The following is a 57,671-nucleotide window of genomic DNA, read 5'->3' as shown; positions in this document are numbered from 1 at the left end:
AAAGCTTCAGCCTCTGGCCGTGAGTTATTGAAACATTGGGGATGCCGTATGTCTCGATGATGTTTGCGATGTTTCTGAGTTCCTTTGCATTTGTCAGCCCGCCGTACATTTGCGGAATGAGGGTGCATGTATCCTTGGGCGATGTTTCAGGAGACTGGATATACCCAGGCTGCAACAATTCCATGTAATAGTGAAGCGCCGGAACACAAACGCGGCAGCCGTTTTTCGTTTTCCAGCCAAGCTGATTCATTGCCTCAGCAGGATCGGGGAAATGACATCGGTGCAGTTCGGCGATGACTTCATCTTCCGTCAAATCAGTGCAGCCGCAAAACGAAGGCTGGCCGGCTGGTTCTGTATATTCGCTGCTTTCCATGTATTTCAGAAGGTCTTCAACGAGCGGCTTGCAGCCTCCGCAAGAGCCGGATGCTTTTGTGCACTGCTTAACTTCTTCGACCGTTGTTAAGCCTTTCGTGTGCACCGCTTCTTCAATCAAACCTTTTGTCACCGAGTTGCATTGGCAAATGGGTTCAGCGGAAGGCATAGATGCAAATGAAATGCCGCTTTGATCCGGTTCGATCAGCTGCTTTTTGACAATGGAAATGTCTCTTTGTTTAAGCAGGCTGTCGAGAAGCCGCTGTTTATCACATGTGTCTCCGAATAAAATTACACCAGCCAGTTTGTCGTTCTCAAAGAGGACTTTTTTGTAGCAGCCGGCATGTTCATCATGAAGCTTAATGCTCGTCGTGCCTGCGTCTTCGTGCACCTTTCCTGCCGACCACACATCAATTCCCGCTATTTTTAAGGCTGCAGATTGGGCAGAGCCACGATATCCTTCACATGGAGCGCCGCAGATGTGTTGTGCGAGGACTTTTCCTTGTTCATAAAGAGGCGCGACCAATCCGTATACCATTCCGTTGTGCTCGGCGCATTCCCCGACGGCATACACATTCGGTTTGCTCGTCTGCATGAATTGATTGACGATGAAGCCGCGGTTTGCGGCGATTCCTGCTGATGCAGCCAATTGGATATTGGGTCTTACACCAGCCGCCATCACAATCAAGTCTGCTTTTATCGAAGAGCCGTCGCTAAACCGGATACCATCTGCCCGTGGGCCTCCTGTAATGGTTGCTGTGTCTTTCTCTAAAAGAAAGGTTAAGCCTTTTCGTTCAAGCTCAGACTGAAGCAGACGAGACGCTGTTTGATCGAGCTGTTTTTGCATAATGCTGGGAGAGTGGTGAATGACGCTGACATCCATGCCCAAATGCCGCAGGCCGACAGCCGCCTCAAGGCCTAATAAGCCGGCGCCGATGACCGCTGCTTTTTGATAACGTTCCGCCATGCTGATAAAAGCTTGGCAGTCTTCTATTGTCCGAAAGCCGTAAACACCTTCTTTGTCTGTCCCGGGTATGGGGAGTATATGAGGGGAGGAGCCTGTTGCCAGAATCAATTTGTCGTAGGACAGGCTGCGTTTTTGATCTGTGATGACTTGCTGCAAGTCTGTGTTGATTTGAACGACTGTTTCTCCTGTGTAAAGTGTTATGCCTTGCTTGGCGTACCATTCACTGCTGTTCAGCACAATGTCATTGAGCGATGCCTCCCCCTGTAAAACGGAGGATAAGAGAATGCGATTATAGTTGGGATGCGGTTCGCTGCCGAAAATGACAATCTCAAACATGTCACGATGAAGCTTTAATATTTCTTCAATACAGCGAATTCCGGCCATTCCGTTCCCTGCTACAATTAATCTTTGTTTCTTCATTTGCCAGACCTCCTTTGCCTCAGCTTGTAAGTTTTTCTCCTATCAAAAATTATGGCACAATGCTCAGTTAACGCATTAAACGTGTCACATTAGCTTACACATGTCTTTTCCGAAAAAATAAGGTCATATATTCTTGATTCAGAAAATTGAAATTTTTATAGAGTCAAGAAAGGGGAATGTTATGAAGCTGTTGGAACTGAAAACAAGCGGTCACCCGTCCACTTTGCTCTGCTCGTTTTTATACTTTGATGTAAGTTTTATGATATGGGTTATGCTTGGGGCGCTTGGTGTTTATATTTCTCAGGATTTTGGCCTGTCTCCCTTTGAAAAAGGGCTTATCGTGGCTGTGCCGATTTTATCGGGATCTGTGTTTCGGATCATATTAGGCGTATTAACGGACAGAATCGGGCCGAAAAAAACAGCTGTGACCGGAATGCTGGTGACGATGATCCCGCTGCTTTGGGGAACTTTTGGCGGCCGTACGCTGACTGAGCTTTACGCGATCGGCATTCTGCTTGGCGTGGCCGGCGCGAGCTTTGCTGTTGCGCTTCCTATGGCAAGCCGGTGGTATCCGCCTCATTTGCAGGGACTGGCGATGGGAATAGCGGGTGCGGGTAACAGCGGCACCTTGTTTGCGACACTGTTTGGCCCCCGGCTTGCAGAGCAGTTCGGCTGGCACAGTGTGATGGGAATTGCGCTTCTTCCTCTGATCATCGTCTTTATTCTGTTTGTTTTCATGGCGAAGAATTCTCCTGAACAACCGGCGCCGCAGCCGCTCAAAAACTACTTGCAGGTGTTCGGACAGAAGGAAACGTGGTTTTTCTGTCTGCTGTACAGCGTTACTTTTGGAGGGTTTGTCGGGCTGTCCAGCTTTTTGGCGATATTCTTCGTTGATCAATATCAGCTGTCAAAAATTCACGCGGGAGATTTCGTCACATTATGTGTAGCAGCGGGCAGTTTTTTCCGGCCTGTAGGGGGCTGGATTTCCGATCGAGTCGGGGGCACGAAGGTTCTTTCTGTTCTGTTTGTCATCGTGGCTCTTTGCATGGCCGGAGTCAGCAGTCTGCCGTCTCTTTCAATGGTTATCATCCTTTTATTTGTCGGAATGATGGGACTCGGAATGGGCAACGGAGCAGTGTTTCAGCTCGTCCCGCAGCGCTTCCGGAAAGAAATCGGAATGGTGACGGGAATCGTCGGCGCAGCAGGAGGCATCGGAGGTTTCTTTCTGCCAAACATTTTAGGGTCATTAAAACAGATGACAGGCACATATGCCATCGGATTTATCACGTTTTCCTGTATCGCATTGCTGGCGTTTGTGCTTGTGATTGCCGCAGGATATTACTGGAGAAAAAGCTGGAGCGCGGAAAGCAGCCCGGCGGATGTTTGATGTTGGATGGGAGACACGCGCTTGCGCGTGTCTTTTTTTGCTGTTTTCAACTTTCTCTTGATTTTAACTCGTGAACCGATCAGAATAAATAGTAATTATTACGATTTAAAACGGAAGGAGTTTTCTGATTGGAACAACACATTCTGCTCCCGGAAAAAACGGAGCGTCTTCAATATTTTGGGTCGGTCAGTCCCGTGAAAGGGCAAAAGCCTGTGGAAAAGGAGAACATGAAGGATCTTCAGAATATCAGAAAAGACTATTTTTTTGATATTCAGCAAGTAGGTGTCACCAATGTGTCTCACCCGGTCACTGTTGCCTCAGCGATGAAGCCTTGTCAGCAAACGACAGCAGCGAATTTTACCATGACCGCCAGCCTGCAGCGGAATCAGAAAGGCATCAATATGAGCCGATTAACAGAGCAGCTCCAACGCTATCATCAAAACGGCTGGATTCTCACATTTTCTTCTCTTCAGCAATTTACGAAAGAGCTTGCAGAAAACATGGATCAAATCTCGGCTTGCGTCGAAGTGCGGTTTCCATGGTATTTCGAAAGAAAGAGTCCAATGCTTGGGAAAGCGGGGCTGATGCATGCTGAGATGTTGATGTCTGTCACCTATCACGAAGATCAGCCGTTTAAACAGCGGGCCGGTATCTCGGCGAAAGTAACGACTCTTTGCCCTTGCTCTAAGGAAATCAGTGAATACAGTGCCCACAATCAGAGGGGAACGGTCAGCATTTTGGCCGATATTCATCCAACGGCACTGCTCCCAGTCGATGTAAAAGCCGATTTGCTTCACGTTGCAGAATCAAATGCCAGCGCGAGACTGCACCCGGTGCTAAAGCGGCCGGATGAAAAGGCCGTAACGGAAACCGCATATGAAAATCCCAGATTTGTTGAGGATCTGGCCCGTCTCATTGCAGCAGACTTATATGAGCTTGAATGGGTGTCGGCCTTTGATATTGAATGCAGAAATGAAGAATCAATTCATCTGCACGATGCCTATGCGAAGCTTAGGTTTTCGAAACAGGAGGAATGTCTATGAAACTGTCATTCTTATTAATTGCTGTTTTTGCGCCGGCAATTCTGCTGTCAGCCTGTTCTTATCATGCGGAAGAGATAGCAGAATCTCAAATGAAGAAAACAGACAAACACATAGCGGCAGAGAAAACAAGCATTGATTGGACAAAGCCTTCCGGCGGAGAATACCCCGATATCAAGCAGCTGAAAAATGTCTGGATTGATGTGGACGTGAAACAGCAGAAGGCTTATATCAATGCCGGAAGCAAAACCATCTATACCATGATCGTTTCATCAGGACTCGATCAAACCCATGATGATTCCACACCGAAAGGCACATTTCATATCGAGCCTGAACGGGGAGAATGGTTTTTCTCTGAAGGATATCAGGAAGGGGCGGAATACTGGGTCTCATGGAAAAACCATGGAGAATTTCTTTTTCACAGCGTACCCATGACAAAGGACAAAAAAGTCATTGAAAAGGAAGCAAAAAAATTAGGGACAAAAGCATCCCATGGCTGTATCAGACTATCCATTCCAGATGCGAAATGGATATAGGAAAACATACCTGAACACACAAAAGTTGTGATCAGCTGAATAGAAAGCAGTTGACAAAAAGGAAAAAAGAACATACGATTTAAATCGTAATAATTACGTTTTGTTCGGAAAGGAGTTACTCCTATGTATAAATAGCTTATCATCGGCGGCGGAATTCAAGGGTCGACCTTGGCTGTGCATCTGGTGAAGAGCGGAAAGGTGCCTATCCAGGATCTTGCGGTCATTGATCCTCATGAACAGCCCCTTGAGTGCTGGAAGCGAAATACGGCCCGCATTCGGATGAATGATTTACGCTCTCCATCGGTCCATCACATGGATACCGAGCCGTTCAGCCTGCAAACGTATGCGGATAAAAGCCAGTGGCCGGAGGTATTTTTCGGGAGGTATAAGAGTCCCTCTTTATCGCTTTTTAATCAGCATTGTGAAACTGTATTGGATGAGATCCATATTGATCAGGCGTGGAAGACAGGCATGGTGACAGACTTGAGAAGAAAAAACGGATTGTGGGAAGTGAGGACAGATCCCTCCGAAACAATCAGGGGCGAAAGAGTTGTGCTAGCCATGAGTTTTTCACAACAGCCTTGCTGGCCGGAGTGGGCACAGCCATTTCAGAATGACGGCATTTATCATGTGTTTGACAGGGATGTGCAAGGGTTAAAACAGGAAGGCGTAAAAGCGGCAGTTGTGGGCGGAGGGATCACGGCGGCTCATTACGCCATAAAGCTCTCAGATGACGGGCACGACGTGACGATGTTCGTGAGGCATCCGTTCCGCACCTATGATTTTGACAGTGATCCGGGCTGGCTTGGCCCGAAGTATATGAAAAGATTCAGCAAAACGCCAGACTACCAAAAGAGAAGGCAATGGATCATAAACGCCAGACATCGCGGCTCCTTCCCGAAGGACATCTCAAGAAAGCTTGCTGTTTATAGAGAAGAGGGCAGAATAAAGGTCATTCAGGATGAAGTGATATCATGTCAAAAAACAGCTGACGGCCGGCTGCAGATACAGCTGAAGAAAAATGAATCGTCATACACATTCGATCATATCGCGCTGGCAACAGGCTTTGCCTCTGACATCAGCCGATTCGAGTGGGTTCAAAAAGCAGCGCAAGCAGAGCAATTGCCTTTTGCCGGCTGCGGCTTTCCGATTGTCGGCAAGGATTTGCAATGGGGGAACGGGTTATAAGTGATGGGTGCCTTTGCGGAACTTGAAATCGGGCCGACAGCGAGAAATATTTCTGGGGCGCGAAAAGCGGCATTCACCATTACACATACGGCATTTAAATCGTAATGATTCTATTTTGAGAGGGTGTGATCACAATGAAAAAAATTCCGGTTACAGTACTAAGCGGCTATCTTGGCGCGGGAAAAACAACACTGCTCAACAGCATTTTGCAAAATCGCGAAGGCTTAAAAATAGCCGTTATTGTAAATGACATGAGCGAGGTAAACATTGACGCGGGGCTGGTCAAGCAGGAAGGCGGGCTTTCCAGAACAGATGAAAAGCTAGTGGAAATGTCAAACGGCTGCATTTGCTGCACACTTCGCGAGGATTTGTTAGTCGAAGTGGAGAAGCTGGCAAAAGACGGACGGTTTGATTATATCGTAATCGAATCGACGGGAATCAGCGAACCGATCCCGGTGGCCCAGACATTTTCTTATATTGACGAAGAGCTGGGAATCGATCTCACCAAGTTTTGTGAGTTAGATACGATGGTGACAGTGGTCGATGCGAACCGTTTTTGGCATGACTATCAGTCGGGTGACAGCCTTCTGGACCGCAAAGAAGCACTTGGGGAAGAAGACGAAAGAGAAATTGCCGACCTGTTAATCGATCAAATTGAGTTTTGCGATGTTCTGATCTTAAATAAATGTGATTTAGTCAGCGAGCAAGAGCTTGAACAGCTTGAGAAAGTCCTTCGCACCCTGCAGCCAAGGGCTACATTCATTCGTGCTGTCAAAGGGAACGTCAAGCCGCAGGAGATTTTACATACGGGGCTATTTAACTTCGAGGAAGCGAGCGGATCTGCCGGCTGGATAAGAGAGCTGACGGCAGGCCATGCAGCCCATACCCCGGAAACCGAGGAATACGGCATTTCTTCATTTGTTTATAAAAGACGGCTGCCATTTCATTCAACGCGCTTTTATCACTGGATGGATCAAATGCCTAAAAATGTTGTCCGCGCCAAAGGTATTGTCTGGTGCGCATCGCATAACAGCCTCGCTCTTCTGATGTCCCAAGCCGGCCCGTCCGTAACGATTGAGCCGGTATCTTATTGGGTGGCGGCAATGCCGAAGCTTGAGCAGGAGCAAATCAAACAGCAGGAGCCGGAAATATTAGAGGATTGGGACCCGGAATTCGGCGATCGTCTGACGCAGCTGGTGTTTATCGGAACAGACTTGGATGAAGACGCCATTACGAAGGAGCTGGATCAATGTTTGCTGACTGAATATGAGTTTGATTCCGATTGGTCGCTGTTTGAAGATCCATTTAAATGGAAGCTGAATCAATAGGAAAAAGCCGTCTCCTGCGGAGCGGCTTTTTTTAATGAAACGTTTGTTTAAAGATAATGTGCGTATTTCTTCTCAAGGATATTCTGAAAAGCCGCCGCAACGGAGCAGATGGCCCAATAAATGAGCGCGGTCAGAATATACATGGTCATGTAATCAAACTCTCGGCCCCCAATAATTTTCGCATGCTGGAGCAATTCCGGCACCGTAATCATCGCGGCGAGCGAGGATGCCTTGATCAAATCGAGCAATACATTGGCGAGCGGAGGCAGCGCAATACGGATCGATTGCGGCAAAATGATGCCCCTCATCGTCTGCCAATAGGAAAGACCGAGCGAGGATGCGGCTTCCCACTGCCCTTTTTCAACGGATGAAATGGCTGAACGGTTAATTTCCGCAATATAAGCGGCGCTGTTGAGGCTAAAGCCGATCAAGGCGGCCGTAACGGCAGAAAATTCAATGCCGATATAAGGGATTCCAAAATAAAGGATAAACAGGATCACCAAAATCGGAACGCCGCGCATAAAAGAAATGTAGAGACGCGCCGGCCATCTCAGCAGGGCAATCTTAGACATTCTGGCGAGCGATATAAACAGCCCGATTACCGTTCCCGCAAACATGCTGACAAAAGAAATAAGCAACGTGTACCCTATACCCTTTATGACATAAGGAAACGATTCAATCGCCAGCTGTGTGTTGAAAATATATTCCCACTGAATGCTGTACATCATGGCGTCTGATTACAGGTCAACGTCTTGAACGTCGATATCCAGTTTCTTTGATACATCCGCTTTATTAAAGAATTGTTTCGACAGCTTTGTCAAAGTGCCGTCCTTGCTCATCTTTTTCAGCGTCTCGTTCATTTGTTTCTGAAGCTCAGTATTGCTTTTTTTCATGACAAGGGCCTGTTTGTTCGGCATGTACTTGATGTCAGGATGGATCGTGATGTTAAGATCCGGAAATGCCGCGAGTGCCAGTGTCTGCAGGTAATAGTCATTTAAGATGACATCAGTGCGGCCGTTGGCAACATCTTTTAAATACTGCTCGTTGGTCGCGTTATCATAAATGACTTCTTGGGCGCCGTATTTTCTGGCAACGTCCATATAGACAGTTGTCGCTGCGCCAGCCGCTTTTTTCCCTTTTAAATCTTTCAGTGTTTTAATCCCTGATAAATCATCTTTTCGGACAATGGCTGTGCCATATGAATATTTATAAGGAGAAGAAAACGCGAACTTCTTCTCGCGGTCCTTTGTCACATCTATATCATTGGCGGCAGCGTCAACCTGGCCGCTGTTCACCGCTGTCAGCATCCCGTCGATGCCCATTTCCTTGAACTCGACTTTGAGCCCGAGACGCTTAGCCGCTTCTCGAACAACTTCAACCTCATAGCCTGTCAGTTGATCCTTACCTGAATCGGTATCATGATAGGACGTAGGATAAAGTGTGCCGGACGTAGCAACGACGATTTTTCCTTTTTCTTTGATCTGCTCCCAGCCTGTATCCTTGGAACCGGCTTCATCTTTGCCGGAACAGGCTGCCAATATAAGAAAGAAAGCCATTGTAAAGCTAAAGATAACGGCTTTTGATTGTTTACATGATTTCACCTATGTTTCCCCCAATCTGTTAATCAACTAAAAAGATAGCATTGAACATAAGGGGTTGCAATATGTTGATGGCGTTTTCAAAAAGTTCGAATTGTGTATACAAATGAAGCTGCGAGTTTAAAAGCAGCCGGGAAGGGAAGGAGTCATAAAAAAGGAGTTGGCCAAGGATGAAAGCACTGACATACCAAGGGAAAGAGCATGTGGTAGTGAAAGAGGTTGAAGCTCCCCGGATTCAGGATGCAAGAGATGCTATTATCCGCATTACGGCAACAGGTATTTGCGGCTCTGATCTACATTTGTATAAAAACGGGATTCCGGCTGCGCCGGATTATATTATCGGACATGAACCGATGGGAGTAGTTGAAGAGACCGGAAGCGAGGTTCAATCACTAAAAAAAGGCGATCGTGTCGTGATTCCGTTTAACATTGGGTGCGGCGAATGCTTTTATTGCAAGCATCAAATGGAGAGCCAGTGCGACGAATCAAATCCAAACCCGCATACCGATGCCGGCGGTTTATTTGGTTTCTCTGAAGATAACGGCAATTTTCCCGGAGGACAGGCTGAATACTTGCGGGTGCCGTTTGCTGATTTTTCATCCTTCAAAGTTCCTGCCGACAGTGAGCTTAAGGATGAACAGGTCTTGTTTCTATCCGACGTGATGCCGACAGCATATTGGAGCGTGGAGCACAGCGGAGTGAAAAAAGGCGATACCGTCTTGATTCTGGGAGCGGGGCCGATTGGATTAATGGCGCAAAAATTCGCTTGGATGAAGGGAGCGAAACGCGTCATCTCCGTTGATCAAGTTCCTCATCGACTGGAGCATGCAAAACGGACAAACAGCGTGGAAACGTTCAACTTTACAGAACATGATGAGATCGGGAAGCTTCTTTATGATGAAACGGACGGCGGAGCGGATGTCGTTATTGATTGTGTCGGAATGGACGGGACCCCGCTTTCGAAAGAAAAAGCGTCTGAAAAACCGAACCAATTCGGAACCATCAGCCCGATTCTCACCGCGTCTGAAGCAGTCAGAAAGTTCGGCACAGTTCAGCTGACAGGGGCATATATTTCTCAAGCGGACGGTTTTCCGCTCGGCGATTTCTTCACCCGCAATGTCTCTGTCAAAATGGGACAGGCACCGGTCATTCATCTGATGCCGATGCTGTATCAAATGGTTGATCAGCAAGAAATTGATCCTACTGATATCATTACGCACAAATTAAGTCTTGCTGATGCCCCTAGAGCATATGATATATTCGATAAGAAAGAAGACGGCAACATCAAAGTCATATTGAAACCATAATGGGGGAGTTACATGAAGAACTATAAACCGGCCGGATTTTAGATCAGACTAGGAGCTTCATTACTGGATTACATTATTGTCTCGGTGCCCCTTTTGTTGATCTATTGGCTGATCACAGGAAAAGACCCGAACGACAGCATGATCATCAGCCTGGTCGTTTTGCTGTACTCTATTTTGCTGCCGGTATTTTGGCAAGGCTATCTCATCGGAAAAAGGATTTGCGGAATCAGAATCGTAAAAAAAGACGGGTCACAGGTCGGCCTGGTAACCATGATTATGCGAGTCATCATTGCCGGACTGGTTTACGGCATAACCTTCGGGCTTGGCTTAATTGTCAGCCTTTTTATGATTGGGCTGAGAGAAGACAAACGGACGCTGCATGATTTTATCGCAGGAACATACGTGACTTACGCATCACCGGGAGAAGAAGAACTATATACGGACGAACAGATCAGAAAGAGCGAATAGTGGTTCGCTCTTTTTATTTTGTATACATAAAAAACCAAAAAGAAGCAAAATATATGAAAAAAGCTAGGAGGAATAAACTGGATGAAAAAAGTGAAAGTCAATATCATCGGAATGCTCATTGCCGCGGCTGTTATTTCTTTAACTGGCACAGCTGAAGCAGCGGAAAAACAGAATCAGCAGCCGCCTGCAAACGTTACACTGACTGAACAGCAAAAGAAAGAAATTGAACAACTGGAAGCAGACATATTAAAAAAACGCAAGGATGTCATCTCAAAGTATGTAGAATACGGAGTTCTGCCTAAAGAAAGAGGAGATCACATCAAAAATCACATGGTCAAACACTTTGAAATGATGAAACAAAACGGCTTTGTTCCGAAGCCTCATCCTCATCCGCATAAATTTGAAAAGAGACATTAGGCTGTAAGCATCCAATTAAGGTTGGGTGCTTTTTCATTACCGTTAAAAAGAATATACTGACAATATAATATATAATTTGGAATATGAGAACGCATTCTTATGGATCAAAAGATTTTACTTCATATATTCATTTAACGCGAGAGGAGAAGCTATGTTTTTAAAAAGAGTAACACTCCTTAGAGATAAGATCCCGTCCTTTAACAGATACCCATTCACTATCCCTGCTGTAAGTCAATTACACGACATTTCATTTACCAGAGAAGTGACTTTTTTTGTCGGGGAAAATGGCTCGGGGAAATCAACGTTGCTTGAAGCAATTGCTGATAAGTGTGAATTTAATACAGCGGGCGGCAGCCGTAATAATATCTATGAATTGCAGGAGTCAGACTCTCATTTGGGAGATTACATACGTTTATCATGGCTACCTAAGATCACAAATGGTTTTTTCTTAAGAGCAGAATCGTTTTATCAGCTTTCTCTTCATCTTGATGAAGTGGAACGGGATGCTCCGCAGCCATATCTCTCCTTTGGCGGAAGGCCGCTGCACAAGCAATCGCATGGTGAGTCTTTTATGTCGCTGTTCCAACATCGTTTTAAAGGAAAAGCCATTTATCTTTTAGATGAGCCTGAAGCTGCTCTTTCTCCCTCACGGCAGTTAGCTTTTTTGAGAGTCATACACGATTTAGTGAAAGGCGGAAATGTACAGTTCATCATTGCCACTCACTCTCCAATTTTGCTGGGTTATCCGAATGCTGACATTTTCAGCTTTGACGGGGGCAGTATTCATCATACAGAATACGAAAGCACTGAACACGTCCAGTTAACCAGATATTTTCTTGAACAAAGAGAGAAAATATTAGCTGAGCTGTTCCGGGATTAACATCGTGTTGCTATGAAACGCGTTTCATAGCCTATGATAGGCTTATCAAATATTTCAGGAGTGATTAACACAATGATCCATCAACATCCAGAATCTTTTCCGAAACATTTTTTATGGGGCTCGGCTTCAGCAGCTTACCAGGTTGAAGGAGCTTGGAACGAAGATGGCAAAGGCCCTTCTGTATGGGACGTGTTTACGAAAATCCCCGGCAAAACGTTTAAGGGCACCAATGGTGATGTTGCAGTTGACCATTATCACCGTTATAAGGAAGATGTCGCTCTGATGGCTGAGATGGGGCTGAAGGCATATCGATTCTCTGTCAGCTGGCCGCGTATTTTTCCAAAAGGAAAAGGAGAAATCAATGAAGCCGGTCTGGCATTTTACGATAACCTGATTGATGAATTGCTTTCTCATAACATTGAGCCGGTTTTGACTTTATATCACTGGGATTTGCCTCAGGCGCTTATGGACGAGTATGGCGGATTTGAGTCGAGAAACATCATAGAGGATTTTAATCATTACTGCATTACTCTTTATAAACGCTTTGGGCAGAAAGTGAAATATTGGGTAACGTTAAATGAACAAAACTACAATTTTAATCACGGCTTTCTAACAGCTATGCATCCGCCTGGCGTGAAGGACAGAAAACGATTTTACGAAGCAAATCATATTGCGTTTCTGGCAAATGCGAAAGCCATTGAGTCCTTCAGAAAATATGTGCCCGAAGGCAAAATAGGACCAAGCTTTGCTTATTCTCCCGCATACCCTTTAACCAGTCATCCAGAGGACATTACGGCATTTGAAAATGCTGAAGAATTTATGAATAATTGGTGGCTGGACATGTACTGCTGGGGAACCTACCCGCAAATTCCTTTCCGCTATTTAGAAAAACAGGGGTGGGCGCCGACAGTCGAACCGGGTGATATGGAGCTGCTTGCCAAAGGGAAGCCGGATTTTGTAGGTGTCAACTATTATCAAACGATTACTTACGAACGAAATCCGCTCGACGGTGTCTCAGAAGGGAAAATGAATACGACGGGACAAAAAGGGACCAATCAGGAAACAGGGATGCCGGGACTATTTAAAACTAAGAAAAACCCGAACCTAACAACGAGCAACTGGGATTGGACGATTGATCCGGTAGGATTGCGTATCGGGCTTCGCCGTATTACGACACGTTATCAGCTTCCTGTGTTTATTACAGAAAACGGTTTAGGAGAATTCGATAAAGTTGAAGACGGCACTATACATGATGATTATAGAATTGATTATTTGCAATCGCATCTTGAGCAATGCAGACAGGCCATTAGTGATGGAGTCGATTTGATTGGATATTGCAGCTGGTCATTTACTGATCTGTTAAGCTGGCTGAACGGTTATCAAAAAAGATACGGCTTTGTTTATGTGAATCGTGACGAAGAGAATGAACATGACTTGAACCGATTGAAGAAAAAAAGCTTTTATTGGTATCAGGACGTTATTAAGAAAAATGGAGCAAATATATAAAGAGTCCCTGAGAGTATTCCTCTCAGGGCTTTTCATTAGACTGAAACAGCATCAATGATGTAAGTGTCAGCATGCAGATCTGACAGCTCAGCCGGTACAGTGTAGCATGTAAATTGATAGTCCCCTTTAGGAAGGTCAAAGGAGAGCCGTTTGGACATGATGCTTTCAACTTCAATTCCGTCATTTGTGACGTGAAAAGGAACAGTCACTTTTTTTTCATAGGATGCTACTGTTTCTGAACTGTTAAGGCGCAAAAGAATATATACCTTTGAATTTCGCTGTGCCTCAAACGAAATGGCTTCGTCCGCTTCCGCATATCCTTTTTCAATTGCTTCATCTGTCCAATCGATGACTGGCGGTGCGGAACCCTTTTGAAATACAGTAAATTGATGATATGAAATCGTCAGTTCTTGCGGCTTCCATGATTTGATCAATGTGCTGTTCCTCCTCTTTTAACTGTTTACTGAATCGTAAATAAAACCTTTGTGCCGTCAGGGTAATCGGTCAGCTGATGCCCGACCCAGGAGCCTGCGCCGCGATTGTCAGCGGGAGAAATATATTCTACAGAAGCCCCTTCACCGCCTTCTTTGCACATGGCCATTGGCCATTCATCTCGGTCATACCCTGTTTTGGAAGGTACGTCTTTTAATGATTGTTCGCGGCGTTCCTCAGCTCCGTCTCTGTCTATGGTGCACACATCTGAATGCCCCTCACTTATTGCGTCCTTGATATGATTTGCTGTCTCAGGGTAACGCTCAGAAGGGAAGGCCAGTGTTTCGTCATATTCTTCTGTTTGAGACGTTTTTTGATCGTCTGAGAAAAAGTCTCCCTTAATCAGGCCAACAGCTGCAGCTGCTATGACGACTATTACGAGAAGTAAAGTTTTTATAATGTCCATTCGTGATGATCACCTCCCGCGTCAGCAACTTTAAAACTGCTCCAAGAGTAATGCAGAAAGGGCTGGGTGTAAAGATTAAAATTTTTTGTTTTGCCTTAGGTTTATTGCAGAAATCGTAATTTTAGCAGATCGAAATATTCATTTTTAAAAAAATAACGTTATCAAATTGAAATATTGATACTAGATTATAGGCTGTTTTAAGGTTGATCAATCATTTTAAATTGGCTTATGATACCGGTAAGCTCTTCAGCCAATTGAGATAACGTTTCTGAGGCTGCAGTAATCTCTTCCATAGCGGCAAATTGCTCTTCTGTTAAAGCTGCCGCCTGCCGGGTACTCTCTGTTGATTCTTTAATGTCTGTTGTATTGGCGGCAAAGGATTCATTGATTTTTTGCGTACTTGCTGAAATGTTGGTAACAGATGCTGATAAATCGCTGATTTCCGCAGTGATTTCATCTGTTGCGGCTGCAATTTCTTTAAATGCGTCTCTGGTGCGGTGAATCATGTTTACACCTTCAGCAGCTTCTGTTTTCACATGTTCAACAGACTGCGCAGATTCAGTCATATCATTTTTTATCTCAGCGATTAATTTGGAAATCTGTCCGACAGACCGTTGAGATTCCTCTGCTAATTTGCGAACTTCATCAGCAACAACGGCAAAGCCTTTACCGTGTTCTCCGGCTCGGGCAGCTTCAATTGCTGCATTAAGAGCAAGCAGGTTTGTCTGATCGGCAATTTGGGTGATAACGGATAAAATTTGTTCAATTTGTTTAGAACGGCCGTCCAGCTGCTGAATGATCTCTCCGCTTTTTTCAATCGAATGGTGAATGGTATCCATTTGTGCCTGAACATTTGAAATTTCATTTTGGCCAATGTCTGCTTTTGATTGCGCAAGCTGTCCTTTCTCAGCAATGGCAGCAGTATTTGAAGAAATATGCCGTATGTCAGCTGTTGTTTGCTCCAGTGATTTTTCACTGTTTTCGATTCGTGTGATTTGATGCTTGGCACCGTTTGCAATTTGCTGAACAGCTTCTGTGATCTTTTCGGAGGCTTGATTGGTTTCTTCTGCTCCGGCTGAAAGCTGCTGAGAGGCTGATGCAAGCTGAAGGGCGGATTGCTGTACCGTTTGGATTGTCTGATTCAGCTTCATTCTCATCTTATTATAGTAGACACTCAGTTCTGCTAACTCATCAGCGGACTTGTCTGAAACTTCTATTGTCATATCTCCGTTTCCGGCGCTTTCAAAGGCGTATTTTAATACGTTCAGCCGCCGGTTGATTCTTCTGGTGAAAAGCAAAACAAGGATGACAGATATAATAATAACTACAGCAAGAACGATAGCGAATTGAGTGAACAGCGATTGGGTAAGCGATGCTAAAATGCTTTGATTGGCTCCTGTATACAGCATACCGATAATGTTGCCTTCCTTATCTTTTAAGGGCATATATGCTGTTTGATAAGAGGAGCCTGCCACATCTGCTTGTCCGTAGAATTGCTTCCCGTTTTTTAAAACAGCGTCAGTGACCTCAGCAGAAGCTTGAGTGTCGACAGCTCTTTCGCCGTCTTTCATTACGTTGGTTGCGACCCGAGTATCTCCTTGGAAAATCGTTACGGTATCACCTGTTTTTTTGCCAAGCAGATCAACAATTTCTTCATTTCCGTTTATTTGTGTCTCGCCTTTATACAGCTTATCGTTTTTTACCTCCCAGTTCCCTAAAATCACGTCATCAATATACGTGCTGCTTAAAGCAAGATCGCCTTTGGCTTTTTCAGTGGCCATTTTTTTCATGCTGCTTGTAATGTCTTTTAGCATTACGGCGCCGACTGATAGAGAAAACAATAGAATAACTGCGAAGACCAAGCTGAGAATTTTAGTTCCAAGCTTCAGCTTTATTTGTTTTTTCAACATAATTCCTCCCTCTGTTTGTTTGTAGGTCATATTACTTATCGGGTTTTTGGGTGTAAAGTTTTATTTTAGGGGATATTAAAACCGGCCTGATCTCCAGGCCGGCTGTGTGACGCTATTCAAGGTTTGCGTGGTAAGTGAACATGGTTTCAGAATCGAGTCCTTTTTTCTCCATGAGTTTTAAAATTATTGCATCATAGAACAGCAGCAATGTTTGCTCAAATAATGAACCCATTGGTTGCATCGTTTTATAGCTTCCGTTTGACTGGTCTTTAGGAGAGCCAGGCATTTTGACGATGAGATCCGATTGTTTTCCAATGCTCGAATCCGGATTGATGGTTAAAGCGGCAACAATTCCGTGTAAGCTTTTTGCTTTGGCTGCTGTATTGATCAGGCTCTTTGTCTCGCCTGATCCTGAGCCGATAATGACGAGGTCTCCTTTGCGGAGCGGCGGAGTGAGAACCTCACCGGCAATATGAGCGTTAAAGCCCATGTGCATCAATCTCATCGCGAAGGATTTTGCCATCAGGCCAGACCGCCCCGCGCCCGCAGTGAAAATTTGATTGGACGAAAGAATGTGATCGGCAAGCTGATCAGCTTCTTCATTAGAAATATAAGCCGCTGAACGGTGTAATTCATTGAGAATTTCCGTTACGTATTCAGTCGTTTTCATTTTATTTATCCTTGGGCAATAAGCTGTTTCATTTTTGAAGCTGTTTCTGCTTTATCGGCTGCGCTTGTAATTCCGCCCCCAACAATGACAAGGTCAGGGTTTTGTTTGATCACTTCTGGCAGTGTATCAAGTTTGATGCCGCCCGCAATTGCGGTTTTTGCGTTTTTTACGGTATTTTTGATGGTCGTTAATTCTTCGAAAGAGTTTTTGCCCTCTGCTTGAAGATCATAACCAGTGTGGACGCAGATGTAGTCAACACCGAGTGCGTCAATTTCTTTCGCACGGGATTCAATATCTTTCACGTTAATCATGTCCACTAAGATTTTCTTCTTCTGTTTTTTGGCTTCTTCTACTGCGCCTTTAATTGTTGCATCGTCTGTAGCCCCTAAAACGGTGATGATGTCAGCTCCAGCTTCCGACGCTTTCATAATTTCGTATCCGCCGGCATCCATGATTTTCAGGTCTGCCAGGACCTTCAATTGCGGAAATGTTTCTTTTATTTCTTTAACGGCTCTAAGGCCTTCATTAATGACAACCGGTGTTCCGATCTCAACCACGTCGATGTATTGTTCCACTTCTTTGACAAGCTCGATGGCTTCCGGGATATTTACTAGGTCTAATGCCAGCTGTAATTCCATTGTTGATCCACTCCCTTATTCGAATTATTTTTCATTCTATAGGTTCCCTCTTTAGCTGAGAAGTAGGCACTTTGAAGTCAACTAGTTACTTGGAGGATACTGTGAGAAGAGGCAATCAGATTTCTTTCGCTTGGTTTTATGAGTGAGTATAATGAAAAAGAGTCTGCCAAAAAGTAAGTAAGTGATGATACGTATCTAACATACAAAAAGGATACTAAGGGGGGATTTCTTTTGAGCCGGATGGACGACAAAAGGTTTAATTGTGAGAAGGAATTAACGCTTGCGGTGATCGGCGGCAAATGGAAAATGCTCATTTTGTGGCATTTAGGAAAAGAAGGCACAAAACGTTTTAATGAATTGAAAGCTTTGATTCCTGATATTACGCAGAAGATCCTCGTGAATCAGCTGAGAGAGCTTGAGCAGGATATGATTGTTCACAGGGAAGTGTATCCGGTTGTCCCGCCGAAGGTTGAATATTCCTTGACCCCGCAAGGAGAAAGCCTGATGCCTATTCTTGATGCCATGTATGAGTGGGGGAAAGGCTATATGGAATTGATTGATATCGACAAAAATGTCATTAAGGAATCGTTGTAAGGCGCTCTTGGCTAAGGGTGTCTTTTTTTTTGCCTGTTTTTCGGTTTTTGCGCGGTAAACATATGGGATGTAAAGATTGTAAATGGCTTTCAACAATAAATGGGAAATAGCGTGAGATAGCATTTTAAAAATTTTTATTTTTCTGTAAATAATGTTTAGTGGAAATTATTGCGGTATCCCGCAATAATTTCCCAGTTAATAAACTGGAATCTTTTCGGTATCCCGCATGAAACTTTTCACCCATTTTTCGGTGATAAAAACATTTTTTTCATTTAAAGTGAACGTTAGAAAGGTTAAAAATATTGAAAACAATGAAGAAATAGGCAAAAATGTTTCACTTTAGGGCAAGAGGGCTTGCGGTCTTTATCTGCCTGTGCCTGACACCGCAATCAATGCTTACGGCTGGCTATTTTTAGGTCGCTTTGTGTTTTTTGTTTAGATGCAACGCTTTTGAGGAGTGGTACTTTTGGCTTTTTGAGCAGTTAGTTCATTAGATTCAAAAGCTGTCAAAGGATACGAAATAGAAATAATCCTGCACATGTTACAGATTATTGAAGATTAGGGGAGGTAAGATAATATGGAAATAACTTTTTATCCTTTAACGGATGCTCAAAAACGAATTTGGTATACAGAAAAATTTTATCCTCATACGAGTATTTCAAATCTTGCGGGGATTGGTAAGCTGGTTTCAACTGAAAAAATTGACTGGAAGCTTGTGGAGCAAGCGATTCAAGAGTTTGTCCGCAGAAATGACGCAATGCGCCTTCGTTTGCGTCTCGATGAAAATGGAAAGCCCGTTCAATATATAAGCGAGTATCGGCCTGTTGATATAAAACATACTGACACCACCGGAGATCCGAATGCGATAGAATCTATTTCACAATGGGGCCGGGAGGAAACGAAAAAACCTCTGCCTCTGTACGATTGTGATTTATTCCGTTTTTCCCTGTTTACCATCAAAGAAAATGAAGTATGGTTTTACGCAAATGTTCATCATGTGATTTCTGACGGGATCTCCATGAACATCCTCGGAAACGCCATTATGCACATTTACTTGGAATTAGCAGGCGGATCAGAAACAAAAAAAGGAATCTCGCATTCATTTATCGATCATGTTTTGTCTGAACAGGACTATGCTCAATCGAAGCGGTTTGAAAAAGATAAAGCGTTCTGGAACAAGCAATTCGAAACGGTGCCTGAACTCGTTTCCCTGAAACGGAATGCTCCTGCAGGCGGAAGTTTAGATGCTGAGAGATTCTCTCAAGATGTGCCTGAGGCGCTGCATCAGCAAATTTTATCCTTTTGTGAGGAGCACAAGGTCAGCGTTTTATCGGTATTTCAATCGGTGCTTGCCGCCTACTTGTACAGAGTCAGCGGGCAGAATGATGTGGTAACTGGTACATTTATGGGCAACCGGACAAATGCGAAAGAGAAGCAGATGCTCGGCATGTTTGTTTCTACGGTTCCGCTTCGGGCAAACATTGACGGCGGACAGGCGTTTTTTGATTTTGTTAAAGACCGGATGAAGGATTTAATGAAAACTCTTCGCCATCAAAAGTACCCGTATAATCTTCTCATCAATGATCTTCGTGAAACAAAAAGCTCTGTGACAAAGCTGTTTACGGTTTCTCTTGAGTATCAGGTGATGCAGTGGCAGAAAGAAGAAAATCTTGCCTTTTTGACTGAGCCCATTTTCAGCGGAAGCGGATTAAATGATGTTTCGATTCATGTGAAGGATCGATGGGATACTGGGAAACTTACAATTGACTTTGACTACCGTACTGATTTAATGACGCGCGAAGAAATCAAAATTGTTTGTGAACGCATGATGACATTGCTTGAAAACGCACTTACGCACCCGAATCATACGATTGATGAATTGACGCTGATTTCTGAGACGGAGAAAGAGCGGCTGCTATTGCGGGCTGGCGGTGAACCGGTCAATTACCGCAAGAACATGACGATTCCGGCGCTGTTTCAAGAAAAGGCTGAATCGCTTGCTGATCAGCCTGCGGTTGTGTTTGAAAATCGAGCATTGTCCTATCGAACGTTACATGAACAATCATCACGCATTGCCAGTGTGCTGAAAGAGAAGGGTGTCCGTGCAGACAGCCCGGTTGCCGTTTTGCTCGAACGCTCTGAACGAATGATCACGGCCATTATGGGGATTTTAAAAGCCGGCGGAGCCTATGTGCCGATTGACCCCGAGTTTCCGGCAGAGCGCATCCAATTTATTTTGGAGGACTGCGGTGCGGATTTCGTCTTGACTGAATCGAAGGTTGCGTCTCCAAGTGCATCTGCTGAGCTTATTGACTTTGATCAGGCGATTGCAGGCGGTACAGATGCTATTTCGGATGTCAATCTGAACGCTGGTGATCTTGCCTACATTATTTATACGTCGGGAACAACCGGACGTCCAAAAGGAGTGATGATCGAGCATCGCCAGGTTCATCATTTGGTTGAATCTCTGCAGCAGACCATTTATCAGAGTGAGAGCCAGACCCTGCGGATGGCATTGCTTGCGCCGTTCCACTTTGATGCGTCAGTGAAACAGATTTTCGCGTCGCTCCTTTTGGGACAGACCCTTTATATTGTACCGAAGAACACGGTGACGAATGGCGCTGCTCTTGCTGAGTATTACCGCAGATACGGGATTGAGGCGACGGACGGAACACCGGCCCATCTGCAAATGCTGATTGCTGCGGGAGATTTGACTGGTCTTAAGCTCAAACACTTACTGATTGGCGGGGAAGGTCTTTCTTCTGTTGTGGCGGACAAGCTTCTGACATTGTTCAAAGAAGCGGGTGCCGTTCCTCGTTTGACCAATGTGTACGGGCCGACTGAAACGTGTGTGGATGCTTCCGTTCATCCGGTCCACCCGGACAGTTCAGTTCAATCAGCGTATGTGCCAATCGGTAAAGCACTTGGGAATAACCGCTTGTATATTTTGGATCCAAAAGGCCGTCTGCAGCCGGAAGGCGTGGCGGGCGAGCTTTATATCGCGGGTGACGGTGTAGGACGAGGCTACTTAAACCTTCCGGAATTGACAGCTGAGAAATTTTCACAAGACCCGTTTGTGCCCGGTGACAGCATGTATCGTACCGGAGATGTGGTGCGCTGGCTTCCAGATGGAACGATCGAATATTTAGGAAGAGAAGATGATCAGGTCAAAGTTCGCGGATACCGCATTGAGCTTGGAGAAATTGAAGCCGTGCTTCAGCAGGCGCCTGATGTTGCCAAAGCTGTCGTCTTGGCGAGGCCTGACGACCAAGGGAATCTTGAGGTTTGTGCGTATGTTGTGCAAAAGGGGGGAAGCGAATTTGCTCCAGCACGTTTGCGGGAACACGCGGCAAAACAGCTTCCTGACTATATGGTGCCGGCTTACATCACAGAAATCACAGAAATCCCGCTCACACCAAGCGGTAAAGTTGACCGCCGCAAGCTGTTTGCGCTTGAGGTAAAAGCGGTAAGCGGAACAGCTTATACCGCACCTCGAAACGAAATGGAAAAAGCAATCGCTGAGATTTGGCAGGATGTGCTGAACGTTGAGAAAGCCGGGGTCTTTGACAATTTCTTTGAAACGGGCGGTCATTCATTGAAGGCCATGACGCTTTTAACAAAGATTCATAAGGAGACGGGCGCTGACATCCCGCTGCAATATGTGTTTGAGCATCCGACCATCGCCGCTCTTGCTGAGGCGGCCGAGTGTAAAGAAGGCAGGACGTTTGCGGCAATTGAGCCAGCTGAAAAACAGGAACATTACCCGCTTTCTTTGGCGCAGCAGCGGACGTATATTGTCAGCCAATTCGAAGATGCGGGAGTCGGATATAACATGCCGGCGGCAGCTATTTTAGAGGGGCCTTTAGACATTCTAAAACTGGAACGCGCATTTGACGGATTAATCAGCCGCCACGAGTCGCTGAGGACGTCATTTGTGCTTGAAGGCAGTACGCCGAGACAGCAAATTCATGACAGTGTTCAGTTCAACATCGAGATGATTGAAAGAAGCGGCCGCTCAAATGAGGAGGTTATGACTTCTTTTGTCCGCCGGTTTGACTTATCGAAAGCGCCGCTGTTGAGAATCGGATTGATGGAGCTTGAAGAAAACCGTCATATGCTTCTGTTTGATATGCACCATTTGATTTCTGACGGTGTTTCCATCGGCATTATTTTGGAGGAACTGGCACAGATTTACCGCGGTGAACAGCTTCCTGAGCTCCGTCTTCAGTATAAAGATTACGCCGTCTGGCAAAGCGCGCAGGCTGCTGAAGGATACCAGGAGGATCAGGCGTATTGGAAGGAAGCCTTTGCGGGTGAGCTTCCAGTGCTTCAGCTTCTATCCGATTATCCGAGACCGCCTGTCCAAAGCTTTGAAGGAGACCGGGTTTCCATCAAGCTGGATGCGGAGTTAAAGAATCGCCTGTATCGTTTAGCTGAAAAAAATGGAGCCACACTTTATATGGTCATGCTGTCAGCCTACTATACGCTCCTGTCTAAATATACCGGGCAGGATGACATCATTGTCGGCACTCCTTCAGCGGGCAGACATCATTCTGATACAGAGGGCATTGTCGGCATGTTCGTCAATACGCTCGCGATTCGCAGCGAGGTGAAGCAGGATGAGACCTTTAACAGCCTGCTCACACGTGTGCGCCAGCAGGTCCTGAATGCTTTTTCTCATCAGGATTATCCATTTGAATGGCTTGTTGAAGACCTGAATATACCGCGTGATATCAGCAGGCATCCATTGTTTGACACGATGTTCAGTCTCCAAAACGCAACGGCGGGCATTCCGGCTGTCGGTGATTTGACATTGTCGATTCATGAGACCAATTTCAACATTGCCAAATTTGATGTAACGGTTCAGGCAAGAGAAACGGACCAAGGCATTGATCTTGATTTAGACTACAGCACCAAACTGTTTAAACGAAGCACGGCAGACAGGCTGCTCACGCATTTTGCGCGGTTGCTTGAAGATGTAGCGGCTGAGCCTGAGAAACAGATTTCTGAATACAATCTTCTATCTAAAGAGGAAGCCACTTCACAAGTTCAGCAGTTTAACCCGGAAAGAACGCCTTATCCGAAAGACAAAACGATTGTTCAGCTGTTTGAGGAGCAGGCTGCCAAAACGCCGGATCGTCCGGCACTTCAATATGAAGGACAATCGCTCACATATCGTGAGCTGAATGAACGGGCCAACCGTTTAGCGCGCGGCATTCTTTCAATGGGAGCAGGCGAAAGCAGGACAGCGGCCGTCCTATGTGAACGGTCAATGGATATGATTGTGTCAATCCTGGCGGTATTAAAATCCGGTTCGGCTTATGTACCGATTGATCCGGAACACCCGATTCAGCGGATGCAGCATTTCTTCCAAGACAGCGGAGCGAAAGTGCTTCTCACCCAGAAGAAATTAAAGGCGTTAGCGGAAAAAGCGGAATTCGAAGGCGTCATCGCGCTCGCTGATGAGGATGATAGCTATCACGACGATGCGCAAAACCTCGCTCTGCCGTTTGATTCGGCGGCTATGGCCAACCTGACGTATACATCCGGAACGACAGGAACGCCAAAGGGGAATATCGTGACACATGCCAATATTATGCGCACGGTTAAGCAGACGAATTATCTCAGCATTACGGAACAGGATACGATACTCGGCCTCTCAAACTATGTATTTGACGCATTTATGTTTGATGTGTTCGGTTCTCTTTTAAACGGCGCGAAGCTTGTCATCGTTCCGAAAGAAACAGTTCTGGACATGGCTCGTCTTTCTCGTGTCATTGAGCGGGAGAACATCAGCATTCTCATGATCACGACAGCTCTGTTCCACCTTCTTGTGGACTTGAATCCGACATGCTTGTCGACTTTGCGCAAGATTATGTTTGGAGGAGAACGGGCTTCTGTAGATCATGTGAAAAAAGCGCTGCAGACCGTTGGAAAAGGCAAGCTGCTTCACATGTACGGCCCATCTGAAAGCACGGTTTTCGCGACGTATCATCCGGTTGATGAATTGGATGAGCACACGATGTCCGTTCCGATTGGAAAACCGGTCAGCAATACGGAAGTATACATTCTTGACCGCGCGGGACATGTTCAGCCTGCCGGCATCGCCGGAGAACTGTGTGTCAGCGGGGAGGGCCTCGTGAAAGGCTATTACAACCGACCTGAACTGACTGAGGAGAAATTTGTGCCGCATCCGTTTAAAAAAGGCGAACGCATGTATAAAACAGGTGACTTGGCAAGATGGCTGCCGAATGGCGATATCGAATTTATCGGAAGGATCGACCACCAGGTGAAAATCCGAGGACAGCGCATTGAGCTCGGAGAAATTGAGCACCAGCTGCAAAGCCACGATCGTGTGCAGGAGAGCGTTGTGCTTGCCGTCGATCAAGGTGCGGGAGACAAACTGCTTTGCGCGTATTTTGTCGGACAGGGTGAAATTACAGCGCAAGAGCTGAGAGAGCATACGGCAAAGGATCTGCCGGCTTACATGATTCCTGCGGTATTTATCCAAATGGATGAGCTGCCTCTGACCGGAAACGGAAAAATCGACCGTCGGGCGCTTCCGCTTCCTGACGCCAACATCTCAAATGGTGTTTCATATGTTGCGCCGCGCAATGAAATAGAACAAAAAGTGGCAGACATTTGGGCACAGGTGCTTCAGGTTGAACAGATCGGCATCTATGACCAATTCTTTGATATCGGCGGACACTCGTTAGCGGGCATGAAGATGCTTGCCTTGATTCATCAGGAACTGGGCGCCGAGCTTTCTCTGAAGGATCTTTTCCAATCACCGACCGTTGAAAGCTTAGCGCAGGCTATTGCCGCCGCTGAAAAAGGAACAGCGATCAGTATCAGACCGGCAAAGAAACAAGAGACTTATCCTGTTTCTTCTCCGCAAAAACGGATGTACGTGCTCCAGCAGCTTGAAGGAGCGGACACAAGCTACAACATGCCATCGGTTCTGCGCCTGAAGGGTCATTTGGATGCTGAAAGGCTCAAATGCGTAATGAATCAGTTAATGGAGCGCCATGAAGCCTTCAGAACAACCTTTGAAATAAAAGACGGAGAAACGGTGCAGCGAATCTGGGATGAAGCAGCGTTTGATATGGCATATTTCGAAGCTCCAGAAGAAGAGACCGAGCGGCTCGTTTCTGAGTTTATCCGTCCGTTCACACTTGACCGGCTGCCGCTGTTCAGAATGGGGCTGATCAAGCTTTCAGAAACTGAGCATCTGCTGCTGTTTGATATGCACCATATTATTTCTGACGGAGCGTCTGTCGGCGTGCTGATTGATGAACTCTCGAAGCTGTACGACGGAGAAAGCCTTGAGCCGCTTCATATTCAATATAAGGATTATGCCGTGTGGCAGCAGCAGTTTATTCAGTCCGAGCTTTACCGGAAGCAAGAGGAGCATTGGCTGAAGGAGCTTGAAGGAGAGCTGCCGGTGCTGACTCTTCCAACTGATTACAGCCGTCCTGCGGTTCAAACGTTTGAGGGAGACCGGATTGCATTTTCATTAGATGCAAGAAAAGCAGATGCTCTTCGCAAGCTTGCGAAGGAAACGGATTCCACATTGTATATGGTTCTTCTGGCATCTTACAGTGCGTTTTTATCAAAATTGAGCGGGCAAAACGATATCATTGTTGGCTCGCCGGTAGCCGGACGCTCTCAAGCAGACATCAGCCGCGTCATCGGCATGTTTGTCAATACGCTGGCGCTGCGCACGTATCCGAAGGGCGATAAGACGTTTGCGGATTATCTTGGCGAAGTGAAAGAAACAGCACTTAGCGCATTTGAAGCGCAGGATTACCCGCTTGAGGAACTGATCGGAAAAGTTCAGGTTCACCGTGACACAAGCAGAAACCCTTTATTTGACGCAGTATTTTCTATGCAAAATGCGAACATTAAAGATTTAACGATGAAAGGGGTCGAGCTTGAACCGCATCCGTTTGAGCGGAAAACGGCCAAGTTTGATATCACGCTGACAGCTGACGAAACCGGCGAAGGGCTCACATTTGTTCTTGAATACAATACGGCGCTGTTTACAACGGAAACGATTGAACGATGGAAGCAATACTGGATTCAGCTTTTAGGAGCAGTAACAGAAAATCCAAACCAGCCGCTTTCCAGCCTGTCACTCGTCAACGAAACAGAAAAACAAACACTTTTGGAGGCATGGAAAGGAAAAACACTGCCTGTGCCGACAGACAAAACGGTTCATCAGCTGTTTGAAGAAACGGCTCAGCGCCACAAAGACCAACCGGCTGTTACGTATAACGGGCAGTCATGGACGTACGGTGAGCTGAATGCGAAGGCGAACCGTCTGGCGCGGATTTTGATTGACTGCGGCATTAGCGCGGATGAGCGCGTCGGCATTCTCACAAAGCCGTCGCTTGAAATGTCAGCTGCGGTGCTCGGTGTCCTGAAGGCAGGAGCGGCATTTGTGCCGATTGACCCTGACTATCCGGATCAGCGGATTGAATATATCCTACAGGACAGCGGCGCGACGCTTCTCTTGAAACAGGAAGGCATCTCAGTGCCGGACAGCTACACGGGCGAGGTCATTCTTCTTGACGGCAACCGCACAATCCTGAGTCTGCCGCTTGACGAAAACGATGAGGAGAATCCGCAGACCGACACAACCGCGGATCACCTTGCTTATATGATTTACACGTCAGGAACGACCGGACAGCCGAAGGGTGTTATGATCGAGCACCATGCGCTTGTGAACCTGTGCTTCTGGCATCATGACGCGTTCGGCATGACGGCGGAGGACCGCAGTGCGAAGTACGCGGGCTTCGGGTTCGACGCTTCCATTTGGGAGATGTTCCCGACCTGGACGATCGGCGCCGAGCTTCATGTCATTGATGAAGCGATCCGCCTTGATATCACCCGCCTGAATGATTATTTCGAAACAAACGGCGTAACGATCACTTTCCTGCCGACACAGCTGGCGGAACAGTTCATGGAGCTTGAGAACACATCACTTCGCGTCCTCTTGACCGGAGGAGACAAGCTGAAGCGCGCAGTGAAAAAGCCGTACAAGCTCATCAACAACTACGGGCCGACAGAAAACACGGTCGTTGCCACAAGCACAGAAATTCATCCGGAGGAAGGCTCGCTTTCCATCGGTCGCGCGATCGCCAATACGAGAGTGTACATTCTCAGCGAAAGCCATCAGGTTCAGCCGGAAGGCGTGGCCGGAGAGCTTTGTGTGGCGGGACGCGGACTGGCGCGCGGCTATCTGAACAGGGAAGACGAAACCGCGAAGCGGTTTGTCCCCGATCCGTTCGTGCCGGGTGAACGCATGTACAAAACAGGCGATTTGGTGAAATGGACGAACGGCGGCATTGAATACATCGGCCGTATCGACCAGCAGGTCAAAGTCCGCGGCTACCGAATTGAGCTGTCAGAAATTGAAGTGCAGCTGGCCCAACTATCTGAGGTGCAGGATGCGGCAGTGACAGCTGTAAAAGATAAAGGCGGCAATACAGCGATCGCGGCGTATGTCACACCGGAAACAGCTGACATAGAAGCGCTGAAGTCAGCTCTGAAGGAAACTCTGCCGGACTACATGATCCCGGCGTTCTGGGTGACATTAAACGAGCTTCCGGTTACCGCAAACGGCAAAGTAGACCGCAAAGCGCTGCCGGAGCCGGACATCGAAGCAGGGGGCGGAGAATACAAAGCGCCGTCCACTGACATGGAAGAGCTGCTTGCCGGCATTTGGCAGGACGTGCTCGGTATTTCTGAAGTCGGTGTCGGTGACAATTTCTTCTCGCTCGGCGGAGATTCTATTAAAGGAATCCAGATGGCGAGCCGCTTGAACCAGCACGGCTGGAAGCTGGAAATGAAGGATCTCTTCCAGCACCCGACGATTGAAGAACTGACACAATATGTGGAGCGTGCCGAAGGCAAACAGGCAGACCAAGGCCCGGTGGAGGGCGAAGTTATCCTGACGCCGATTCAGCGCTGGTTCTTTGAAAAGAAATTCACGAACAAACACCATTGGAATCAGTCGGTCATGCTTCATTCTGCGAAGGGCTTCGATCCTGAACGGGTTGAAAAGACATTGCAGGCACTGATTGAGCATCATGACACGCTGCGCATGGTCTACCGCGAGGAACAAGGGGAGATCGTTCAGTTTAATAAAGGGCTTGATGCTGTGTCTGTCCACTTGGAGATCGCCAAGCTTGAGGGGCAGGCTATAGATCATGAAGACCGCATAGAGAGAGAAGCGGAGCGTCTGCAAAGCAGCATCGATTTGAATGAAGGCGGCTTGTTAAAAGCAGGCTTGTTCCAAGCAGAAGACGGAGATCACTTGCTGCTTGTGATTCACCACTTAGTGGTTGACGGTATATCGTGGCGGATTTTACTGGAGGATTTCGCCGCGGTTTATACACAGCTGGAGCAAGGGAACGAGCCGGTTCTTCCGCAGAAAACCCATTCGTTTGCGGAGTATGCGGAGAGATTACAAGACTTCGCAAATTCTAAGGCCTTTTTGAAAGAAAAAGAGTATTGGAAACAGCTTGAAGAACAGACTGTCCCGGTGAAGCTTCCGAAGGATCGCGAATCTAGTGATCAGCGAATGAAACATACAAAGACAATCGAATTTTCGCTGACTGCTGAAGAGACAGAACAGCTTACCACCAAGGTGCATGAGGCTTATCATACAGAAATGAATGATATTTTGCTGACGGCATTCGGATTGGCGATGAAGGAGTGGACAGGTCAGGAGCAAGTGAGTGTTCATTTAGAGGGGCATGGACGTGAAGATATAGTAGAAGGCCTGACCATTTCCCGGACAGTCGGCTGGTTTACGAGTATGTTCCCGATGGTGCTGGATATGAAGCACGCGGATGATCTGGCTTATCAGCTGAAGCAAATGAAAGAAGACATCAGACATATCCCGAATAAGGGAGTGGGCTACGGCATTTTGCGCTATTTGACGGCGCCGGAGCATAAAGAAGGTGTGGCGTTCTCCATTCAGCCGGATGTCAGCTTTAACTATTTAGGTCAGTTCGATGAAATGTCGGATGCAGGTTTATTCACGAGATCAGAGCTGCCGTCAGGACAGTCATTAAGCCCGGAAACGGAAAAACCGAACGCGCTTGATGTTGTCGGATATATTGAAAACGGAAAACTGACGATGTCACTGGCCTATCACTCTCTCGAATTTCATGAAAAAACGATACAGACATTCAGTGACAGCTTTAAGGCCCATCTTCTTAGAATCATTGAACATTGCCTATCTCAAGATGGCACGGAACTGACGCCGAGTGACCTTGGCGACGACGATTTGACGCTGGATGAGCTTGATAAATTAATGGAAATTTTTTAATAGAGGTGGCATATGAGCAAAAAATCGATTCAAAAGGTGTATGCACTTACACCGATGCAGGAAGGAATGCTGTATCATGCGATGCTTGATCCGCATTCTTCCTCTTACTTCACACAATTAGAGCTTGGCATTCAAGGTGTTTTTGATCTAGAAATCTTTGAGAAAAGCGTCAATGAACTGATCCGGTCATACGATATTCTCCGTACGGTATTTGTGCACCAGCAGCTGCAAAAGCCGCGTCAGGTTGTGTTAGCGGAACGCAAGACAAAGGTGCACTATGAAGATATCAGTCATGCAGACGAGGATCGCCAGAAAGACCACATCGAGCGTTACAAACAAGACGTTCAGCGCCAAGGCTTTAACCTGGCCAAAGACATTTTGTTCAAGGTGGCAGTTTTCCGCCTTGATGCAGATCAGCTGTATCTTGTCTGGAGCAATCACCATATTATGATGGACGGCTGGAGCATGGGCGTGCTGATGAAAAGCCTGTTCCAAAACTACGAAGCGCTCAGAGCAGGCCGCACACCTGCAAACGGGCAGGGTAAGCCATATTCCGACTATATTAAGTGGCTTGGAAAACAGGATAATGAAGAAGCGGAAGACTACTGGAGCGAACGCTTGGCGGATTTTGAACAGCCAAGCGTGCTCCCGGGCCGCTTGCCGGAGAAAAAAGACGAGTATGTGAACAGAGAATACTCATTTACATGGGATGAGGAACTGGTTGCACGCATTCAGCAAACGGCGAACCGCCATCAAGTGACGGGGCCTAACCTGTTTCAGGCGATCTGGGGAATCGTCCTCAGCAAATATAACTTTACGAATGATGTTGTCTTCGGCACGGTCGTATCGGGACGGCCGTCTGAAATCAACGGAATTGAAACAATGGCGGGGCTCTTTATCAATACCATTCCGGTGCGTGTAAAGGTTGATCAGCAGTCTACATTCGCTGATATTTTTACAGACGTTCAGCAGCATGCGGTGGAGGCGGAGCGCTACGATTACGTGCCGCTTTACGAGATTCAAAAACGTTCAGCCTTGGACAGCAGTCTTTTGAACCATCTCGTCGCTTTTGAAAATTATCCGCTTGATCAAGAGCTTGAAAACGGCAGCATGGAAGACCGGCTCGGGTTCTCTATTAAGGTTGAGAGCGCATTTGAACAAACAAGCTTTGATTTCAACCTCATTGTTTACCCGGGTAAAACCTGGACCGTCAAAATCAAATATAACAGCGCTGCATTTGATTCTGCTTTTATTGAACGGACAGCAGGACATCTCACCCGCATGATGACAGCCGCTGTTGAGCGGCCGGACGCTTTTGTGCGTGAGCACGGGCTTGTGGGAGAAGAAGAGCAGCGGCAAATTGTGGAGACCTTTAACAGCACTTCATCAGAACTCCCTGAAGGAATGGCTGTTCATCAAGTATTTGAAGAACAAGCAAAGCGGACACCGGCAAGTACTGCCCTCGTATGTGAAGGAGCCGAGCTGACATACCGCGAGCTGAACGAAGCAGCGAACCGCCTGGCGAGAAAGCTCATCGGGCAAGGTCTTCAAAAGGGTGAAACAGCAGCCATTATGAATGACCGTTCGGCAGACACTGTTGCCGCCATGCTGGCTGTTTTAAAAGCAGGCGCCGCATATGTGCCGCTTGATCCCGCACTTCCGGAGGATCGGCTCCGTTTCATGGCGGAGGACAGCTCAATTCGGATCGCTTTAGCTGGAGAGGCATATACAAAACAGGCAAATCAGCTGCAAGTACCGGTTCTCCCGCTGGAAGGCGTCTTTGAAGGGAATGAAACGGCAGACAATCTGAATCTGCCCGCCGATCCGTCTGACCTGGCTTACATCATGTACACGTCAGGTTCGACCGGAAAACCGAAAGGCGTCATGATCGAACATAAAAGCATTCTGCGTCTCGTTAAAAATGCAGGATACGTTCCTGTTCATGAAGAAGACCGCATGGCGCAAACGGGAGCTGTCAGCTTTGATGCCGGTACATTTGAGGTCTTTGGCGCGCTGCTGAACGGCGCTGCGCTTTATCCGGTGAAAAAAGAGACACTGCTTGACGCGACACGGTTTTCAGCGTTCCTCCGTGAACAGAGAATTACGACGATGTGGCTGACCTCGCCATTATTCAACCAGCTGGCTGCAAAGGATGCCGGCATGTTCGGCACACTGCGCCATTTAATCATCGGCGGAGACGCGCTCGTGCCGCATATTGTAAGTAAAGTGAAACAGGCATCGCCGTCGCTTTCTCTGTGGAACGGGTACGGCCCGACAGAAAATACGACATTTTCTACAAGCTTTCTGATTGATCGCGAGTACAGCGGTTCAATTCCAATCGGGAAGCCAATCGGAAATTCCACTGCATACATCATGGATGAGCAGCAGCGCCTGCAGCCCATCGGCGCGCCCGGTGAACTGTGTGTCGGGGGAAGCGGCGTGGCACGGGGCTACGTCAACCTCCCAGAGCTGACGAAGAAGCAATTTCTCGAAGATCCATTCAGACCGGGTGAAAAAATGTATCGAACTGGCGACTTGGCGAGATGGCTTCCGGACGGGAATATCGAGTTTTTAGGAAGAATTGATAACCAGGTGAAGGTGCGCGGGTTCCGGATTGAGCTTGGGGAGATCGAAACCAAATTGAACATGGCCGAACATGTGACAGAGGCTGCCGTGATCATTCGCAAAAACAAAGCGGATGAAAATGAAATCTGCGCGTACTTTACAGCGGATCGCGAAGTGTCTGTGAGCGGGCTGAGAAAAACGCTGTCTCAATCATTGCCTGACTATATGGTTCCTGCCCATTTGATCCAGATGGACAGCCTGCCGCTCACGCCAAACGGAAAAATCAATAAAAAAGAACTGCCTGCGCCTCAATCAGACGCTGTGCAGTCTGAATATGCAGCACCCAAAACAGAGAGTGAAAAGAAATTAGCGAAGATTTGGGAAGGGATACTCGGCGTTAAAGCAGGCGTTACAGATAACTTCTTTATGATCGGCGGACATTCTCTGAAAGCCATGATGATGACTGCGAAAATTCAAGAGCATTTCCACAAGGAAGTACCGATTAAAGTGCTTTTTGAAAAGCCGACCATTCAAGAACTGGCACTGTATTTGGAAGAGAGCGAAAGCAAGGAGGAGCAGACGTTTGAACCGATCAGGCAAGCACCTTATCAGCAGCATTATCCTGTTTCCCCGGCCCAGCGGAGAATGTACATCCTCAATCAGCTTGGACAAGCAAGCACAAGCTACAACGTCCCTGCTGTACTTTTGCTGGAGGGAGAAGTAAACAAAGACCGGCTTGAACATGCGATTCAGCAATTAATCAGCCGGCACGAAATTCTCCGTACGTCGTTTGACATGATAGACGGAGAAGTCGTACAGACCGTTCATAAAAACATATCGTTCCAGCTGGAGGCTGCCAAGGGACGGGAAGAAGACGCGGAAGAGCTGATCAAATCGTTTATTCAGCCGTTTGAGTTAAACCGCGCGCCGCTCGTCCGTTCGAAGCTTATCCAGCTTGAAGAAGAACGCCATCTGCTGCTCATTGATATGCACCATATCATTACAGACGGCAGCTCGACAGGCATTCTCATCGGCGATCTCGCCAAAATCTATCAAGGCGCAGATCTGGAGCTCCCGCAGATTCACTATAAAGATTACGCTGTCTGGCAAAAAGAACATGCGGATCATCAAAAGGATGAAGCATACTGGCTGGATACGTTTAAAGGCGAGCTGCCGGTTCTTGATCTTCCGGCGGATTTCCCGCGGCCTGCAGAACGGAGCTTTTCCGGGGAGCGCGTCATGTTCGGGCTGGATAAACAAATCACAGCTCAAATCAAATCGCTGCTGTCAGAAACAGACACAACAATGTACATGTTCCTTTTAGCCGCATTTCATGTACTGCTCTCTAAGTACGCGTCACAGGATGACATCATCGTCGGCTCACCGACTGCGGGCAGAACGCATCCTGATCTGCAAGGTGTGCCGGGTATGTTTGTCAACACGGTGGCATTACGGACAGCGCCTGCGGGGGATAAAACCTTTGCACAATTCCTAGACGAAGTCAAAACGGTCAGTCTGCAAGCATTCGAGCACCAAAGCTATCCGCTTGAGGAACTGATTGAAAAACTGCCGCTCACAAGGGACACAAGCCGAAGCCCGCTGTTCAGCGTCATGTTCAACATGCAGAACATGGAGATTCCTTCTTTGAAATTAGGAGATTTGAAGATTTCTTCCTATTCCATGCTTCATCACGTGGCGAAATTTGATCTGTCCTTGGAAGCTGTCGAACGGGAAGAAGAAATCAGTTTAAGCTTTGACTACGCAACTGCCTTGTTTAAAGACGAGACGATCCGCCGCTGGAGCAGCCACTTCGTCAATTTGATCAAAGCAGCTGCGGTTAATCCGAACGTACGGCTGTCTGATTTGGAGATTCTTTCACCAGTTGAAACGGCAGCTTTGCTTGAAGAGAAAAAACAAACCACTCATTCTGGCAATGACACGTTTGCGTCACTTTTCGAAAAACAGGTGCAGCAAACACCTGATCATCCGGCTGTGATTTCTGGCGGAAACCAGCTGAGCTATCGTGAACTCGATGAACAGGCGAACCAGCTGGCGCATCATTTGCGCGCGCACGGGGCAGGAAGTGAAGACATCGTAGCCGTCGTCATGGATCGTTCAGCTGACCTAATGACAGCTGTTCTTGGTGTCATGAAGGCGGGAGCAGCTTTCCTTCCGATTGATCCAGATACGCCTGAGGAACGAATCCGCTATTCATTAGAAGACAGCGGTGCGAGATTTACAGTCGTGAATGAAAGAAATATGACTGCCATAGGGCAATATCAAGGAACCGTCATCAACATCGATCAAGCGGATTGGCGGAACGAAAGCAAGGAGCGTCCGGAACCGATTTCTGGGCCTAAGAATCTTGCATATATCATTTACACATCCGGCACGACCGGGAAGCCGAAGGGTGTGCAGATTGAGCATCGCAATCTGACAAACTATGTTTCTTGGTTTAGCAAAGAGGCAGGGCTGGCTGAAACGGATAAGTCTGTCTTGCTTTCGTCTTACGCATTCGACTTGGGGTATACAAGCATTTTCCCTGTGCTTCAAGCAGGCGGTGAGCTTCACATTGTGCCGAAAGAAACATATACGGCGCCCGATCAGATTGGCCGTTATATCAAGGAGCACGGCATCACGTATATCAAGCTGACACCGTCCCTGTTCCATACGATGGTGAACACAGCCAGCTTTACAAAGGAGCCGCACTTTGAATCCCTGCGCTTGATTGTGTTGGGAGGAGAAAAGATCATTCCGGCTGATGTTTTAGCTTTCAGCAAGGTATATCAGCATACCGAATTTATCAATCACTACGGTCCGACCGAAGCAACGATCGGCGCCATTGCCGGACGGGTTGACCTGAGTGAACCTGACACATTCGCGAAACGGCCGACAATCGGACGGCCGATTGCCAATACCGGCGCACTTGTCTTAAATGAATCATTGAAGCTTGTGCCTTCGGGAGCAAGCGGCCAGCTATATATCACGGGGCAGGGGCTTGCCAGAGGATATCTCAGCCGTCCTCAGCTCACATCCGAGAAATTTGTGGAAAACCCGTATGCGCCGGGCAGCCTGATGTACAAGACCGGAGATGTCGTCCGGAGACTGGCTGACGGCACGATTGAATTTATCGGCCGGGCTGATGATCAGGTGAAAATCCGCGGCTACCGCATAGAGCCGAAAGAAATTGAAACGATCATGCTCAGCCTCAGCGAAGTTCAGGAAGCGGTTGTGCTTGCGGTTTCTGAGGGCGGGCTTCAGGAGCTTTGCGCGTATTATACGTCGGATCAAGCCATTGAAAAAGCAGAGCTCCGGAAACAGCTTTCACAAATACTGCCGTCTCATATGATCCCTGCCTTCTTTGTGCAGGTGGACGCTATCCCGCTCACGGCAAATGGGAAAACCGACAGAAACGCATTGCCGAAGCCGAACGCAGCGCAATCCGGATATGAAGCGTCAGCTGCTCCGGAAACAGCGCTTGAAGAAAGCCTTTGCCGCATCTGGCAGAAAACACTCGGCATTGAAGCGATCGGAATCGATGACAACTTCTTCGATTTAGGCGGCCATTCACTAAAAGGAATGATGCTCATCGCCAATATACAGGCAGAATTGGAGAAAACCGTGCCGCTTAAAGCGCTGTTCGAGCAACCGACTGTACGCCAGCTGGCGGCTTATATGGAGGAATCGGCAGCATCAGGCGGCTATCACATGCTGAAGCCTGCTGACAAACAGGATGTGTATCCATTGTCATCCGCGCAGAAACGGATGTACGTGCTCAATCAGCTTGACCGGCAGACGATCAGCTATAATATGCCATCGGTTCTTCTTATGGAAGGCGAGCTTCATATTTCGCGCCTGCGGGAATCACTCAACCAGCTCGTAAACCGTCATGAATCATTGCGCACGTCATTTACGGAAGCAGACGGAGAGCCTGTCCAGCGCATTGTTGAGGAGGCTTCAATTGATCTTCACGTGTTTGATGCAGAAGAGGGCGAGGCGGAACAGAAGATTAAAGAATTTATCCGGCCATTCGACTTAAGCGGCGCTCCGCTCATTCGCGCGGCATTACTCCGAATCGCAGACCAAAAACATCTGCTTCTATTGGATATGCATCATATTATCGCGGATGGTGTATCAAGAGGTATTTTTGTTAAAGAATTGGCACTGCTTTATAAAGGCGAACAGCTTCCGGAGCCGAAGCTTCATTATAAAGATTTCGCTGTTTGGCAAAATGAAGCCGGACAGAAAGAACGGATGAAGGAGCATGAGCAATACTGGCTTTCAGTTCTCTCAGGCGAACTGCCGGAGCTTGACCTTCCGCTCGATTACACCCGACCGCCTGTTCAAAGCTTTGAAGGGGATACCGTCCGTTTCCGTACGGAAAGCGGAACGGCAAAGGCGATTGAGAAACTGCTAGCAGAAACGGGAACGACTTTGCATATGGTGCTTCACACCGTCTTCCATGTCTTTTTAAGCAAAATCTCCGGACAGCGGGATATCGTGATCGGCTCGGTTACAGCAGGCCGCACGAATGCCGACGTGCAAAACATGCCGGGGATGTTCGTCAATACGCTCGCACTGAGAATGGAAGCAAGGGAAGAGCAGACGTTTGCAGAGCTTCTGGAGCAAGCGAAGGAGACAAATCTGTCAGCACTTGAGCATCAGGAGTATCCGTTTGAAGACTTGGTCAACCAGTTAGACCTCCCTCGGGATATGAGCCGGAATCCTTTGTTTAACGTGATGGTTACGACAGAAAACCCTGATAAAGAACAGCTTGAGCTGCAAGATCTCACGATTTCACCTTATGAGGCACATCAAGGAACATCCAAGTTTGACCTCACATTAGGCGGTTTCGCTGACGAAAACGGCATCGGTCTGCAGCTGGAATATGCGACTGACTTATTCTCAAGAGAAACTGCTGAGCAATGGAGCGAATACGTCCTGCGATTATTGCGGGCTGTGGCGGAAAATCCAAACCAGCCGCTTTCCGGCCTGTCACTCGTCAACGAAACAGAAAAACAAACGCTTCTGGAGGCATGGAGAGGGAAAACACTGCCTGTGCCGACAGACAAAACGGTTCATCAGCTGTTTGAAGAAACGGCTCAGCGCCACAAAGACCAACCGGCTGTTACGTATAACGGGCAATCATGGACGTACGGTGAGCTGAATGCGAAGGCAAACCGTCTGGCGCGGATTCTGATCGACTGCGGCATCGGCGCGGATGAACGCGTGGGTATTCTCACGAAGCCGTCGCTTGAAATGTCCGCTGCGGTGCTCGGTGTCCTGAAGGCAGGAGCGGCATTTGTGCCGATTGACCCTGACTATCCGGATCAGCGGATTGAATATATCCTACAGGACAGCGGCGCGACGCTTCTCTTGAAACAGGAAGGCATCACAGTGCCGGACAGCTACACGGGCGAGGTCATTCTTCTTGACGGCAACCGCACGATCCTGAGTCTGCCGCTTGATGAAAACGATGAGGAAAATCCGCAGACCGACACAACCGCGGATCACCTTGCTTATATGATTTATACGTCAGGAACAACCGGACAGCCGAAGGGTGTTATGATCGAGCACCATGCGCTTGTGAACCTGTGCTTCTGGCATCATGACGCGTTCGGCATGACGGCGGAGGACCGCAGTGCGAAGTACGCGGGCTTCGGGTTCGACGCTTCCATTTGGGAGATGTTCCCGACCTGGACGATCGGCGCCGAGCTTCATGTCATTGATGAAGCGATTCGCCTTGATATCACCCGCCTGAATGACTATTTCGAAACGCATAACGTCACAATCACGTTCCTGCCGACTCAGCTGGCGGAACAGTTCATGGAGCTTGAGAACACGTCACTCCGCGTGCTTTTGACCGGAGGGGACAAGCTGAAGCGTGCGGTTAAGCAGCCGTACACGATTGTCAACAACTACGGGCCGACCGAAAACACTGTCGTTGCGACGAGCACAGAAATCAATCCGGAGGAAGGCTCGCTTTCCATCGGGCGCGCGATCGCCAATACGAGAGTGTACATTCTCAGCGAAAGCCATCAGGTTCAGCCGGAAGGCGTGGCCGGAGAGCTTTGTGTGGCGGGACGCGGACTGGCGCGCGGCTATCTGAACAGGGAAGACGAAACCGCGAAGCGGTTTGTCGCCGATCCGTTCGTGCCGGGTGAACGCATGTACAAAACAGGCGATTTGGTGAAATGGACGGGCGGCGGCATCGAATACATCGGCCGGATCGACCAGCAGGTCAAAGTCCGCGGCTACCGAATCGAGCTGTCAGAAATTGAAGTGCAGCTGGCCCAGCTTTCTGAGGTGCAGGATGCGGCAGTGACAGCTGTAAAAGATAAAGGCGGCAATACAGCGATCGCGGCGTATGTCACACCGGAAACAGCTGACATAGAAGCGCTGAAGTCGGCGCTCAAGGAAACTCTGCCAGACTACATGATCCCGGCGTTCTGGGTGACATTAAACGAGCTTCCGGTTACCGCAAACGGAAAAGTAGACCGCAAAGCACTTCCGGAGCCGGACATCGAAGCAGGAAGCGGAGAATACAAAGCACCGTCCACCGACATGGAAGAGCTGCTTGCCGGCATTTGGCAGGACGTGCTCGGTATTTCTGAAGTCGGTGTCGGCGACAATTTCTTCTCGCTCGGCGGAGATTCTATTAAAGGAATCCAGATGGCGAGCCGCTTGAACCAGCACGGCTGGAAGCTGGAAATGAAGGATCTCTTCCAGCACCCGACGATTGAAGAACTGACACAATACGTGGAGCGTGCCGAAGGCAAACAGGCAAACCAAGGCCCGGTGGAGGGCGAAGTTATCCTGACGCCGATTCAGCGCTGGTTCTTTGAAAAGAATTTCACGAACAAACACCACTGGAATCAGTCGGTCATGCTTCATTCTGCGAAGGGCTTCGATCCTGAACGGGTTGAAAAGACATTACAGGCACTGATTGAGCATCATGACGCGCTTCGCATGGTCTACCGTGAAGAAAACGGCGACATCATTCAAGCGTATAAACGGATAGACGAATGCGAGGTCAGCTTCGAAATCGTTGATCTGTACGGCTCAGATGAAGATATGCTGAAAAGCCAGATTAAGGTTCTCGCTGACAGTCTGCAAAGCAGTCTCGACCTGCAAAACGGTCCGCTTCTGAAAGGGGAGCTGTACCGCACGGAAGCAGGGGATCATCTGCTCATCGCTGTACACCATCTCGTGGTCGACGGCGTATCATGGCGGATTTTACTTGAGGACTTTGCATCAGGCTACGTGCAGGCTGAGAACGAAGAGAAAATCGTCTTCCCGCAAAAAACGAACTCCTTCAAGGATTGGGCGGAAGAATTGGCGGCATTCAGCCAATCAGCACACCTTTTGCAGCAGGCTGAATACTGGGCGCAAATTGACGCTGAAGAGGTTTCTGCTGTACCGAAGGATGATGAAACAGAGGAGCGGGTTGTCAAACATACATCATCCGTCATCTGCGAATTAAATGAAGAAGACACTAAACATCTCTTAACAGATGTTCATCAGCCATATGGAACCGAGATCAATGATATTCTCCTCAGTGCGCTCGGATTAACGATGAAAGAATGGACAGACGGTGTCAAAATCGGCATCAATCTTGAGGGGCACGGACGGGAAGACATCATCCCGAATGTGAACATCTCCAGAACGGTTGGCTGGTTTACGGCACAATATCCTGTTGTGCTCGACATGTCTGAAACAGATGTCTCAGCGGTCATCAAAGCAGTCAAAGAAAACCTGCGCCGCGTTCCGGACAAAGGTGTCGGATACGGCATTCTCCGCTACTTTACAGAACAAGCGGAAGCGCAAGGCTTCACACCGGAAATCAGCTTTAACTATTTAGGCCAATTCGACAGTGAAGTGAAAACGGATTTCTTTGAACCGTCCGCTTTCGATATGGGACGCCAAGTGAGCGAAGAATCAGAAGCCCTGTACGCTTTAAGCTTCAGCGGCATGATCCGAAACGGACGTTTTGTCCTTTCTTGCTCCTACAATGAGAAGGAATATGAAAGAGCAACGGTCGAAGCACAAATGGAGCGGTTTAAAGAAAATCTCCTCCTGATCATCCGCCATTGTACGGAAAAAGAGGACAAGGAATTCACACCGAGCGACTTCAGTGCGGGAGACCTTGAAATGGATGAGATGGGCGATATCTTTGACATGCTTGAGGAGAATTTGAAATAAAAACGCAAGGGAATTACAGAAGGCGGGAGCGAAACATATGAGTCAATTTAGCAAAGATCAGGTTCAAGATATGTATTACCTATCGCCGATGCAGGAGGGGATGCTGTTTCATACCATCCTTAATCCAGGCCAGAGCTTTTACCTTGAACAAATTACGATGAAAGTAAAGGGCGACTTCAATATCAAATGCCTTGAAGAAAGCATGAATGTCATCATGGACCGGTACGATGTATTTCGTACCGTGTTCATTCACGAAAAAGTAAAAAGGCCCGTTCAAGTCGTATTAAAAAAACGTCAATTTCATATAGAAGAAATGGATCTGACACGTTTATCCGAAAGTGAGCAAACGGACAAAATCAATGAATACAAAGCACAGGATAAGATCAAAGGCTTTGATTTAACGCGGGATATTCCGATGAGGGCAGCCATCTTCAAAAAAGCTGACAACAGCTTTGAATGGGTGTGGAGCTACCACCACATTATTTTGGACGGATGGTGCTTCGGCATCGTCGTGCAGGATCTGTTTAAGGTATACAACGCCCTGCGCGAACAAAAGCCGTACAGTCTGCCGCCTGTCAAACCGTATAAGGAATACATCAAGTGGCTTGAAAAGCAGGATAAACAAGCATCGCTCCGCTACTGGCGCGAGTACTTGGAAGACTTTGAAGGACAGGCGACGTTTGCGGAACAAAGAAAGAAACAAAAGGAAGGGTACGAACCGAAAGAACTTCTCTTCTCACTGCCGGAAGCGGAAACAAAAGCTTTTACAGAGCTTGCGAAATCTCAGCACACCACTTTGAGTACCGCTTTGCAGGCAGTCTGGAGCGTACTGATCAGCCGTTATCAGCGGTCTGACGATTTGGCTTTCGGTACAGTCGTTTCCGGGCGTCCCGCGGAAATCAAAGGCGTTGAACATATGGTCGGCCTGTTTATCAACGTTGTTCCAAGAAGAGTGAAATTGGCTGAAAACATGACATTCAACGGTTTGCTCAAGCAGCTTCAGGAGCAGTCACTTGAGTCAGAACCGCATCAATATGTGCCGCTTTATGACATCCAAAGCCAAGCCAACCAGCCGAAATTGATTGACCACATCATCGTGTTTGAAAATTATCCGCTTCAGGATGCAAGCAATGAAGAAAGCGGACAAAACGGATTCGATATGGAGGATGTCCATGTATTTGAGAAGTCAAATTACGATCTCAATTTGATGGCCTCCCCGGGTGAAGAAATGCTGATCAAGCTTGCCTATAATGAGAATGTGTTTGATGAAGCGTTTATGCTGCGCTTAAAATCCCAGCTTCTCACAGCGATTCAGCAGCTTATTCAGCATCCGGATCAGCCTGTCAGCACCATTGATTTCATTGACGAAAAAGAAAAAGAGTACTTGCTTAACGGCTTAAATCCGGCACCTCAAATGTGTGAGCCAAAACCTCTGACGGATTGGTTCAAGGAGGCGGTGGACGTCAATCCAAGTGCACCGGCGCTCACATTTGCAGGCCGAACGCTGTCCTATCACGAATTAGACGAGGAAACGAACCGCCTCGCACGCCGTTTGCAAAAGCAAGGGGCAGGCAAAGGCTCAGTTGTTGCATTGTACACGAAGCGCTCGCTGGAACTGGTGATTGGGATTCTCGGTGTGTTAAAAGCGGGAGCTGCTTATGTGCCGGTTGATTCTAAGCTGCCGGATGACCGAATTTCATATATGCTGACCGACAGCGGGGCGGCATGTCTGCTTACACATCAAGAGATGAAAGAGCAAGCGAGTCAGCTGCCGTTTACAGGCCAAACGCTTATCATTGATGATCCCATCCGTTTTGAAGAAGAGGCAAGCGATCCTGAAACCGCGATTGAACCAGATGATGCGGCGTATATCATGTATACATCAGGCACAACCGGAAAGCCAAAGGGAAATATCACGACGCATGCCAATATTCAAGGATTAGTGAAGCACGTTGACTACATGACGTTTTCTGAAAAAGACACGTTCTTATCTGTATCGAATTACGCTTTTGACGCATTTACCTTTGATTTCTACGCTTCCATTTTGAATGGAGCAAGGCTGATTATCGCAGATGAAAATACACTGCTTGATACAGACCGTCTCACGAGCCTCATCCGTCAAGAGAATGTCAGCGTCATGTTTGCGACCACAGCTTTATTTAATCTTCTCACAGATGCGGGAGAGGATTGGCTGAAGGGGCTTCGCTGTGTGTTATTCGGCGGGGAACGCGCGTCTGTGCCTCACGTCAGGAAAGCGATGCGGATCATGGGGCCGGGCAAGCTGATTAACTGCTACGGTCCGACTGAGGGCACGGTGTTTGCAACGGCTCACGTCGTGCACGAGATTCCGGAGTCTATCTCCTCACTGCCGATCGGAAAGCCGATCAGCAATGCAAGTATTTATATTCTCAATGAATCAAATCAGCTCCAGCCATTCGGAGCGGTCGGTGAACTATGCATCAGCGGAATGGGTGTATCAAAAGGCTATGTAAACCGTGATGAGCTGACGAAGCAGAAATTTACCGCCAACCCGTTCAAACCGGGAGAAACACTTTACCGCACCGGGGATCTCGCTCGCTGGCTGCCTGACGGTACGATTGAATACGCCGGCCGCATTGATGATCAAGTGAAAATACGGGGGCACCGGATCGAGCTGGAAGAAATCGAAAAGCAGCTGCAGGAATATCCCGGAGTAAAAGACGCGGTCGTCGTGGTGGACCGCCGCGAGTCTGGGGACGCATCAATTAACGCCTACCTTGTGAACCGGACACAGCTTTCAGCAGGAGACGTTAAGGCACACCTGAAAAAACAGCTTCCTGCTTATATGGTGCCGCAGACATTTACGTTCTTGGACGAGCTTCCTTTAACAACAAACGGAAAAGTCAATAAACGTCTGCTGCCAAAACCGGAGCAAGATCAGATATCGCAAGAATGGATTGGGCCTCGAAATGAAACGGAAGAAACAATCGCGCAAATCTGGTCCGAGATTCTCGGCAGAAAGCAAGTCAGCATCCATGACGATTTCTTCGAGCTTGGCGGCCATTCCTTAAAGGCAATGACAGCCGCTTCTCGCATCAAAAAAGAGCTCGGAATGGACCTTCCGGTGAAGCTATTGTTTGAAGCGCCGACGATTGCCGGCATTTCAGCATATCTGAAAAACGGAGGCTCAGAAGGACTTCAGGACGTTACAATCATGAATCCGGATCAGGATGACATCATTTTCGCATTCCCGCCGGTATTGGGATATGGCTTAATGTATCAGAATCTGGCCAAGCAATTGCCGTCATACAAGCTGTGCGCCTTTGACTTTATTGAAGAGGAAAACCGTCTTGACCGTTATGCCGCTCTGATCAAGGAACTTCAGCCGGAAGGTCCTGTGACACTGTTCGGTTATTCAGCAGGATGCAGCCTGGCGTTTGAAGCCGCTAAAAAACTTGAAGAGCAGGGACGCACTGTACAGCGGATTATCATGGTGGATTCCTATAAAAAACAAGGCGTCAGTGATCTGGACGGACGCACGGTCGAAAACGATGTAGAGGCGCTGATGAATGTAAATCGAGACAATGAAGCCCTCAATAGCGAAGCCGTCAAGCAGGGGCTCAAGAAAAAAACACATGCCTTCTACTCATACTATGTCAACCTGATCAGCTCAGGGCAAGTGAAAGCGGACATTGATTTGCTGACCTCTGATATTGACTTTGAAATGCCTGAATGGCTTTCGCCGTGGGAAGAGGCGACAACGGGCGCTTATCGTGTGAAAAAAGGCTTCGGTACACACGCCGAAATGCTGCAGGGCGAATGTCTTGATAGGAATGCCGGGATTTTGCGCGAATTTCTTAATAAACAAACCATAACGCTTTCTTAAGGAAGCGATGAAAGGGGGAGCCGGCCAATGAGCCAACTCTTCAGATCATTTGATGCATCGGAAAAGACGCAGCTCATCTGTTTTCCGTTTGCCGGCGGCTACTCGGCGTCATTTCGCCCTCTCCATGCTTTTTTGCAGGGGGAGTGTGAAATGCTTGCAGCTGAACCGCCCGGGCACGGCACGAATCAGACGTCAGCAATTGAGGATCTCGAGCAGCTGACTGATTTGTACAAGCAAGAATTACATTTGCATCCAGATCGGCCGTTTGTGCTGTTTGGGCACAGCATGGGCGGCATGATTACCTTCAGGCTGGCGCAAAAACTGGAGCGTGAAGGCATTTTTCCGCAGGCTGTGATTATTTCTGCGATTCAGCCGCCGCATATTCAGCGGAAAAAAGTATCGCATTTGCCTGATGATCAATTTCTCGATCATATTATCAAATTAGGCGGAATGCCCGCAGAGCTCGTTGAAAATAAAGAAGTTATGTCATTTTTCCTTCCTTCGTTCAGATCGGATTACCGGGCTCTTGAACAATTCGAGCTTACCGACATGACGCCGATCCAATCGCCGGTCCACGTCTTTAACGGACTGAATGACGAAAAATGCATCCGGGATGCGGAAGGCTGGAAGAAGTGGGCGAAACACATCATGTTCCATGAATTTGACGGCGGGCATATGTTTCTGCTGTCAAATACGGAGGAAGTGGCGGAACGGATTTTTGCGATTTTGAATCAGCATCCGATTTCCAGTTCCTAATGAAAAAGCGGACAGCGCTGTGCTGTTCGCTTTTTTTATATAGAATGTAAATTTTTTCATGATATAATAGTCGCAATACTCAAAATAAAGGCAGGTCAGGAAAAAATGTCTCGGCACATCCTTCGCGTGTCTCCTAAGATGAAATGGTTAGTATTGCTGTTCACGTTTGTCTTCGCCATCGGAATGAACTCATTCAGAAATTCCTTTCAATTTTTTATGCTCCCGATGGCAGAGACCTTTCACGCCGATCGGTCGCTGATTTCGGCTTCCGTCAGCGTTTTTATGATCACAACGGGAGTCGTTCAGTTTTTTGTCGGCTTTTTGATTGACCGGTTCAGCGTCAGAAAGATTATGGGGATCGGCGCCATTTGTATCAGCGCAAGCTTTTTGGCGCTCCCGCATTCGCCGAATGTCCATATATTTTCTGTGATCTACGGAGTGCTGGGCGGAATCGGCTATTCCTGCGCGGTTGGCGTGACGACACAGTATTTTATCAGCCGCTGGTTTGACACGCATAAAGGCTTGGCGCTCGCCATTTTGACCAATGCAAATTCAGCCGGTTTGCTGCTGCTGTCACCGATTTGGGCTGCGGCTCCTTACTATGCAGGCTGGCAAACTGCGTATACAATATTGGGCATTTTCTTAGCGGCTGTCCTGCTGCCTCTTTTGGCCTTCGGAATGAAGCACCCGCCAAATGTCCAAGGGCAGTCCGTGAAAAAATCTTATGACTGGCAGGGATTTTGGAAGGTGTTAAAGCAGTCCCGCCTCATTCATATCCTGTACTTCGGCGTATTTACGTGCGGATTTACGATGGGAATCATTGATGCTCATCTCGTACCAATGCTGGAGGATGCGCATGTCTCTCATATCAACGGAATGATGGCTGCATTCGGGGCGTTTATTATCATCGGGGGATTATTGGCAGGCTGGCTGTCAGATTTGCTTGGCAGCAGAAGCGTGATGCTCTCCATTTTGTTTTTCATTCGTCTCATCAGCTTGATCTGCCTGCTCGTTCCCGCACTCGGCATTCATAACAGTGAGCTCTGGTACTTGTGCTTTACGCTGTTATTCGGGCTCAGCTACACAGGCGTGATCCCGCTGACTGCTGCGTCCATTTCTGAAAGCTTTCAAACCGGGCTTATCGGCTCGCTCCTAGGCATCAATTTCTTTATCCATCAAATCGCCGGCGCTCTCAGTGTGTATGTGGGCGGATTGTTTTTTGACATGAATCATAATTATTTGCTGGTTACTGTTGTGTGTTTGGTGCTTGTAAGTTTATCAGCATTATTGGAGCTGGCGCCAATCAAAAAAAACAATCATGTTCATAACGAAGAGAGTGTTGAGGGGTAAATCTCCATTAGCTGAAGAGAATGTTACTCAATGAAGCGGCATATCTCATTAACATAAAAAAAGAGGGAAAACCCTCTTTTTAAATTTGTCATTTTACTTTTTTGGCACGTACATGTTCTTTTACAAGCTGTCTGAATGAGTGGAGCTCATTTTCGAATACAAAAAAACGTTTAGGAACTAAGATGACCTGGTGACTAGAAGTTTTGATAGAGAAAAAGTGTTTATATTCTGCAACTGCCCTTATTTCATCCCATTCAAACAATGCATTATCGTTTTTGGATTGAATTTGAATGCCTTGCCGGTTCATGGTATATGTCCTTTTACGTTTTAGCCGTTTATTGTTCTTATAGCTGGTACGCAGCCGTATATAATGAAAAGCAATCAAAAGCAATGTACAGATCAAGGATAGAATCGCTATGAAAATACCATTATATATCACTTCGAGTGTTTCGCTGTCATAAACGGTAATCGGAAATCCATAAAGCGAATACACCAATAAAGATAGAAGAAAAATATAAATAAAATAAAACAATGCTGATATTCTTTGCCGGGATAAAAAGTAACATCTCATATCTTGTAATGAAATGGCTCCCTCTAGGAAGACACTGTGTTGAATCATTCTTACACTGCACCTCAAACCATTTTTTCTTCAACTCTAACATAACATCTCATTTGTTCATAGAAATGGATTTTTTGGTTTGCTTTCTTTTTCGGAGACCGGCATTGCTTCCCAGCACGCCGATGATAATACAAACCGCACCGGCAAGGTGATACCAGGCTAGGCTTTCGTGCAAAACCACAACTCCGGCAATCATCGTCACGATGGTGGACAAATGATTAAAGGCGCTCATTTTAAACGCCTCAATCCGGGACAGCGCATAGTTGGACATAAACGAAGTCACGAGCGAAGATAACACGCCCAAATACACTATCGCGAGAATAAAGCCGGGCTCCCGGAATGGATGGAAGTAAGTGCCGACCGTTCCGGAAGCGCCGTGCCGCACCAAGGCGATGGCATTGAAGACGACAAATCCGATCGCTGACATGATGTAGGTGAGCTCCATCAGCCGGAAACGCTGTGTCATTTTTCTTGCGGCGGTATTGTACATAGCTGAAGACAGAGCGGACAAGAGAATAAGTAAAGATCCTTTTAGGCTGGCCGATTCAACGTTCACACCCTTCATCACAAAAATAAACATGACGCCCGCAACTGATAACACAGTGAACCCTTTTTGAGCCCACGTCGATCGCTCTTTTAAAAAATAAGCGGCAAAGACCATTGTAAAAATCGGAATTGATGCCTGAATGATCCCGGCTTCAGAGGATGACGAGTACACCAGGCCGAATGCCTGAAAGCTGAAAAACAGCGCCGGATACAGCAAGGCGAGCGGCAAAATGGCCATTACATCTTTTAAACGGATGGACAGCTTCACCCATCCGAATAAGACAGGTATAGTAGCCGCTACAAACGCAAGGGTGAACCGGTGTGCAAGAATATCAAATGGTTCTGCCGATTGCAGCGCGATTTTCACGAAAAGAAAGGATAACCCGATAATCAATGCGTTTAACATAGCTGCAAGATAAGCTGAGGTTTGCTGGTTTTTATACATACAGGAAGTGCTCCTTTAAATAAATAATAGAGCCGGCCGCTCCCTTTTATTGTATGGGGTGGATAGGAACGGTACAATAAGAAAAACAATGAACTGTACCGGTACAAAACAGGGGGAGAAAGAATGGAGAAGTATATCAGTCTCTTCATACAGATAGAGGAAATGATGCAAAGCAGTGTCTATCAAGAAGGAGACAGGCTGCCTTCCATCAGGCAGCTGTCCGCCCGCTATCAAGTCAGCAAAAGCACGGTGATCCGCGCGCTGCAAGAGCTGGAAAAACGCCATCTCATCTATTCTGTTCCGAAAAGCGGCTATTATCTTGTGAAAAAGACGAGGAAGCCGCATCACGGCAAGTCAGGCCCAATCGACTTTGCAACGTCTGCGCCGGACCCTGATATTTTTCCGTATGTGGATTTTCAGCATTGCATCAACAAAGCGATTGATACATACAAGCATGATTTGTTTCTCTACGGAACGCCGAAGGGCCTCCCGTCGCTCATCCGTGTATTGCGAAAGCTGTTTGCTGATCAGCAGGTATTTGCGGACGAGCGGCATATGTTTATCACATCCGGTGTCCAGCAGGCGCTATCCCTGCTATGTGCAATGCCGTTTCCTAATGGGAAAGAGAAGATCGCCATTGAACAGCCAGGCTATCATTTGATGATTGAACAAGTGGAGACACTGGGCATCCCCGCAATCGGGATAAAAAGAACGGAGCAGGGGCTTGATTTAGCGGAAGTCGAGCGGCTGTTTCAAACAGAACCGATCAAATTTTTTTATACGATGCCACGCTTCCATAACCCGCTTGGGAGCTCACTGGCCGAACGGGACAAACAAGAGCTGGTAAGATTGGCGGAAGCCTATGACGTCTACCTTGTTGAGGATGACTATCTCGGTGATCTCGAGGAAAATAAAAAGGCAGATCCGCTGTACGCATATGATCTGTCCTCACATGTGATTTATTTAAAAAGCTTTTCAAAAATGATATTTCCCGGCCTTCGCGTGGGAGCCGCCGTTTTGCCAGATGCGCTGACTGACACATTTCTTACGTACAAAAAGCTGAACGACATTGACTGCTCGATGATTTCCCAAGCCGCGTTAGAAATTTACATTAAAAGCGGAATGTTCGGCAGGCACAAGGAGAAAATCAGAAATTCCTATAAGGAACGGTCTCTCAGGCTTCATGAAGCCATTCAAACACACGGACAATCGAGCCGCGGCAGCTTTCTATTTTCCAGCGGCCAGGCCCCGTGCATGCATACCCATCTGGTGCTTCCTGAGGATCTGCCGGCATCAAGAGTGATTCAAAAGATGAAAAAACAAGAGGTCCTTCTTGAAACGATTGACCGCCATTATTTATCAGATTATCCGAAAGAAAATCTATTAAAAATCAATCTTTCCAATGTGAAGACTGAAGATATTGAACGCGGCATTAAGCTGCTGATGAGCCATTTATAAAAGCGCTTCGTACGAGATCATCGTGATGTCCTCCGGGAAATCAGGGCGGGCGGCGCACACGGCCATTTTATAGCCGGGGTCTACCTCATACGTTTTGATAAAGCAAGGCGTATGGTGTTCCGGAAGCTCGACGGATACTCGGCCATCCTCATGCAGGCGCACGGAGAAGGAGTCAAGCGGCAGCGACAGGCCTTTGCCTTCCTGCTTGATAAAGCTCTCTTTCATAGACCATAGATGATAAAAATAATCGTTTTGCTCGTCTTTATGTTTGGATAAAAGATCGCTGTACTCGTTCTTCGAAAAGAAACGTTCGGCAATCCCGAGGCTGATTGGCTTCATTTTTTCAATATCGACGCCGATCGGATCTGAATCAAACGCGCCGATGACCCAATGGCCGGAGTGGGAAATGTTAAAGTGGGCATTGGGGAGGTCAGGGATACAAGGCTTCCCGTATTCCTGCGCGCTGAATCGGATATCGGCTTTATTCAGCTGGTACTGCTCGCTGATGACAGAGCGAACAAGCACATCTCCCAGGAGGGTGCGGTGAGCATCTTCTTTATGATAAAATCTCCGGCATTTCTCCCGTTTTTCAGCGGAAACGAAAGACATCAGCCGATCCGTTTCTTCCTGTGAAAGCGGGCGGTCCATATAAATTCCGTAAATTTTCATTCTAGATCCTCCGTCTGCAAAAGATTGTCAAAACCATCCTATCATACTTCAACAAGACTCATATAGAGGAGAAAATAAAAAAACAAAGCCGAAGCGGCTTTGTTTTAGTGTATAGGCGGAGTTGCTTTCACAGCGGCTGTCCGCCTTGCCACAGCATAATTCAGCAGCTGGATTGACTGCGGCAACGAAAAGCGCAAAATGATACCGGTGAGGATGGCGGTCAAAATTGTACCTAAACCGATCGGACCGCCCATGCCCCATGCTGCAAACAAAATTGTTATTTCCATGCCGTTCCGCACCCATTGCACATTCCAGCCGGTTTTTTCTGTAATCAGCATCATCAGTGAATCACGCGGCCCCGCGCCAAGGCCCGCTGATACATAAACACCGACGCCGTAGCCGATCAGCAGCACGCCGAGAGAGAAGACGATGACGGAGCCTGTGTAGGTGGAGGGGGCAGGCAGAAGAAAATTGAAAAAATCTATAAAAACACCAATGAGCACCATGTTCAGGATCGCCCCAATTTTTGGCCAAGCCCTCGTAAACAATGACGTGAATCCGACGATGAGCGCTCCAATAATGATGGACCACTGGCCGACGGTAAGCCCGAAGTGCTGAAACAGGCTGTAATGAAATGCATCCCACGGACTGATCCCCAGCGTTTTTCCTTCTATCGTAAGGGATACACCAAAAGACAAAATAAGCAGACCGGCAAAATAAAATGTCCAGCGCAGAACAAGTTCTCGCTTCACGTGAAGTCCCTTCTTTCGTAAAAATCAATCGATTGTCATTGTAGCATATCTGACAAAAGGGCGGAATAGGCGAAAGGGGCTCAACAAAAAACAGGGCCGCCGGCAGGCGCCCTGTTTTGGGTTTTACAACGGGTTCAAAATCCGATTCAAAAACCGCTGGGTTCGTTCTTCTTTTGGAGCAGAGAAAATTTCCTCAGGCGGCCCCTGCTCCACGATGACGCCGCCGTCAATGAAGACGACTTCGTCCGCCACTTCCTGGGCGAATTTGATTTCGTGGGTAACAACGACCATGGTCCAGCCTTCATTGGCTAAATCCTTGATAACCTTCAGTACGTCACCCACAAGCTCAGGGTCAAGCGCTGAGGTCGGTTCGTCAAACAGCATCAGCTCAGGCTGAATTGCCAGTGCACGGGCGATGCCGACGCGCTGCTGCTGGCCTCCGGAAAGCTGGAACGGATATAAATCCATTTTGTCCTTCAATCCGACTTTATCAAGAAGCTGAATCGCTTCTTTTCTGACTTCCTCTTTGTTTCGTTTTTGCACCTGAACAGGGCCTTCCATCACGTTTTCAAGGGCTGTGCGGTGAGGGAAGAGGTGATACGCCTGAAACACCATTCCCGATTTCCGGCGGAGCTGAAGGATATCCGACTGCTTCACTTTCTTTGAAAAATCGATGGAGAAATCATCAAATGCAAGCTCCCCGCGATTCGGGATCTCCAGCGCGTTCAGACAGCGAAGCAGCGTCGTTTTCCCTGAACCGGAAGGCCCAAGTATAGCGATGACTTTTCCTTTTTCTATCTTCATATCTATCTTTTTTAAAATTTCATTTTGACCGAATGATTTATTTAATCCTTTAACGGAAAGCATACTCGGAACCTCCTTATTTGGCCACGTAGCGGTCAAGACGCCGTTCGATGACATGCTGGACGAGCGAAAGCAAGAAGCAGATAATCCAATAAATAAAGGCCGCTTCAATATAAATGACTAAAATCTGGTCGAGATTGCGCGCGCCGATTTCCTGAGCTTTTCTGAACAGCTCAGCGACGAGAATCTGAGATGCAAGAGATGTATCTTTGATCAGGCTGATAAAGGTATTGGATAATGGCGGGATTGACACACGAAACGCCTGCGGTAAAATGACGCGGAACAGCGTCTTCTGGTGTGTCATGCCGATGGTATAGCCAGCTTCCCATTGCCCCTTCGGCACGGATAAAATAGATGCCCTGATGATTTCAGATGCATAGGCGCCGACGTTTAAGGAAAAGGCAATGACTGCGCTTGGAAATGGATCTAGTGTAATGTTAAAGGCCGGGAACAGATAGAAAATGATGAACAATTGAACGAGAAGTGGAGTGCCGCGTACGGCGGATACGTATACGCTGAACACCCATCTCAAAGGTCTCACTTTCGACATTCTGGCAAGCGCCGTAATCAGCGCCAGTATCATTCCGAATATAAAGGAAAGAATCGTAAGGGGAATCGTATAGTAGATTCCCCCTGAAAGTATCGGCCAGAATGACTGCTGCACCAGATCCCACGGGATCGCCGTGCCAAGCGTCAGTGCCGGTATATTATTTAGAAACATCTTCGCCGAACCATTTTTTAGAGATTTTAGAAAGAGTCCCGTCCTCTTTCATTTCTTTTAATGCTTTGTTGACTTGGTCGACAACCTCGCCGCTTCCTTTACGGAACGTGAAATACGTTTCCTGCGGATCGCCTGTTTCAAACGCGATTTTTACGTTTTTGTTGCCTGATGTTTTTAAATAGTTTAAAACGGCAAGCTTATCGTTGTACGTCATGTCGACGCGGCCTTGCTGGATCATTTGAAGGGCCTGCGCCATGCCTTCAACGCCTTCTACTTTCGCGCCGGCATTTGTAGCTAGTTTGTTATAGTTGCTTGTCAGTGATTGAGCTGACGTTTTTCCTTTTACGTCTTTTTCAGACTTAATATCGTTGTTGTCTTTTTTCGTCACGACAACGGCTCTTGATGTTGTGTATTTGTCTGAGAAGTCATATTGGTTTTCACGATCTGTTTTTCCGACTTGGTTGGCAACGACGTCAAACCGTTTGGAATTCAGGCCGGCAAACATACTGTCCCACTGTGTTTCCTTGAATTCGGCTTTCAGTCCAAGGCGTTTTGCGACTTCTGTGATGACTTCCACGTCATAGCCAGTCAGCTTGTCAGTGTCTTTGTCATGATAAGTGAACGGTTCGTACGTTCCTTCTGTACCGACTGTCAGTACGCCTTTTTTCTTAATTGAAGCCCAAAGATCGCCGTTTTTTCCGTTATCTTTTGACTGATTGTCATTTCCTGCTCCGCAAGCTGCGAGAACTGCAATGCTTACGACCATGAATAAAGCTAAAAGTGCTTTTTTCATTCTATTCCCCACTTTTCTGATTAATTTTGTTGAAATGAAAAAATAGCTTACAAATCTAAAGGATAACTTTTTTTTAGTATGAGTCAAGTATTTGGTTTTCATGAGACAAAAACACTTAAAATAAATTCAAAAATTGCTGTACCGGTTTTGGCAAATAACTGTCAGTTCTCCACATGACAGCCGGTGTCATAACGAAGGGATTGTTTTCGATTTTAACTGTGTGAATGTGGTTTCTCATATGAACAGGAATCATGGTGACGGGCAGAATGGACGCGCCAAATCCTGATGAGACGAGACTGAGCAGTGTTACTGAATCGTGGCATTCACAAACAATACGCGGCTCCAGCTGAAGACGCTGAAATTCATTCATGACCTGGTTATAAACGCCTTTTCCGTTCACAGGCCGCAGCAGAATCAGCGGGAAAGAAGGGATATCCTCCATTTGAATGGTGTCTCCGCATGTATACCCGGCATCATCAGAAAGAACGAGCACACATGGAATTTCGTCAAGCTTTTTAAATTGGACGGTATCGCTTTTTATCATGGTTGTCGTGACAGCGGCGTCGATTTGCCGGCTTTCCAGCAGCTCTAACAGCGTTGCCGGTTCGTTCTCCCAAATATTAAAGGTGAGGTGCGGATATCTATCTTTCATTTGCGTCACTTTCTCAAGCATAAGAGCGGCGCAATAAATCGTCGAACCCACAGCCAGCGTGCCGGCAACCTCCTCCCTCAGCTCTTGTACCTCAATGACCGCATCTTCAAACCTGTGCAGAATCTCTTTGGCTCTTTTGAGAAAAATGCTTCCTTCATATGTAAGAGTCATTTGTTTTTTCTTATTGCGGTCAAACAATACAACACCCAGCTCATCCTCCAGCTGTTTGAGCTGCCTGCTTAGCGGCGGCTGCGCCATATGGAGCTTTTTGGCGGCAGAGGTGATCTTTTGTTCTTGGGCAATGGTAATGAAATATCGCAGCTGACGAATGTCCAAAGAAGGGCCTCCTTTTATATACCTTTTAGGTATTGATTATAGATTTAACGAATATTTTTCATATGGATATATCAGGAGTATGATTGAAATGAAGACAGAATTCAAGCGTAAAGGAGGGGCGAAATTTGAAACTCGTTGTCGGAATGACAGGGGCAACAGGGGCTATCTTCGGTGTCAGGCTATTAGAATGGCTGAAGGCGGCGGAAGTGGAAACCCATCTCGTTGTGTCTCCTTGGGCTAACGTTACCATCAAACATGAAACAGGCTACACGTTAAAAGAAGTTGAAAAGCTGGCCACATACACATACTCGCACAAGGACCAGGCGGCGGCCATCTCCAGCGGCTCGTTTGATACCGATGGCATGATTGTGGCGCCGTGCAGTATGAAATCGCTTGCGAGCATCCGCACCGGGATGGCGGATAATCTGCTGACTCGCTCGGCGGATGTCATGCTGAAAGAGCGGAAAAAGCTCGTTCTCTTAACAAGAGAGACACCTTTGAACCAGATTCATCTCGAAAATATGCTTGCACTCACAAAAATGGGGACGATTATTCTTCCGCCGATGCCGGCGTTTTATAATCAGCCGAGCAGCTTAGAAGAAATGGTCGACCATATTGTATTCAGAACGTTGGACCAATTCGGCCTGCGCCTTTCTGAGGCAAAGCGCTGGAATGGAATTGAAAAACAAAAAGGAGGAGCTTGATGATGGCTTATCAAGATTTCAGAGAATTTCTCGCTGCCCTTGAAAAAGAGGGACAATTGTTAACGGTGAATGAAGAGGTAAAGCCTGAGCCTGATCTGGGAGCAGCTGCACGGGCAGCCAGCAACCTCGGCGATAAAAGCCCTGCACTGCTATTTAACAATATTTACGGCTACAACAATGCGCAAATCGCGATGAATGTCATCGGCTCTTGGCCGAACCACGCAATGATGCTCGGACTGCCGAAAGATACACCGGTGAAAGAGCAGTTTTTTGAATTCGCGAAGCGATATGAACAGTTTCCGATGGAGGTCAAACGCGAAGAAACAGCGCCATTTCATGAAAATGAAATCACAGAGGACATCAATCTGTTCGATATCCTGCCTCTTTTCAGGATTAACCAAGGAGACGGCGGTTACTATTTAGACAAAGCATGCGTCATCTCTCGTGATCTTGAGGACCCTGAAAACTTCGGCAAACAGAATGTCGGCATATACAGAATGCAGGTAAAGGGAAAAGACCGCCTTGGCATACAGCCTGTGCCGCAGCACGATATTGCGATCCATCTGCGCCAAGCGGAAGAACGCGGCATTAATCTTCCGGTCACGATTGCGCTCGGATGTGAACCGGTCATTACAACTGCGGCATCCACTCCGCTTCTCTATGACCAATCCGAATACGAAATGGCGGGAGCAATCCAAGGAGAACCGTACCGCATCGTAAAATCAAAGCTGTCTGACCTTGATATTCCATGGGGAGCAGAAGTTGTGCTCGAGGGAGAAATCATTGCCGGAGAACGTGAATATGAAGGGCCATTCGGTGAATTTACAGGGCACTATTCCGGCGGACGCAGCATGCCGATTATCAAAATTAACCGCGTGTATCACAGAAACAACCCGATTTTTGAACATTTATACTTAGGCATGCCGTGGACAGAATGTGATTACATGATCGGCATTAATACTTGTGTGCCGCTGTATCAGCAGCTAAAAGAAGCGTATCCGAATGAAATTGTGGCTGTGAACGCCATGTACACACACGGTTTAATCGCGATTGTATCAACAAAAAACCGCTACGGCGGATTTGCGAAAGCGGTCGGCATGCGCGCGCTCACAACCCCGCACGGACTAGGCTACTGCAAAATGGTTATCGTTGTCGACGAGGATGTCGATCCATTCAATCTGCCGCAGGTCATGTGGGCGCTCTCTACAAAAATGCACCCGAAACACGATGCGGTCATTATTCCGGATTTATCAGTCCTGCCGCTTGACCCGGGATCAAATCCATCAGGAATCACGCACAAAATGATTCTTGATGCCACAACACCTGTTGCGCCGGAAACAAGAGGCCATTATTCACAGCCGCTTGATTCTCCATTAACAACAAAAGAATGGGAACAAAAACTAATGGACTTGATGAATAAATAAGGAAAGGATGATTCGACATGCATACATGTCCTCGATGCGATTCAAAAAAAGGAGAAGTCATGAGCAAATCGCCTGTAGAAGGAGCATGGGAAGTCTATCAATGCCAAACATGTTTTTTTACATGGAGATCATGTGAACCGGAAAGTATTACAAATCCGGAAAAATATAATCCGGCCTTTAAAATCGATCCAAAAGAAACAGAAACAGCGGTTGAAGTTCCCGCTGTTCCGGAACGAAAGGCCTGATTGGCGTGAACCAACTATCAGACCGTCTCTTTGAGCTGCTTGACGGGGAACGTCTGAAAGAAAAGCAGCATGAAGCCTTCGTTCTGCAAACGGTATCGGAGGACGGCTGGCCGCATGCCGCTATGATCAGCGCCGGAGAAATCATCGCCCTGAATCGGACGGATATCCGGATCGCCCTGTGGAAAAACACAGAGACCGCGGGAAATATCCTTCGAACGGGACAAGCCCAGCTTACTGCATGGTGGAAAGGAGCCGCTCATTACGTAAAACTGCAATGTGAGCCGCTCCCGCCGCTGAACGATGCGGTTTATGACAGGGAACGCTTTGCCTGCCGTATCGCTTCAGCTAAGGAGGATGTTGCAAAGTACGCTGATATAACTTCCGGTGTCAGGATACAGCTTCACAATGCTGAAGAGGTGCTGAACAGATGGGAAGTAACGCTTGAGGAATTAAAACGATAAATGAAAGAGCCTGACGCCATGCGTCAGGCTTTTATTAGTATAATGAACCATATAAAGACAAAGGGGGCGTGAGGAATGGGCACAAAGGGGATCTGTTATTCAGACGGTTTTGATTTATCTTATTGTATTGAAGGAGAGGGCGCGCCGATTCTCGTGATCGGCAGTGCGGTTTACTACCCGCGTCTATTTCATCAGGATATCAAACAGAAATATCAATGGATATTTGCCGATCACAGGGGTTTTGCCAAGCCGGCGCGGGCGCTGCGGCCGGAAGATCAAAGCCTGGATGCAGTTTTGGACGATATTGAAGCGATAAGACGCTATCTTCAGCTTAAGGATTTTATCATCATGGGACATTCGGGGCATGCGTTTATGGCATTAGAATACGCCAGAAAGTACCCTGAGCATGTGCGAAAGGCCGTGCTCCTCAATTCAGCGCCTGATAACAGTCAAAAGAGACAGCGAGACAGTGAAGCGTTTTTTAGGGAAACAGCCAGCCCTGAGAGAAAGAAACGTTTCGAAAAAGATATTGCAAGTTTAGCAGGTGACATAGAAAAAGATCCTGAAAGGCGTTTCGTGCACATGTGCATTCGCGCTGAAGCGAAAAGCTTTTATAAAGAGAGGCCGAATGCGGCAGCTTTATGGGAAGGTGTTGACACCAATATGCCGATCATAGATGAATTATGGGGACATACATTCGCGCAGATGAACCTCATACAGCGGTTAGCAGACGTTCAGGTTCCTGTCTATATCGGTTTAGGCAGATATGACTATTTGGT

The 57,671-nt window shown here is 47.3% G+C and carries 37 protein-coding genes and 1 pseudogene (2 of these 38 cut by a window edge); 22 read left to right on the top strand and 16 right to left on the bottom strand.

Features of this window, described 5'->3' with window-relative positions; translation table 11 throughout:
* A protein-coding gene (gene nirB, locus DIC78_RS08315; protein ID WP_127696020.1) for a nitrite reductase large subunit NirB crosses the window boundary here: on the bottom strand, window positions 1-1,759 show its 5' portion. It extends 560 nt beyond the left edge of the window; only the first 1,759 of its 2,319 coding nucleotides appear in the window; the start codon lies at window positions 1,757-1,759; its stop codon lies beyond the left edge, outside the window.
* Window positions 1,760-1,940: 181 nt separating this feature from the next.
* Between nirB and DIC78_RS08310 the strand changes: the two genes are divergently transcribed.
* The 5 genes from DIC78_RS08310 to zinU all read left to right on the top strand — a co-directional run bounded on the left by DIC78_RS08310 (window position 1,941) and on the right by zinU (window position 7,238).
* The gene (locus tag DIC78_RS08310; RefSeq protein ID WP_127696018.1) at window positions 1,941-3,146 is read left to right on the top strand and encodes an MFS transporter; all 1,206 of its coding nucleotides are present in this window, start codon (window positions 1,941-1,943) and stop codon (window positions 3,144-3,146) included.
* 128 nt (window positions 3,147-3,274) lie between these two features.
* Window positions 3,275-4,189: a GTP cyclohydrolase FolE2 gene (folE2, locus tag DIC78_RS08305; protein WP_127696016.1), complete on the top strand. Its 915-nt coding sequence runs from the start codon at window positions 3,275-3,277 to the stop codon at window positions 4,187-4,189.
* Window positions 4,186-4,722, top strand: coding sequence for a L,D-transpeptidase (locus tag DIC78_RS08300; protein ID WP_127696014.1), 537 nt, complete (start codon window positions 4,186-4,188; stop codon window positions 4,720-4,722). The genes folE2 and DIC78_RS08300 overlap by 4 nt, the downstream gene beginning before the upstream one ends.
* 174 nt (window positions 4,723-4,896) lie before the next feature.
* Window positions 4,897-5,910, top strand: a complete 1,014-nt coding sequence (locus DIC78_RS08295) for an NAD(P)-binding domain-containing protein (protein WP_240671142.1) — start codon at window positions 4,897-4,899, stop codon at window positions 5,908-5,910.
* 134 nt (window positions 5,911-6,044) lie between these two features.
* Complete coding sequence (gene zinU, locus DIC78_RS08290) at window positions 6,045-7,238, top strand: zinc metallochaperone ZinU (RefSeq protein WP_095714433.1); 1,194 nt, start codon at window positions 6,045-6,047, stop codon at window positions 7,236-7,238.
* Window positions 7,239-7,285: 47 nt separating this feature from the next.
* Here the strand turns inward: zinU and DIC78_RS08285 are convergent, their stop codons facing one another.
* Window positions 7,286-7,966, bottom strand: coding sequence for an amino acid ABC transporter permease (locus tag DIC78_RS08285; RefSeq protein WP_127696012.1), 681 nt, complete (start codon window positions 7,964-7,966; stop codon window positions 7,286-7,288).
* Window positions 7,967-7,975: 9 nt separating this feature from the next.
* Entirely contained in the window at window positions 7,976-8,839 is an 864-nt protein-coding gene (locus DIC78_RS08280) for a transporter substrate-binding domain-containing protein (RefSeq protein WP_127696010.1), read from the bottom strand.
* 167 nt (window positions 8,840-9,006) lie between these two features.
* On the opposite strand from DIC78_RS08280, the gene DIC78_RS08275 reads away from it, so the two are divergent.
* The 5 genes from DIC78_RS08275 to DIC78_RS08255 all read left to right on the top strand — a co-directional run bounded on the left by DIC78_RS08275 (window position 9,007) and on the right by DIC78_RS08255 (window position 13,414).
* Window positions 9,007-10,143 carry a zinc-dependent alcohol dehydrogenase gene (locus DIC78_RS08275; RefSeq protein ID WP_127696008.1) on the top strand — a complete coding sequence of 379 codons (1,137 nt, stop codon included), beginning with the start codon at window positions 9,007-9,009 and terminating at the stop codon, window positions 10,141-10,143.
* Between the two features lie 42 nt (window positions 10,144-10,185).
* A complete protein-coding gene (locus DIC78_RS08270) occupies window positions 10,186-10,611 on the top strand; it encodes an RDD family protein (protein WP_164848148.1) in 426 nt (141 codons plus the stop codon).
* 81 nt (window positions 10,612-10,692) lie between these two features.
* Window positions 10,693-11,028 (top strand): YckD family protein, encoded by a 336-nt coding sequence (locus DIC78_RS08265; RefSeq protein ID WP_095714430.1) that lies wholly within the window; start codon window positions 10,693-10,695, stop codon window positions 11,026-11,028.
* A 151-nt stretch (window positions 11,029-11,179) separates the two neighbouring features.
* Window positions 11,180-11,908: an AAA family ATPase gene (locus DIC78_RS08260; RefSeq protein WP_127696006.1), complete on the top strand. Its 729-nt coding sequence runs from the start codon at window positions 11,180-11,182 to the stop codon at window positions 11,906-11,908.
* A 72-nt stretch (window positions 11,909-11,980) separates the two neighbouring features.
* On the top strand, window positions 11,981-13,414 hold the full coding sequence (locus DIC78_RS08255; protein WP_127696004.1) for a glycoside hydrolase family 1 protein: 1,434 nt from the start codon (window positions 11,981-11,983) through the stop codon (window positions 13,412-13,414).
* Window positions 13,415-13,449: 35 nt separating this feature from the next.
* On the opposite strand, the gene DIC78_RS08250 is transcribed toward DIC78_RS08255, so the two are convergent.
* The 5 genes from DIC78_RS08250 to hxlA form a co-directional block, all read right to left on the bottom strand.
* On the bottom strand, window positions 13,450-13,848 hold the full coding sequence (locus DIC78_RS08250) for a competence protein ComJ (RefSeq protein ID WP_127696002.1): 399 nt from the start codon (window positions 13,846-13,848) through the stop codon (window positions 13,450-13,452).
* Between the two features lie 26 nt (window positions 13,849-13,874).
* Window positions 13,875-14,312 carry a DNA-entry nuclease gene (gene nucA, locus DIC78_RS08245; protein ID WP_024120178.1) on the bottom strand — a complete coding sequence of 146 codons (438 nt, stop codon included), beginning with the start codon at window positions 14,310-14,312 and terminating at the stop codon, window positions 13,875-13,877.
* A gap of 197 nt (window positions 14,313-14,509) precedes the next feature.
* Window positions 14,510-16,222: a methyl-accepting chemotaxis protein TlpC gene (gene tlpC, locus DIC78_RS08240; RefSeq protein WP_127696000.1), complete on the bottom strand. Its 1,713-nt coding sequence runs from the start codon at window positions 16,220-16,222 to the stop codon at window positions 14,510-14,512.
* 112 nt (window positions 16,223-16,334) lie between these two features.
* Window positions 16,335-16,892: a 6-phospho-3-hexuloisomerase gene (hxlB, locus tag DIC78_RS08235; RefSeq protein ID WP_101863966.1), complete on the bottom strand. Its 558-nt coding sequence runs from the start codon at window positions 16,890-16,892 to the stop codon at window positions 16,335-16,337.
* 5 nt (window positions 16,893-16,897) lie between these two features.
* Window positions 16,898-17,530, bottom strand: coding sequence for a 3-hexulose-6-phosphate synthase (gene hxlA, locus DIC78_RS08230; RefSeq protein ID WP_003224929.1), 633 nt, complete (start codon window positions 17,528-17,530; stop codon window positions 16,898-16,900).
* A 231-nt stretch (window positions 17,531-17,761) separates the two neighbouring features.
* Between hxlA and hxlR the strand changes: the two genes are divergently transcribed.
* The 6 genes from hxlR to DIC78_RS08200 all read left to right on the top strand — a co-directional run bounded on the left by hxlR (window position 17,762) and on the right by DIC78_RS08200 (window position 46,203).
* Window positions 17,762-18,124 (top strand): transcriptional activator HxlR, encoded by a 363-nt coding sequence (gene hxlR, locus DIC78_RS08225; protein ID WP_003241118.1) that lies wholly within the window; start codon window positions 17,762-17,764, stop codon window positions 18,122-18,124.
* 577 nt (window positions 18,125-18,701) lie between these two features.
* The gene (srfAA, locus tag DIC78_RS08220; RefSeq protein ID WP_127695998.1) at window positions 18,702-29,465 is read left to right on the top strand and encodes a surfactin non-ribosomal peptide synthetase SrfAA; all 10,764 of its coding nucleotides are present in this window, start codon (window positions 18,702-18,704) and stop codon (window positions 29,463-29,465) included.
* 12 nt (window positions 29,466-29,477) lie between these two features.
* On the top strand, window positions 29,478-40,232 hold the full coding sequence (gene srfAB / locus DIC78_RS22155; RefSeq protein ID WP_127695996.1) for a surfactin non-ribosomal peptide synthetase SrfAB: 10,755 nt from the start codon (window positions 29,478-29,480) through the stop codon (window positions 40,230-40,232).
* A 37-nt stretch (window positions 40,233-40,269) separates the two neighbouring features.
* Window positions 40,270-44,097, top strand: a complete 3,828-nt coding sequence (srfAC, locus tag DIC78_RS08210; protein ID WP_127695994.1) for a surfactin non-ribosomal peptide synthetase SrfAC — start codon at window positions 40,270-40,272, stop codon at window positions 44,095-44,097.
* Between the two features lie 27 nt (window positions 44,098-44,124).
* Window positions 44,125-44,853 carry a surfactin biosynthesis thioesterase SrfAD gene (gene srfAD, locus DIC78_RS08205; protein WP_106021045.1) on the top strand — a complete coding sequence of 243 codons (729 nt, stop codon included), beginning with the start codon at window positions 44,125-44,127 and terminating at the stop codon, window positions 44,851-44,853.
* Between the two features lie 105 nt (window positions 44,854-44,958).
* Window positions 44,959-46,203 carry an MFS transporter gene (locus DIC78_RS08200; protein ID WP_106022277.1) on the top strand — a complete coding sequence of 415 codons (1,245 nt, stop codon included), beginning with the start codon at window positions 44,959-44,961 and terminating at the stop codon, window positions 46,201-46,203.
* An 88-nt stretch (window positions 46,204-46,291) separates the two neighbouring features.
* On the opposite strand, the gene DIC78_RS08195 is transcribed toward DIC78_RS08200, so the two are convergent.
* A complete protein-coding gene (locus DIC78_RS08195) occupies window positions 46,292-46,822 on the bottom strand; it encodes a YcxB family protein (protein WP_103671914.1) in 531 nt (176 codons plus the stop codon).
* Window positions 46,823-46,871: 49 nt separating this feature from the next.
* Complete coding sequence (locus DIC78_RS08190) at window positions 46,872-47,813, bottom strand: DMT family transporter (protein ID WP_106021041.1); 942 nt, start codon at window positions 47,811-47,813, stop codon at window positions 46,872-46,874.
* Between the two features lie 123 nt (window positions 47,814-47,936).
* Between DIC78_RS08190 and DIC78_RS08180 the strand changes: the two genes are divergently transcribed.
* A complete protein-coding gene (locus DIC78_RS08180; RefSeq protein ID WP_106021039.1) occupies window positions 47,937-49,271 on the top strand; it encodes an aminotransferase-like domain-containing protein in 1,335 nt (444 codons plus the stop codon).
* Here the strand turns inward: DIC78_RS08180 and DIC78_RS08175 are convergent.
* The 6 genes from DIC78_RS08175 to DIC78_RS08150 all read right to left on the bottom strand — a co-directional run bounded on the left by DIC78_RS08175 (window position 49,266) and on the right by DIC78_RS08150 (window position 54,058).
* Window positions 49,266-49,940 carry a 4'-phosphopantetheinyl transferase family protein gene (locus DIC78_RS08175; RefSeq protein ID WP_101863975.1) on the bottom strand — a complete coding sequence of 225 codons (675 nt, stop codon included), beginning with the start codon at window positions 49,938-49,940 and terminating at the stop codon, window positions 49,266-49,268. The two genes, DIC78_RS08180 and DIC78_RS08175, sit on opposite strands and share 6 nt — an antisense overlap.
* A gap of 104 nt (window positions 49,941-50,044) precedes the next feature.
* Window positions 50,045-50,692 (bottom strand): YczE/YyaS/YitT family protein, encoded by a 648-nt coding sequence (locus DIC78_RS08170; protein WP_024120192.1) that lies wholly within the window; start codon window positions 50,690-50,692, stop codon window positions 50,045-50,047.
* Between the two features lie 123 nt (window positions 50,693-50,815).
* Window positions 50,816-51,559: a cystine ABC transporter ATP-binding protein TcyC gene (tcyC, locus tag DIC78_RS08165; protein ID WP_024120193.1), complete on the bottom strand. Its 744-nt coding sequence runs from the start codon at window positions 51,557-51,559 to the stop codon at window positions 50,816-50,818.
* A 13-nt stretch (window positions 51,560-51,572) separates the two neighbouring features.
* Window positions 51,573-52,277 (bottom strand): cystine ABC transporter permease TcyB, encoded by a 705-nt coding sequence (gene tcyB, locus DIC78_RS08160; RefSeq protein ID WP_059334481.1) that lies wholly within the window; start codon window positions 52,275-52,277, stop codon window positions 51,573-51,575.
* Window positions 52,264-53,070: a cystine ABC transporter substrate-binding lipoprotein TcyA gene (gene tcyA, locus DIC78_RS08155; RefSeq protein ID WP_106021124.1), complete on the bottom strand. Its 807-nt coding sequence runs from the start codon at window positions 53,068-53,070 to the stop codon at window positions 52,264-52,266. The genes tcyB and tcyA overlap by 14 nt, the downstream gene beginning before the upstream one ends.
* Window positions 53,071-53,185: 115 nt before the next feature.
* On the bottom strand, window positions 53,186-54,058 hold the full coding sequence (locus DIC78_RS08150) for a transcriptional regulator BsdA (RefSeq protein ID WP_106021037.1): 873 nt from the start codon (window positions 54,056-54,058) through the stop codon (window positions 53,186-53,188).
* Window positions 54,059-54,146: 88 nt separating this feature from the next.
* Here DIC78_RS08150 and DIC78_RS08145 point away from each other — a divergent pair.
* The 5 genes and pseudogenes from DIC78_RS08145 to DIC78_RS08125 all read left to right on the top strand — a co-directional run.
* Window positions 54,147-54,762: pseudogene (locus tag DIC78_RS08145) on the top strand (non-oxidative hydroxyarylic acid decarboxylases subunit B).
* A 2-nt stretch (window positions 54,763-54,764) separates the two neighbouring features.
* Complete coding sequence (gene bsdC, locus DIC78_RS08140; RefSeq protein ID WP_127695992.1) at window positions 54,765-56,186, top strand: phenolic acid decarboxylase BsdC; 1,422 nt, start codon at window positions 54,765-54,767, stop codon at window positions 56,184-56,186.
* Between the two features lie 17 nt (window positions 56,187-56,203).
* A complete protein-coding gene (gene bsdD, locus DIC78_RS08135; RefSeq protein ID WP_044161900.1) occupies window positions 56,204-56,431 on the top strand; it encodes a phenolic acid decarboxylase subunit BsdD in 228 nt (75 codons plus the stop codon).
* Window positions 56,428-56,892 (top strand): pyridoxamine 5'-phosphate oxidase family protein, encoded by a 465-nt coding sequence (locus DIC78_RS08130; protein ID WP_127695990.1) that lies wholly within the window; start codon window positions 56,428-56,430, stop codon window positions 56,890-56,892. Before bsdD ends, DIC78_RS08130 begins: the two co-directional genes overlap by 4 nt.
* Window positions 56,893-56,967: 75 nt before the next feature.
* Window positions 56,968-57,671, top strand: partial view of an alpha/beta fold hydrolase gene (locus DIC78_RS08125; protein WP_106022281.1) — the 5' portion only. The gene runs 142 nt beyond the window's last position; the window shows 704 of its 846 coding nt (coding positions 1-704); the start codon lies at window positions 56,968-56,970; its stop codon lies beyond the right edge, outside the window.

It is taken from the genome of Bacillus halotolerans, from assembly GCF_004006435.1.
GTDB classification, from domain to species: domain Bacteria; phylum Bacillota; class Bacilli; order Bacillales; family Bacillaceae; genus Bacillus; species Bacillus halotolerans.
Note: the sequence above shows the minus strand (reverse complement) of the source record. Positions and strands in the feature narration are given on the sequence as shown.

Coding starts and splice junctions, on each gene's coding strand:
- DIC78_RS08190 (WP_106021041.1), bottom strand. CDS start 47,813: ATGTATAAAAACCAGCAAACCTCAGCTTATCTTGCAGCTATGTTAAAC.
- zinU (WP_095714433.1), top strand. CDS start 6,045: ATGAAAAAAATTCCGGTTACAGTACTAAGCGGCTATCTTGGCGCGGGA.
- DIC78_RS08255 (WP_127696004.1), top strand. CDS start 11,981: ATGATCCATCAACATCCAGAATCTTTTCCGAAACATTTTTTATGGGGC.
- srfAD (WP_106021045.1), top strand. CDS start 44,125: ATGAGCCAACTCTTCAGATCATTTGATGCATCGGAAAAGACGCAGCTC.
- nucA (WP_024120178.1), bottom strand. CDS start 14,312: ATGGACATTATAAAAACTTTACTTCTCGTAATAGTCGTCATAGCAGCT.
- DIC78_RS08265 (WP_095714430.1), top strand. CDS start 10,693: ATGAAAAAAGTGAAAGTCAATATCATCGGAATGCTCATTGCCGCGGCT.
- DIC78_RS08260 (WP_127696006.1), top strand. CDS start 11,180: ATGTTTTTAAAAAGAGTAACACTCCTTAGAGATAAGATCCCGTCCTTT.
- tcyB (WP_059334481.1), bottom strand. CDS start 52,277: ATGTTTCTAAATAATATACCGGCACTGACGCTTGGCACGGCGATCCCG.
- bsdD (WP_044161900.1), top strand. CDS start 56,204: ATGCATACATGTCCTCGATGCGATTCAAAAAAAGGAGAAGTCATGAGC.
- hxlA (WP_003224929.1), bottom strand. CDS start 17,530: ATGGAATTACAGCTGGCATTAGACCTAGTAAATATCCCGGAAGCCATC.
- tcyA (WP_106021124.1), bottom strand. CDS start 53,070: ATGAAAAAAGCACTTTTAGCTTTATTCATGGTCGTAAGCATTGCAGTT.
- DIC78_RS08300 (WP_127696014.1), top strand. CDS start 4,186: ATGAAACTGTCATTCTTATTAATTGCTGTTTTTGCGCCGGCAATTCTG.
- DIC78_RS08285 (WP_127696012.1), bottom strand. CDS start 7,966: ATGATGTACAGCATTCAGTGGGAATATATTTTCAACACACAGCTGGCG.
- bsdC (WP_127695992.1), top strand. CDS start 54,765: ATGGCTTATCAAGATTTCAGAGAATTTCTCGCTGCCCTTGAAAAAGAG.
- tlpC (WP_127696000.1), bottom strand. CDS start 16,222: ATGTTGAAAAAACAAATAAAGCTGAAGCTTGGAACTAAAATTCTCAGC.
- DIC78_RS08200 (WP_106022277.1), top strand. CDS start 44,959: ATGTCTCGGCACATCCTTCGCGTGTCTCCTAAGATGAAATGGTTAGTA.
- srfAB (WP_127695996.1), top strand. CDS start 29,478: ATGAGCAAAAAATCGATTCAAAAGGTGTATGCACTTACACCGATGCAG.
- DIC78_RS08310 (WP_127696018.1), top strand. CDS start 1,941: ATGAAGCTGTTGGAACTGAAAACAAGCGGTCACCCGTCCACTTTGCTC.
- hxlB (WP_101863966.1), bottom strand. CDS start 16,892: ATGAAAACGACTGAATACGTAACGGAAATTCTCAATGAATTACACCGT.
- DIC78_RS08195 (WP_103671914.1), bottom strand. CDS start 46,822: ATGATTCAACACAGTGTCTTCCTAGAGGGAGCCATTTCATTACAAGAT.
- srfAA (WP_127695998.1), top strand. CDS start 18,702: ATGGAAATAACTTTTTATCCTTTAACGGATGCTCAAAAACGAATTTGG.
- srfAC (WP_127695994.1), top strand. CDS start 40,270: ATGAGTCAATTTAGCAAAGATCAGGTTCAAGATATGTATTACCTATCG.
- tcyC (WP_024120193.1), bottom strand. CDS start 51,559: ATGCTTTCCGTTAAAGGATTAAATAAATCATTCGGTCAAAATGAAATT.
- DIC78_RS08180 (WP_106021039.1), top strand. CDS start 47,937: ATGGAGAAGTATATCAGTCTCTTCATACAGATAGAGGAAATGATGCAA.
- DIC78_RS08175 (WP_101863975.1), bottom strand. CDS start 49,940: ATGAAAATTTACGGAATTTATATGGACCGCCCGCTTTCACAGGAAGAA.
- DIC78_RS08275 (WP_127696008.1), top strand. CDS start 9,007: ATGAAAGCACTGACATACCAAGGGAAAGAGCATGTGGTAGTGAAAGAG.